This window comes from Flavimobilis rhizosphaerae, assembly GCF_014852685.1.
GTDB lineage: Bacteria > Actinomycetota > Actinomycetes > Actinomycetales > Cellulomonadaceae > Flavimobilis > Flavimobilis rhizosphaerae.
In genome coordinates this window covers 514,027-569,375 of sequence record NZ_JACZDF010000002.1, presented here as the reverse complement: position 1 = coordinate 569,375, position 55,349 = coordinate 514,027, and the positions used below count along the sequence as shown (strand labels likewise).

The 55,349-nt window shown below is 72.6% G+C and carries 56 protein-coding genes (2 of these 56 only partly in view); 18 read left to right on the top strand and 38 right to left on the bottom strand.

The window, feature by feature from the left end:
* Positions 1-1,220 carry the 5' portion of an NAD(P)H-quinone dehydrogenase gene (locus IGS67_RS05870; RefSeq protein WP_192278754.1) on the bottom strand. Its footprint begins 238 nt before the window's first position, so the window shows 1,220 of its 1,458 coding nt (coding positions 1-1,220); its start codon is at positions 1,218-1,220; its stop codon lies beyond the left edge, outside the window.
* Positions 1,221-1,301: 81 nt separating this feature from the next.
* Between IGS67_RS05870 and IGS67_RS05865 the strand changes: the two genes are divergently transcribed.
* Together IGS67_RS05865 and IGS67_RS05860 are read left to right on the top strand one after the other, a co-directional pair.
* Positions 1,302-2,129 (top strand): purine-nucleoside phosphorylase, encoded by an 828-nt coding sequence (locus IGS67_RS05865; RefSeq protein WP_192278753.1) that lies wholly within the window; start codon positions 1,302-1,304, stop codon positions 2,127-2,129.
* On the top strand, positions 2,129-3,883 hold the full coding sequence (locus tag IGS67_RS05860; RefSeq protein WP_192278752.1) for a phospho-sugar mutase: 1,755 nt from the start codon (positions 2,129-2,131) through the stop codon (positions 3,881-3,883). The genes IGS67_RS05865 and IGS67_RS05860 overlap by 1 nt, the downstream gene beginning before the upstream one ends.
* A 151-nt stretch (positions 3,884-4,034) precedes the next feature.
* On the opposite strand, the gene IGS67_RS05855 is transcribed toward IGS67_RS05860, so the two are convergent.
* Positions 4,035-4,823: a DUF4352 domain-containing protein gene (locus IGS67_RS05855; RefSeq protein WP_328741724.1), complete on the bottom strand. Its 789-nt coding sequence runs from the start codon at positions 4,821-4,823 to the stop codon at positions 4,035-4,037.
* 202 nt (positions 4,824-5,025) lie between these two features.
* Between IGS67_RS05855 and IGS67_RS05850 the strand changes: the two genes are divergently transcribed.
* Positions 5,026-6,366 (top strand): histidine kinase, encoded by a 1,341-nt coding sequence (locus IGS67_RS05850; RefSeq protein ID WP_192278750.1) that lies wholly within the window; start codon positions 5,026-5,028, stop codon positions 6,364-6,366.
* A gap of 79 nt (positions 6,367-6,445) precedes the next feature.
* Positions 6,446-7,102 carry a response regulator gene (locus tag IGS67_RS05845; RefSeq protein ID WP_192278749.1) on the top strand — a complete coding sequence of 219 codons (657 nt, stop codon included), beginning with the start codon at positions 6,446-6,448 and terminating at the stop codon, positions 7,100-7,102.
* 28 nt (positions 7,103-7,130) lie between these two features.
* Here IGS67_RS05845 and IGS67_RS05840 read toward each other — a convergent pair whose 3' ends face one another.
* From IGS67_RS05840 to IGS67_RS05770, 15 genes are all read right to left on the bottom strand, one after another.
* A complete protein-coding gene (locus IGS67_RS05840) occupies positions 7,131-7,916 on the bottom strand; it encodes a siderophore-interacting protein (RefSeq protein WP_328741720.1) in 786 nt (261 codons plus the stop codon).
* The gene (gene deoC, locus IGS67_RS05835) at positions 7,917-8,615 is read right to left on the bottom strand and encodes a deoxyribose-phosphate aldolase (RefSeq protein ID WP_192278748.1); all 699 of its coding nucleotides are present in this window, start codon (positions 8,613-8,615) and stop codon (positions 7,917-7,919) included. It lies immediately after the preceding gene.
* Positions 8,612-9,739: an adenosine deaminase gene (locus IGS67_RS05830; RefSeq protein ID WP_192278747.1), complete on the bottom strand. Its 1,128-nt coding sequence runs from the start codon at positions 9,737-9,739 to the stop codon at positions 8,612-8,614. The genes deoC and IGS67_RS05830 overlap by 4 nt, the downstream gene beginning before the upstream one ends.
* A 145-nt stretch (positions 9,740-9,884) precedes the next feature.
* Positions 9,885-10,124, bottom strand: coding sequence for a hypothetical protein (locus tag IGS67_RS05825; RefSeq protein WP_192278746.1), 240 nt, complete (start codon positions 10,122-10,124; stop codon positions 9,885-9,887).
* Between the two features lie 96 nt (positions 10,125-10,220).
* Positions 10,221-11,258 (bottom strand): serine/threonine-protein kinase, encoded by a 1,038-nt coding sequence (locus tag IGS67_RS05820; RefSeq protein ID WP_192278745.1) that lies wholly within the window; start codon positions 11,256-11,258, stop codon positions 10,221-10,223.
* A complete protein-coding gene (locus tag IGS67_RS05815) occupies positions 11,255-11,599 on the bottom strand; it encodes a hypothetical protein (protein ID WP_192278743.1) in 345 nt (114 codons plus the stop codon). The genes IGS67_RS05820 and IGS67_RS05815 overlap by 4 nt, the downstream gene beginning before the upstream one ends.
* On the bottom strand, positions 11,596-12,027 hold the full coding sequence (locus tag IGS67_RS05810) for a YidH family protein (protein WP_192278742.1): 432 nt from the start codon (positions 12,025-12,027) through the stop codon (positions 11,596-11,598). The genes IGS67_RS05815 and IGS67_RS05810 overlap by 4 nt, the downstream gene beginning before the upstream one ends.
* A 127-nt stretch (positions 12,028-12,154) precedes the next feature.
* Entirely contained in the window at positions 12,155-13,465 is a 1,311-nt protein-coding gene (locus tag IGS67_RS05805) for a thymidine phosphorylase (RefSeq protein WP_192278740.1), read from the bottom strand.
* A gap of 117 nt (positions 13,466-13,582) precedes the next feature.
* The gene (locus IGS67_RS05800; protein ID WP_192278738.1) at positions 13,583-14,047 is read right to left on the bottom strand and encodes a cytidine deaminase; all 465 of its coding nucleotides are present in this window, start codon (positions 14,045-14,047) and stop codon (positions 13,583-13,585) included.
* Positions 14,044-15,339 (bottom strand): ABC transporter permease, encoded by a 1,296-nt coding sequence (locus IGS67_RS05795; protein WP_192278736.1) that lies wholly within the window; start codon positions 15,337-15,339, stop codon positions 14,044-14,046. Before IGS67_RS05795 ends, IGS67_RS05800 begins: the two co-directional genes overlap by 4 nt.
* Positions 15,336-16,640, bottom strand: coding sequence for an ABC transporter permease (locus IGS67_RS05790; protein WP_192278734.1), 1,305 nt, complete (start codon positions 16,638-16,640; stop codon positions 15,336-15,338). The genes IGS67_RS05795 and IGS67_RS05790 overlap by 4 nt, the downstream gene beginning before the upstream one ends.
* Complete coding sequence (locus tag IGS67_RS05785) at positions 16,637-18,154, bottom strand: ABC transporter ATP-binding protein (RefSeq protein ID WP_192278732.1); 1,518 nt, start codon at positions 18,152-18,154, stop codon at positions 16,637-16,639. Before IGS67_RS05785 ends, IGS67_RS05790 begins: the two co-directional genes overlap by 4 nt.
* An 82-nt stretch (positions 18,155-18,236) precedes the next feature.
* Positions 18,237-19,343, bottom strand: a complete 1,107-nt coding sequence (locus IGS67_RS05780; protein WP_192278730.1) for a BMP family lipoprotein — start codon at positions 19,341-19,343, stop codon at positions 18,237-18,239.
* Positions 19,344-19,636: 293 nt separating this feature from the next.
* The gene (locus IGS67_RS05775) at positions 19,637-20,827 is read right to left on the bottom strand and encodes an amidohydrolase (RefSeq protein WP_192278728.1); all 1,191 of its coding nucleotides are present in this window, start codon (positions 20,825-20,827) and stop codon (positions 19,637-19,639) included.
* A gap of 108 nt (positions 20,828-20,935) precedes the next feature.
* Complete coding sequence (locus IGS67_RS05770) at positions 20,936-22,087, bottom strand: mannose-1-phosphate guanylyltransferase (RefSeq protein WP_192278726.1); 1,152 nt, start codon at positions 22,085-22,087, stop codon at positions 20,936-20,938.
* A 218-nt stretch (positions 22,088-22,305) separates the two neighbouring features.
* Between IGS67_RS05770 and sdhC the strand changes: the two genes are divergently transcribed.
* Genes sdhC through IGS67_RS05750 form a run of 4 tightly spaced genes read left to right on the top strand, consistent with a single transcriptional unit; the run spans position 22,306 to position 25,754 of the window.
* Positions 22,306-22,680, top strand: coding sequence for a succinate dehydrogenase, cytochrome b556 subunit (gene sdhC / locus IGS67_RS05765; protein ID WP_102509190.1), 375 nt, complete (start codon positions 22,306-22,308; stop codon positions 22,678-22,680).
* A 2-nt stretch (positions 22,681-22,682) separates the two neighbouring features.
* Entirely contained in the window at positions 22,683-23,135 is a 453-nt protein-coding gene (locus IGS67_RS05760) for a succinate dehydrogenase hydrophobic membrane anchor subunit (protein ID WP_192278724.1), read from the top strand.
* A gap of 52 nt (positions 23,136-23,187) precedes the next feature.
* Positions 23,188-24,987: a succinate dehydrogenase flavoprotein subunit gene (gene sdhA, locus IGS67_RS05755; protein WP_192278722.1), complete on the top strand. Its 1,800-nt coding sequence runs from the start codon at positions 23,188-23,190 to the stop codon at positions 24,985-24,987.
* Positions 24,987-25,754 (top strand): succinate dehydrogenase iron-sulfur subunit, encoded by a 768-nt coding sequence (locus IGS67_RS05750; RefSeq protein ID WP_192278720.1) that lies wholly within the window; start codon positions 24,987-24,989, stop codon positions 25,752-25,754. The genes sdhA and IGS67_RS05750 overlap by 1 nt, the downstream gene beginning before the upstream one ends.
* A 178-nt stretch (positions 25,755-25,932) precedes the next feature.
* Here IGS67_RS05750 and IGS67_RS05745 read toward each other — a convergent pair whose 3' ends face one another.
* From IGS67_RS05745 to sigE, 6 genes are all read right to left on the bottom strand, one after another.
* On the bottom strand, positions 25,933-26,469 hold the full coding sequence (locus IGS67_RS05745) for a 2'-5' RNA ligase family protein (protein ID WP_192278717.1): 537 nt from the start codon (positions 26,467-26,469) through the stop codon (positions 25,933-25,935).
* The gene (trpS, locus tag IGS67_RS05740; RefSeq protein ID WP_192278716.1) at positions 26,466-27,497 is read right to left on the bottom strand and encodes a tryptophan--tRNA ligase; all 1,032 of its coding nucleotides are present in this window, start codon (positions 27,495-27,497) and stop codon (positions 26,466-26,468) included. Before trpS ends, IGS67_RS05745 begins: the two co-directional genes overlap by 4 nt.
* A gap of 102 nt (positions 27,498-27,599) precedes the next feature.
* Entirely contained in the window at positions 27,600-27,998 is a 399-nt protein-coding gene (locus IGS67_RS05735) for a twin-arginine translocase TatA/TatE family subunit (protein ID WP_192278714.1), read from the bottom strand.
* Positions 27,998-29,080 carry a S1C family serine protease gene (locus IGS67_RS05730; RefSeq protein WP_328741692.1) on the bottom strand — a complete coding sequence of 361 codons (1,083 nt, stop codon included), beginning with the start codon at positions 29,078-29,080 and terminating at the stop codon, positions 27,998-28,000. Before IGS67_RS05730 ends, IGS67_RS05735 begins: the two co-directional genes overlap by 1 nt.
* A gap of 395 nt (positions 29,081-29,475) precedes the next feature.
* On the bottom strand, positions 29,476-30,375 hold the full coding sequence (locus IGS67_RS05725) for an anti-sigma factor family protein (RefSeq protein ID WP_192278712.1): 900 nt from the start codon (positions 30,373-30,375) through the stop codon (positions 29,476-29,478).
* Positions 30,372-30,926 carry an RNA polymerase sigma factor SigE gene (sigE, locus tag IGS67_RS05720; RefSeq protein ID WP_192278709.1) on the bottom strand — a complete coding sequence of 185 codons (555 nt, stop codon included), beginning with the start codon at positions 30,924-30,926 and terminating at the stop codon, positions 30,372-30,374. The genes IGS67_RS05725 and sigE overlap by 4 nt, the downstream gene beginning before the upstream one ends.
* Positions 30,927-31,114: 188 nt before the next feature.
* Here sigE and IGS67_RS05715 point away from each other — a divergent pair, with 188 nt between their 5' ends.
* The gene (locus IGS67_RS05715; RefSeq protein WP_192278909.1) at positions 31,115-31,747 is read left to right on the top strand and encodes an O-methyltransferase; all 633 of its coding nucleotides are present in this window, start codon (positions 31,115-31,117) and stop codon (positions 31,745-31,747) included.
* A gap of 85 nt (positions 31,748-31,832) precedes the next feature.
* Here the strand turns inward: IGS67_RS05715 and IGS67_RS05710 are convergent, their stop codons facing one another.
* From IGS67_RS05710 to dapE, 5 genes are all read right to left on the bottom strand, one after another.
* The gene (locus tag IGS67_RS05710) at positions 31,833-33,434 is read right to left on the bottom strand and encodes a leucyl aminopeptidase family protein (protein WP_192278707.1); all 1,602 of its coding nucleotides are present in this window, start codon (positions 33,432-33,434) and stop codon (positions 31,833-31,835) included.
* A 4-nt stretch (positions 33,435-33,438) separates the two neighbouring features.
* Positions 33,439-33,606 (bottom strand): DUF3117 domain-containing protein, encoded by a 168-nt coding sequence (locus IGS67_RS05705; protein ID WP_192278705.1) that lies wholly within the window; start codon positions 33,604-33,606, stop codon positions 33,439-33,441.
* Between the two features lie 185 nt (positions 33,607-33,791).
* A complete protein-coding gene (gene folP / locus IGS67_RS05700) occupies positions 33,792-34,772 on the bottom strand; it encodes a dihydropteroate synthase (RefSeq protein ID WP_192278703.1) in 981 nt (326 codons plus the stop codon).
* Complete coding sequence (locus IGS67_RS05695; RefSeq protein ID WP_192278701.1) at positions 34,769-35,608, bottom strand: LOG family protein; 840 nt, start codon at positions 35,606-35,608, stop codon at positions 34,769-34,771. The genes folP and IGS67_RS05695 overlap by 4 nt, the downstream gene beginning before the upstream one ends.
* Before the next feature lie 54 nt (positions 35,609-35,662).
* Positions 35,663-36,781, bottom strand: coding sequence for a succinyl-diaminopimelate desuccinylase (dapE, locus tag IGS67_RS05690; RefSeq protein WP_192278699.1), 1,119 nt, complete (start codon positions 36,779-36,781; stop codon positions 35,663-35,665).
* A gap of 125 nt (positions 36,782-36,906) precedes the next feature.
* Between dapE and dapD the strand changes: the two genes are divergently transcribed.
* Complete coding sequence (gene dapD, locus IGS67_RS05685; RefSeq protein ID WP_192278697.1) at positions 36,907-37,866, top strand: 2,3,4,5-tetrahydropyridine-2,6-dicarboxylate N-succinyltransferase; 960 nt, start codon at positions 36,907-36,909, stop codon at positions 37,864-37,866.
* A gap of 1 nt (position 37,867) precedes the next feature.
* Entirely contained in the window at positions 37,868-38,803 is a 936-nt protein-coding gene (locus IGS67_RS05680; protein WP_192278695.1) for a hypothetical protein, read from the top strand.
* A 36-nt stretch (positions 38,804-38,839) separates the two neighbouring features.
* On the opposite strand, the gene IGS67_RS05675 is transcribed toward IGS67_RS05680, so the two are convergent.
* Together IGS67_RS05675 and IGS67_RS05670 are read right to left on the bottom strand one after the other, a co-directional pair.
* Complete coding sequence (locus tag IGS67_RS05675; protein ID WP_192278693.1) at positions 38,840-39,112, bottom strand: anti-sigma factor; 273 nt, start codon at positions 39,110-39,112, stop codon at positions 38,840-38,842.
* Entirely contained in the window at positions 39,109-39,822 is a 714-nt protein-coding gene (locus IGS67_RS05670; protein WP_407925805.1) for a sigma-70 family RNA polymerase sigma factor, read from the bottom strand. Before IGS67_RS05670 ends, IGS67_RS05675 begins: the two co-directional genes overlap by 4 nt.
* A gap of 89 nt (positions 39,823-39,911) precedes the next feature.
* On the opposite strand from IGS67_RS05670, the gene IGS67_RS05665 reads away from it, so the two are divergent.
* The 4 genes from IGS67_RS05665 to hisN all read left to right on the top strand — a co-directional run bounded on the left by IGS67_RS05665 (position 39,912) and on the right by hisN (position 43,694).
* Positions 39,912-40,379 carry a DoxX family membrane protein gene (locus tag IGS67_RS05665; protein ID WP_192278688.1) on the top strand — a complete coding sequence of 156 codons (468 nt, stop codon included), beginning with the start codon at positions 39,912-39,914 and terminating at the stop codon, positions 40,377-40,379.
* A 59-nt stretch (positions 40,380-40,438) separates the two neighbouring features.
* Complete coding sequence (aroA, locus tag IGS67_RS05660) at positions 40,439-41,776, top strand: 3-phosphoshikimate 1-carboxyvinyltransferase (RefSeq protein WP_192278686.1); 1,338 nt, start codon at positions 40,439-40,441, stop codon at positions 41,774-41,776.
* A 5-nt stretch (positions 41,777-41,781) separates the two neighbouring features.
* Entirely contained in the window at positions 41,782-42,822 is a 1,041-nt protein-coding gene (rsgA, locus tag IGS67_RS05655) for a ribosome small subunit-dependent GTPase A (protein ID WP_192278683.1), read from the top strand.
* A gap of 77 nt (positions 42,823-42,899) precedes the next feature.
* A complete protein-coding gene (hisN, locus tag IGS67_RS05650; protein ID WP_192278681.1) occupies positions 42,900-43,694 on the top strand; it encodes a histidinol-phosphatase in 795 nt (264 codons plus the stop codon).
* 78 nt (positions 43,695-43,772) lie between these two features.
* On the opposite strand, the gene IGS67_RS05645 is transcribed toward hisN, so the two are convergent.
* The 3 genes from IGS67_RS05645 to IGS67_RS05635 are packed head-to-tail and all read right to left on the bottom strand — an operon-like array spanning position 43,773 to position 46,356.
* Positions 43,773-44,258, bottom strand: a complete 486-nt coding sequence (locus tag IGS67_RS05645; protein WP_192278679.1) for a DUF6912 family protein — start codon at positions 44,256-44,258, stop codon at positions 43,773-43,775.
* A gap of 8 nt (positions 44,259-44,266) precedes the next feature.
* Positions 44,267-45,607, bottom strand: coding sequence for an AAA family ATPase (locus IGS67_RS05640; protein ID WP_192278677.1), 1,341 nt, complete (start codon positions 45,605-45,607; stop codon positions 44,267-44,269).
* Complete coding sequence (locus IGS67_RS05635) at positions 45,604-46,356, bottom strand: SAF domain-containing protein (RefSeq protein WP_192278675.1); 753 nt, start codon at positions 46,354-46,356, stop codon at positions 45,604-45,606. Before IGS67_RS05635 ends, IGS67_RS05640 begins: the two co-directional genes overlap by 4 nt.
* Before the next feature lie 119 nt (positions 46,357-46,475).
* On the opposite strand from IGS67_RS05635, the gene IGS67_RS05630 reads away from it, so the two are divergent.
* The gene (locus IGS67_RS05630) at positions 46,476-46,676 is read left to right on the top strand and encodes a helix-turn-helix domain-containing protein (RefSeq protein ID WP_102509214.1); all 201 of its coding nucleotides are present in this window, start codon (positions 46,476-46,478) and stop codon (positions 46,674-46,676) included.
* Positions 46,677-46,751: 75 nt separating this feature from the next.
* On the opposite strand, the gene IGS67_RS05625 is transcribed toward IGS67_RS05630, so the two are convergent.
* Complete coding sequence (locus tag IGS67_RS05625; RefSeq protein WP_192278673.1) at positions 46,752-47,300, bottom strand: hypothetical protein; 549 nt, start codon at positions 47,298-47,300, stop codon at positions 46,752-46,754.
* A 94-nt stretch (positions 47,301-47,394) separates the two neighbouring features.
* On the opposite strand from IGS67_RS05625, the gene IGS67_RS05620 reads away from it, so the two are divergent.
* Positions 47,395-48,180 (top strand): LysM peptidoglycan-binding domain-containing protein, encoded by a 786-nt coding sequence (locus IGS67_RS05620; protein ID WP_192278671.1) that lies wholly within the window; start codon positions 47,395-47,397, stop codon positions 48,178-48,180.
* The gene (locus IGS67_RS05615) at positions 48,177-48,707 is read left to right on the top strand and encodes an Rv3235 family protein (RefSeq protein WP_192278669.1); all 531 of its coding nucleotides are present in this window, start codon (positions 48,177-48,179) and stop codon (positions 48,705-48,707) included. Before IGS67_RS05620 ends, IGS67_RS05615 begins: the two co-directional genes overlap by 4 nt.
* Positions 48,708-48,809: 102 nt before the next feature.
* On the opposite strand, the gene IGS67_RS05610 is transcribed toward IGS67_RS05615, so the two are convergent.
* The 4 genes from IGS67_RS05610 to IGS67_RS05595 form a co-directional block, all read right to left on the bottom strand.
* Positions 48,810-51,944, bottom strand: a complete 3,135-nt coding sequence (locus IGS67_RS05610; protein ID WP_328741668.1) for a glycosyl hydrolase 53 family protein — start codon at positions 51,942-51,944, stop codon at positions 48,810-48,812.
* A gap of 153 nt (positions 51,945-52,097) precedes the next feature.
* Entirely contained in the window at positions 52,098-52,976 is an 879-nt protein-coding gene (locus IGS67_RS05605) for a sugar ABC transporter permease (RefSeq protein WP_192278664.1), read from the bottom strand.
* Positions 52,976-54,607: an ABC transporter permease subunit gene (locus IGS67_RS05600; RefSeq protein ID WP_192278662.1), complete on the bottom strand. Its 1,632-nt coding sequence runs from the start codon at positions 54,605-54,607 to the stop codon at positions 52,976-52,978. The genes IGS67_RS05605 and IGS67_RS05600 overlap by 1 nt, the downstream gene beginning before the upstream one ends.
* Before the next feature lie 86 nt (positions 54,608-54,693).
* On the bottom strand, positions 54,694-55,349 hold the 3' portion of the coding sequence (locus tag IGS67_RS05595; protein ID WP_192278660.1) for a sugar ABC transporter substrate-binding protein. Its footprint extends 607 nt past the window's final position; 656 of the gene's 1,263 nt are visible here — the last part of the coding sequence; its start codon lies off the right edge, out of view — the gene reads right to left on this strand; the stop codon is at positions 54,694-54,696.

The following is a 55,349-nucleotide window of genomic DNA, read 5'->3' as shown; positions in this document are numbered from 1 at the left end:
GCGCGCGCGTTGCGCGCGAGCGGCAGCATCGTCACCGCGTACTTCGACCCGCGCTCCTGAAGCGCCGCCTCTGAGTAGCCGACGGTCGCGATCTCGGGCGTCGTGAAGATGTTCGCGGCGACCGTGCGCAGGCGGATCGGCACGACGGCGTCACCGAGCGCGTGGGACATCGCGATGCGCCCCTGCTGCGCGGCGACAGACGCGAGCGGCAGGACACCCGTGACATCACCGGCCGCGTAGACGCCGCGCACCGACGTGCGCGAGACGCGATCGACCTCGATGTGCCCCGAGACGGAGAGCTTGACGCCGATCTCCTCGAGGCCGAGGCCCGCGGTCGACGGGATCGAGCCCACGGCCATGAGCACGTGCGAACCCTCGACGACGCGCCCATCGGCGAGCGTCACCTCGACGTGCTCGTCGTCCCCCGACCCGACGACGCGCGCAGACTCGGCCCGCGAGCGCGACATCACGGTCATGCCGCGGTCGCGGAAGACCTCCTCGATGAGGTTCGCGGCGTCGGCGTCCTCGCCGGGCAGGACGCGGTCGCGCGAGGAGACGAGCGTCACGGGCACGCCGAGCGCGTTGTAGGCCCCCGCGAACTCGGCGCCGGTGACGCCCGAGCCGACGACGATGAGGTGCGTGGGCAGCTCGGTGAGCTCGTAGAGCTGCGTCCACGTGAAGATGCGCCGACCGTCGGGCTTCGCGTCGGGCAGCTCGCGCGGGGTCGCACCGACGGCGACGAGGACGACGTCCGCGTCGTACGGCGTGACGGTGCCGTCGTCGGACGTCACCTCGACCCGCGACGCCGACACGAACCGTCCCGTGCCGGTGACGAGCCTCACACCCTCACGCTCGAGGCGCGTGCGGATGTCGGTCGACTGTGCGAGCGCGAGCTCGCGCACACGCGCGTTGACGCGGCCGAGGTCGACGCGGGCGCGGAGGGTTCCGGGCTCGGCGTCCTCACCCTCGGGGGCGAGCGAGATGCCGAGCTCGGTCGCTCGCTGGGCGATCGTCATCCAGTCGGACGTCGCGATGAGCGTCTTCGACGGGACGACGTCGGTGAGGACGGCGGAGCCGCCGAGGCCGCGGCGTTCGACGAGCGTGACATCGGCGCCGAGGCGCCGCGCGACGAGAGCGGCCTCGTAGCCGCCGGGACCGCCGCCGACGATCGTCACGGTCGTGGCCTGGAGGTCCTGCTGATCGTTTGTCACGGCGACCATCGTGCCACCATGCGGACACGAGGACGAGCCCGTGCGAGAAGAGCAGGCCGGATGGTAGGGGTGACGGCTTAGCCTGGGGGCATGACGACTCTCTCGATCGACGACCCCACGACCGATCCTCTCGACGTCGCGGCGGCCGCCGCAGAAGTCATCGCCGAGCGCACGGGCGTGGCCCGCCACGACGTCGCGCTCGTCCTCGGCTCCGGGTGGGGCGGCGCGGCCGACCTCCTCGGCGAGACCGTCGCCGAGATCCCCTCGGCGGAGATCCCTGGCTTCACCGCCCCCGCGGTCGCGGGCCACGGCGCGTCGATCCGTTCGATCCGCGTCGAGGCGACGGGCAAGCACGCGCTCGTCCTCGGCTCGCGCACCCACTACTACGAGGGCAGGGGCGTGCGTCGCGTCGCGCACGGCATGCGCACGGCGGCCGCCGCGGGCTGCTCGACGGTCATCCTCACGAACGGCTGCGGCGGGCTCGACCTCGCATGGGGCCCGGGCACGCCGGTCCTCATCTCGGACCACATCAACCTCACGGGTGCCTCGCCCATCGAGGGCGCGAACTTCGTCGACCTCACGGACCTCTACTCCTCGCGCCTGCGTGACCTTGCGCGCGAGGTCGACAGCACTCTCGACGAGGGCGTCTACGTGCAGTTCCGCGGGCCGCACTACGAGACGCCGGCCGAGGTGAGGATGGCTGGCATCATGGGTGGCTCGCTCGTCGGTATGTCGACGACGCTCGAGGCGATCGCGGCCCGTCAGGCGGGCCTCGAAGTGCTCGGCATCTCGCTCGTCACGAACCTCGCGGCGGGCATCTCGCCGACGCCCCTCTCCCACGAGGAGGTCATCGAGGCAGGTCAGGCCGCGGGTCCGCGCATCTCGGCGCTCCTCGCGAACATCGTCGGGAGGATCTGATGGCTGTCTCCGCCGAGCTCCGTGCGCAGGTCGAGGCGTGGATCGACGACGACCCGGACGCGGCGACGCGCGGTGAGCTCGAGATGCTCCTCGAGCAGGCGTCGCAGGACGACGCCGAGGCCGCGGTCTTCGCGGCCGAGCTGGCCGACGCGTTCAGCGGGCTGCTGCAGTTCGGCACGGCCGGCCTGCGCGGGCGGATGGCGGGTGGCCCGGCGCGCATGAACCGTGCGGTCGTCATCCGGGCGGCGGCCGGCCTTGCGGCGTACCTGCTCGAGGCGCGGGCGGGCGCCCGACCGTCGGTCGTCATCGGCTACGACGCGCGCCACAACTCGAGGACGTTCGCGCTCGACACGGCGGCCGTCATGACGGCCGCGGGCGTCGACGCGAAGATCATGCCGCGCGCCCTGCCGACGCCGGTCCTCGCGTACGCGGTGCGGCACCTCGGCACGGACGCGGGTGTCATGGTGACGGCGAGCCACAACCCGCCGCAGGACAACGGCTACAAGGTGTACCTCGGCGGCGAGGTCGTCACGGACGCGGGCCAGGGCGCGCAGATCGTGCCGCCGTACGACGGGCTCATCGCGGCGAAGATCGCCGCGGTCGAGTCGGTCGCGTCGGTGCCGCGCGCGGACGACGGCTGGGAGACGCTCGGCGAGGAGATCCACCTCGCGTACCGTGAGTCCGTCGGGCGCCTCGCGTTCCCCGAGGACGCGACGTACCCGCGCGACCTGCGCGTCGTCTACACGCCGTTGCACGGCGTGGGCGCGGAGACGGCGCTCACGACGCTCGCGGGGGCCGGCTACGGCGACGTCTTCGGCGTCGAGCAGCAGCTCGAGCCGGACCCTGACTTCCCGACGGTCGCGTTCCCCAACCCGGAGGAGCCCGGCGCGATCGATCTCGCGATCGAGCTCGCCCGCAAGGTGGGTGCGGACCTCGTCGTCGCGAACGACCCGGACGCGGACCGTTGCGCGGCGGCGGTCCTCGACCCGCGCCGTGCGGACGAGGACTCCGACGGCTGGCGCATGCTCCACGGGGACGAGGTCGGTGCGTTGCTCGGCGCTGCCCTCGCGGAGAACGCGTCGCGGCTGCGCATCGTGCCGAGCGCACTGACGTTCGCGAACTCGATCGTCTCGTCGCGTCTGCTCGGTCGGATCGCGGCCAAGCACGGCTTCGCGTACGCGTCGACGCTCACGGGCTTCAAGTGGATCTCGCGTGCCGAGGGGCTTGTCTTCGGCTACGAGGAGGCGCTCGGTTACTGCGTCGACCCTGGCCAGGTCCGTGACAAGGACGGGATCTCGGCGGCGCTCGTGCTCGTGCAGCTGGCCGACCGGCTCAAGGCCGAGGGGCGTACGCTGCTCGACCTGCTCGACGATCTTGCGCGCGAGCACGGCCTGCACCTGTCGTCCCAGCTCTCGGGGCGCTTCAGCGACCTCTCGCTCATCCCGGTGACGATGGAGCGGCTGCGCTCGGCTCCTCCGGCGACGCTCGCGGGGTCGCCCGTCGTCAAGGTCGAAGATCTTTCCGAGGGTCTCGACGGGCTGCCGCCGACCGACGGTCTGCGCCTCCTCGCCGCGGACTCGACGCGCGTCGTCGTGCGTCCGTCGGGCACGGAGCCCAAGGTGAAGTGCTACCTCGAGGCGGTGTTCCCGGTCGAGTCCGACGCGTCGTACGAGGCGATCTCGCGGGCGCGGATCGAGGCGCACGCGCACCTCGAGATCGTCACGAGCGAGCTGCGGGAGCTGCTCGGCCTCTGACGCGCACGCGCGAGGCGCCCGTGACCGGCCGATCACGGGCGCTTTATCGTCGCGAGTCCATGGTGCGGTGCAGGGTGCGGCGGCCCCTGATCCGCCGCACCCTGCACCGCGAGGCACGGCCCGCGCCGTGCGGCGCGGGCCGTGCCTGCGCTCATCCGAGGTCGACGACGACGCCGCCCGAGAACGCCGAGTCGTGGAGCTCGATGCGCGTCGGGTCGACGTCCTTCGGCAGGTCGAAGACGAGCGTGCCCTTGACGGTGTTGCCGGGGTTGATCTCCTCGATGAACGACGACGAGTCCTCGAGGTAGATCGCCGCGGTCGTGTCGGCGGCGAACTTGCGGTCCTTGGCGTCGAAGACGGACTGGTTGTCACCGAAGAAGTACTGCGGCTCGTCGCCGATGTTCGTGACGTCGACGCGCACGAGGACGAAGCGTCCCTGCGCCTTCTCGGCGAAGCCCTTCGGCCCGATGGACGTTCCGCCGTCGGACACCTTGACGACGGTGAACTCGAACTTGCCGTCGCGGACCTTGTCGCCGATGCCGGGGCTCTTCGGCTCCGGGTCGGCGGGCTTCTCGCCCTTCGGCTTTTCGTCCTTCTTCTCGTCCGTCGGCTTCTCGTCCGTCGGCGTCTCGCTCTTCGCATCGTCCGCGGGGGTCGTCGCCGCCGACGTCGGGCCCGCGGCCGGGGCGTCGTCGCCTCCGCCTCCGAGCGCGTTGCCAACGACGATGAGCGCGACGACCACGCCGATGCCCGTGAGCACCTTGTGGCGCGCGAACCAGCTGCGACGGGGCTGGGCGGGCGGTGGGACCTGCTGCCCCTGTCCGTAGGGGCCGGGCTGGCCGTAGGGGCCGGGCTGGCCGTAGGCGCCGGGCTGGGCGCCGTGCGCGCCGGGCTGCTGCGGGCCGCCGACGTGCGGCGTGGCGTCGTGGTTCTCGTTCACAGGGATCAGCGTCCTTCGGGGTCCTGGGGTGTGCCGGGCCGTCAGACCCGGTGCTGCGTCCCACTCATGACACCGCGTCGGTGCAGGTGGGAGCATCGGCCGGGCGGGTACCACCGCGTGCCCGGCCGGGTGGTCCGGCCGGGCGTGGATCGTGCCCGGCAGGGTGGTCCGGGATGTCGGTGGCAGGACCTACGGTGGGCGCATGTCTTTGCCGAGCCCGCAGCACTGGCCCCCGCCTCGGCCCGAGACCCGGCGGGGCGAGCTTCCGCCGCCACCCGGCGCTGTCGTGCGATCGGCAGGCGGCCCGCGTCGCCGTGCGCCCGACGAGCTGCAGCGGGTGCGGACGGTCCTGCTGACGACGTTTGCGGCCGTGGTGTCGCTGTTCACCGTGGTGCTCTCGTGGGACACGGAGGGCAGCGAGGTGTTCCTTGCCCTGCTCGGGCTGTGCGCGGGGGGCGGCGTCGCCTTCCTCGTCACGCGGCGAGCGTCCTCCCCTGGGCTGCTCTCCCTCGCCTCCGTGGTGTTCTCCCTCATCCTGCGGGGCGACGTCGTGGGGTCGCTCGTCGGGACGACGGTCCTCGTTCGTCGCGGCCGGTGGCGTGACGCTGCGCTCGCGTCGCTCGGCACTGCGGCGGCCCTGTCGCTCTCGCTCGTGCGCGACTCCCGCCAGCCGCTCACAGAGCGCATCTGGGCGACGCAGCTCCCCGACGGCACCTTTGCGTTCCTCACGACGCCCGGCATCGTCGCCTTCGTCGCCGTCGTCGTCGCGCTTCCGCTCGTCGTCGGATACGTCCAGCGGCAGCAGCGCGCGGCGCGCGAGGCTACGCAGGTGACGCATGCGACCCGCGCGGAGGCGGACGGCCTGCGCGGTCGGCTCGGTCAGGTCGAGGAGCGCGAGCTGCTCGCCCGCGAGATCCACGACACCGTCGCGCACCGGCTCTCGCTGCTGTCGCTCCACGCGGCTGCGCTCGAGCGAGCGTCCGACGACCCTGATCTCGCTGAGCTCGCGGCGGCGGTCCGAGCGGACGCGCACGGCTCGCTCGACGAGATGCGGGACCTCATCACCCTCATGCGTACCCCGGGCGGGCTCGAGGCCGCGCAGGAGGCTCGACGTCCCGTGACGCCAGGCGCCCTCGGGCAGCTCGTCGAGGAGTCGCGCCACGCGTCGGGGGTGCCCGCGTCGTTCACGCTCATGCTCGACGACAGCGCCTCGATGCCCGCGCCGACGGCCCGCGCCGCCCACCGCGTGCTCCAGGAGGCGCTCACGAACGCGCGGAAGCACGGGCGCGCCGGTGCTGGTGAGGCGAGCGTCGTCGGTGGACCGCGGACGGGCGTACGCCTCACGGTGTCGAACCCTGTCGCGGCCGGCCCCGGCCCCGGCGCCGTGCCGGGCGCGGGGCGTGGGCTCGAGGGCGTGCGGGAGCGGGTGTCGTTGCTCGGCGGCACTGTGACGACGAGCGTCGCGAACGGCGTGCACACGCTCGAGGCGTGGCTCCCGTGGTCTCCACCCCCGAGCCCCACCCCCGCCTCCCCCACGGATTGACGCGCACCTCCCGTCGGACGGGGGTCACGCGTCAGTCGGTCCGCACCGGGATGTCGGTGGCCGTGGATAGCCTTGCTGCATGATCCGCGTCCTGCTCGTCGACGACGAACGCTTCTCGCGCACAGCACTCAAGCTGCTGCTTGGCCCGGAGGCCGACATCGAGGTCGTCGCCGAGGCGACCGACGGCGACGAGGTCCTCGAGGCCGTGCACGCGCACCGGCCGGACGTCGTCGTCATGGACCTCCGCATGGCGCGCGTCGACGGCATCACCGCGACGCGGCGCGTGCGCGCGCTCTCGTCGCCTCCGGCGGTCGTCGCGCTCACGAGCTTCGAGATCGACGACGACGCACTCGCGGTGCTCCACGCGGGCGCCGACTCCTTCGTCCTCAAGGACCGCGTCCCCGAGGACCTCGCGGCCGCGATCCGCGCCGCGCACACGGGCACGAGCGTCCTGTCTCCGGACATCGCCCGACGCCTCGTCGAGCGCATGCGCACCGACCAGGGCCCCGATCGGACGGCCGCGCAGCGTGCGCTCGCGGGACTCACCGAACGCCAGCTCGAGATCGCCGCCGCCGTCCATGCGGGCCGCACGAACCCGGAGATCGCCGAGGACACGTTCACGTCCCCGTCGACCGTGAAGTCGCATCTGTCGGACATCCTCACGCGGCTCGACCTCACGAGCAGGCGGGACCTCATCCTGCTCGTCGAGCGTGCGGGCGGCATCCCGACCGTCTGAACGCTCACCGTCCCGTGGCGCGGGGGGTTCAGCCCGTGAGCGCCGCCTCGTCGCGCGCGACCGCGTCCTTCCACTCGCCCTTCGAGGCCCGCCAGCCCTCGTCGTCGACTCCGAGACGCCAGTAGCCCGACGCCGAGAGGTCCTCGCGCGCGACCCCCCGGTCGGCGCGCACGTGACGACGCAGCTCGCGCACGACCCCGGCCTCGCCGTGGACGAACGCCTGCAGCCGACCTGCGGGTAGCTCCGCGTCGCGGACGGCGCGCACGAGCGCACCACCCCACGTCTCGCCGCGCTGCACCCACGTGACATGCACACCCGGCTGCACGGGAACCGGCTGGCGCTCGTCGGCCGAGGCGACCTCGACGAACACGTACGTCGGCAGGCTCGCCGGCACCGCCTCGAGCGTCCGCAGGATCGCAGGCAGCGCGGACTCGTCACCGACGAGCAGGAGCACGTCGCACGTCGGGTCAGGCACGAAGTCCCCACCCTGGCCGCGCAGCGTGACCTGCGCGCCGACCTCCACGGTCGCGGCCCACGGGCCGGCGACCCCGGTGTCACCGTGAACGACGAGGTCGATCGTCATCTCCCGGGCCGCCGCGTCCCAGGCCCGCACCGTGTACGACCGCATGACGGGTCCGTCCGGCCCGGGCAGGACGAGCTTGACGTACTCGTCCGTCCACGGCAGGTCCGCGATCTCGTCGAGGCCCCGGCCGCCGAGGACGACACGCACCATGTGCGGGGTGAGCCGCTCGACGCGCACGACCTCACCGGTGTGCTGGCCCGGGACCCGTGTCGGGGCGTCAGGACGTGGCACTCAGTAGCCCCCGCCGTCGCCCGCGACGTGGTCGGCCGCGGTCGCGCCCGCAGCGACACCGTCGAGAACGGCCGCGGTCCCCGAGAGCCCGAGGCGCGTCGCGCCTGCCTCGATCATCGCGAGGGCGGCAGCGCCGTCACGGATCGCGCCAGACGCCTTGACACCCAGGCGTCCGCCGACGGTCTCGGCCATGAGCCGCACCGCGTGGACGCTCGCTCCGCCGGTCGGGTGGAAGCCCGTCGACGTCTTGACGAAGTCGGCGCCCGCAGCCTCAGCGGCGCGGCACGTCCCGACGATCTGCTCGTCGTTCAGCGCCGCGGACTCGATGATGACCTTGAGGATCTTGTCGGCGGGCACGGACGCGCGCACGGCGGCGATGTCGGCCTGCACGGCGGCGAAGTCGCCCGTGCGGGCGGTGCCGACGTCGATGACCATGTCGATCTCGTCGGCGCCGTCCGCGATCGCGCGGGCGGCCTCGGCCGCCTTGATCTCGGACTTCACCTTGCCGGACGGGAATCCCACGACCGTCGCGACCTTGAGGCCCTTGGCGTCGATCGGCAGCATCGACGGCGAGACGCACACGGAGAAGACCCCGAGGCGGACCCCCTCGTCGACGAGCGCGGCCACGTCGGCCTGGGTGGACTCGGGCTTGAGCAGGGTGTGGTCGACGATCGCGGCGACCTCGGCAGCAGTAGTCACTTGGAACGCTCCTCCTTGACGACCGCGGTGCGCGGCAGGATCAGCTGGGACACGAGCTCCTGGCGCTCGTCGAACGGGATGAACGCGTTCCACGCAGCCGTGAGGGTCACTGCGAGCAGGTCGTCGAGCGTCCAGTCTGCCTCGGTGACGAGGCGGTGCATCTCCGTCGTCATCGACGTGCGCGACATGAGCCGGTTGTCGGTGTTCACCGTGACGGCGAACCCGAGGTTCTTGAGCAGGGTGATCTGGTGGTCCCGCACCGACGGCGCAGTACCAGTCTGGACGTTCGAGAGCGGGCACAGCTCGAGGGCGATGCGGCGGTCGCGGACCCACGTCGCGACGGGGCCGAGCTCGAGCTCGGAGAGGTCTGCCTTGCCGCGGCGACGCATGGCCTCCTCGACGCCCGTGATGTCCTCGACGAGGCGTGCGCCGTGGCCGATGCGTGCGGCGTAGCCGTCGGTGAGGGCGGACCGCACGGAGTCGACGCCGTCGGCCTCGCCCGCGTGGATCGTCGTCGGGAAGAGGCCGTCGTGGAGGAGGTCGAACGCGGCCGCGTGCTGCGAGGGCGGGAACCCGAGCTCGGCGCCGGCGATGTCGAAGCCGACGACCCGGTGCTGGCCACGGTTGGCGAGCGTGAGCTCGGCGATCTCGACCGAGCGGTCCGCGTGACGCATCGCCGTGACGAGCTGGCGGGCGACGATGCGGCCGCCGACGGACTCGACGGCGGCCTCGCCCGCGGCGAGGCCGCGACCGACGGCCTCGACGGCCTCCTGGAGCGTGAGCCCCGCGCGGAGGTGCTGCTCGGGAGCCCACCGCTGCTCGGTGTAGACGACGCCGTCGGCGGCGAGGTCGATGACGGCCTCGCGCGCGACGCGCTCGAGCGCGTCGGCGGTCTGGAGGACCGCGATCGTGTGGTCGAACGTCTCGAGGTAGCGGACGAGCGACCCGGAGTCCGCGGCGGCCTCGAACCAGTCGGCGAGAGCCTCGGGGGTGCTCGCGGGCATCGTGTAGCCGATGCCCTCGGCGAGCTCGAGAAGGGTCTGGGGCCGCAGGCCGCCGTCGAGGTGGTCGTGGAGGACGACCTTCGGCAGGACGCGGATCTGGTCGAGGGACGGCGCAGTCATGGTCCCAGGATAGGCGTCGCGGGACAGCGTCGGCCCCACGGCGCACCGGCGAGGTCGAGCATCACACCGACTGCGGACGGCATGGTGCGAACGCGCCGCTGCCGGCGGCCGCGGGGGCGGCGCGCCGACAGCGGCTTCGAAGGCGTCAGTCGCCCGGGACGTCTGCCGTCCCGTCAGGGCCGTCGTCGAGGACGACCTCGACGGCCTGGTCGGCGACGTCGCCCTCGGTCGCGCTGCCCTCGGTGTCAGGGCGGGCGATCGTCGGGCTGTACTCCTCGGGGTCAGCGGGCGGTGGGACCGGGTCCTGAAGAAGGTCGACGGGCTCGCCGGGCGACGGTGGCTCGAGGCCTGCGTCGTCCCAACCTGCGGTCGGATCGGTGCTCATGGGAGAACTCCTTCCTGCCGGGGACGGTTCTCCATTGTGCTCCGTGCGCGCCGCTCCCGCACCTCCCCAGCGCCCGAACCCGGAGCGTCGCTCCTGTCAGCGGGGCAGGAGGATCCAGTGCGGGCGGCTCCAGCGGCCCCACGCGTCGCGACGCTCGGGGACGGCCCACGTGCCGGTGTCGACGGTGAGCACCCGTCCGCACGAGGGCTCGTAGACGCGCCACGACGTCCCCTCGACGTCGACGAGCAGGACGACGTGCCGCGGCACGGCGGTCGACCAGCCCGTGCGGCTCGCTCCGCCCGTGAAGAGCGGAAGGGGCGTCCCGGCGCGCAGGCTCGCCTCGATGTGCGCGGCGAGAGCGTCGGTCCGGGGACGGTCGCCGACGTCGACGACGACGTGCCGGTAACGCACGTCGGCGCAGCGGGCCTCGCGCGCGAGGCCCCACGGCGGTGTCCCGAACCTGCGCGGCCACGGCAGCAAACCGAGCACGGCGCGGCGGGACGTCGCGCCGAGGAGGTGGCGCTGGAGCTCGTCGAACCCAGCCGCGGCGGCGGTGAGTGCAGGGGCGTGAGCCGGGCTGCGGACGCCTGCGGGCGCGGCGCCAGTCTCGAGCGCCGTGCCCGTCTCAAGCACCGTGCCCGCCCCGAGCACAGTGCCCGTCTCGAGCGCGAGGGCGACGACAGGGTCGCCTGCGGCGAGGAGCATCGCGCCGACGGCCGCGCCGCACGTCGTGCCGTCGACCTGGACGGCGGGCCGGCCGCGCCACGTCGGGGCGTCGGAGGCGAGCGGTGCCGCGACGCGGAGCCGGGCGTCAGGTCCGAGCGCCGCCCACGCGTCGCGCAGGAACGTGACCGTCGCAGGCGCGTGCCCTGCGCGCTGGGCGCGCGCGCACACGTCCTCGAGGAGCTCGTCGCACCCTGGACTGCGCGCGTCGCGCGCCTGGGCCGGCGGCGGATCACCGGCCCGCGCCGCGGCCAGCGCGCGCGGGTCGCACGTCGCCCGGGCACATCCGGCGTCGGACGGCTGTCCTGGCCGGGCCCAGATCCCGAGCGCTGCGAGCACGCGCACGAGCGTGAGCCCGCCGAGCGGGTCGCGCGCCTCCCCCGGCGGCCGTGGCCGGGGCGGCGGCGTCATGCGAGCGCCCCGACGACCGCGAGGGCGAGCCCGACGACGGCGAGCGCGCCGACGAGGAGCGCGGCTCGCACGAGCAGCGGCCAGCCCTCGCGGACGAGCGCGCCCGCGAGCCCGCCGCCAGCGAGCGTGCGTCCCCGGCCGGGTCGCAGGACACCCGGCCAGACGGCGCACACCGCGACGACGAGCGCCACGGTCGCGAGCCACCAGTGACCGGCGTGGAGAGCGGTCGTGCCGCCGACGATCGCGCCGAGCGTCACGCCGAGGACGGTGCGCTGCCAGGCGAGGCTCGACCGTTCTGCGGGCAGGCCCGCGTCGCGCGCGAACGGGACGTCGGCGTTCACACAGCGCGCCCGAGGGCGAAGGCCGCGAGCAGCAGGCCGAGGAGGACGACGCCTGCGACGAGCGTCGGGAGCGCTCCGGGAACGGGCAGCGGGTGCCCGAGGCGCAGGGCGCGCTCGTTGGCGCGCCAGCGGTAGAGCGCGTAGAACGCGACGATCCCGCCCGTGAGGCATGCGAGCGCCGCGACGACGTCGACGACGACGTGCGGGTCGGTGAGGTTCGCAAGGCTTGCGAGGCCGACGCCGCCCGCGACGAGGCCGAGCGCCGTGCGCAGCCACGCGAGCGCGGTGCGCTCGTTGGCGAGGGAGAAGCGCGCGTCGGGCTCGGTGCCGACGCCGTAGACGGACGCCGGTCGGCGGGCTGGCGCGTCCGCGGGACGAGCGTCGTCGGGACGAGCGTCGTCAGGCCGGGCATCGTCAGGCAGGTCCATGAGGCGATCCTCCCACCTCGCTGCCAGCACCCCACCCCCGTGCAGAAGAATCCGCGCAGATGGTCGCTGGGAGCAACCATCTGCGCGGATTCTTGGGCCGGGGATCCGCGGGCGGGACCGGGAGGGGCTAGAAGCCGCTCAGACGGTCGAGGACCAGGGGTGTCGGGGTGAAGCCCGCACCGGCCGTGACGTCGAACGCGCCGTCGAGCGCCTCGAGCGCGCGACCGAACTTCTCGGGCGTGTCCGTGTGGAGCGTGAGGAGCGGCTGCCCCTTGCGGACCGTGTCGCCGGGCTTCGCGTGCATGACGACGCCCGCACCTGCCTGCACCGGGTCCTCGCGGCGGGCGCGGCCCGCACCCAGACGCCACGCGGCGATACCGATGTCGTACGCGTCGAGACGCGTGAGGACGCCGTCCGCGGGAGCAACGACGTCCTGCGTCTCCGTGGCCCACGGCAACTCGGCGTGAGGGTCACCCTCCTGTGCCTCGATCATGCGGTTCCACACGTCCATCGCGCGGCCGTCGGCGAGCGCAGCACGCACCTCGTCCTCGCCCACGGGCTTGTGCGCGGCCGCGAGCATCTCGACGGCGAGCGCGACCGTGAGGTCGACGACGTCGCGGGGACCGCCACCAGCGAGGACCTCGACGGACTCGCGCACCTCGAGCGCGTTGCCCGCGGTGAGGCCGAGGGGCGTCGACATATCCGTGAGCAGTGCAACCGTGCGCACGCCCGCGTCGGTGCCGAGGTCGACCATGGTGCGCGCAAGCTCGCGCGCCCGGTCGAGGTCCTTCATGAAGGCGCCCGAGCCGACCTTGACGTCGAGGACGAGCGCGCCCGTGCCCTCGGCGATCTTCTTGCTCATGATCGAGCTCGCGATGAGCGGGATCGCCTCGACGGTGCCGGTGACGTCGCGCAGGGCGTAGAGCTTGCGGTCGGCCGGGGCGAGACCCGAGCCGGCCTGGCAGATGACGGCACCGAGGTGCTCGAGCTGCGCCATCATCTCGTCGTTGGTGAGCGCGGCGCGCCAGCCGGGGATCGACTCGAGCTTGTCGAGCGTGCCGCCCGTGTGGCCGAGGCCGCGGCCCGAGAGCTGCGGCACGGCGACGTCGAACACTGCGACGAGCGGCGCGAGGGGCAGCGTGATCTTGTCGCCGACGCCCCCGGTCGAGTGCTTGTCCGACGTCGGGCGCGAGAGGCCCGAGAAGTCCATGCGCTCGCCTGACGCGATCATCGCGGCGGTCCAGCGGGAGATCTCGGCGCGGGTCATGCCGTTGAGGAGGATCGCCATGTTAAGCGCGGCCATCTGCTCCTCGGCGACGACACCGCGCGTGTACGCGTCGATGACCCAGTCGATCTGGGCGTCGGTCAGCACCTTGCCGTCACGCTTGGCGACGATGACGTCGACGGCGTCGAACGCCTCGGTCCGGGACGTGGTCATGGGGGTCCTCCTACGGTCTGTCGTGGCGGTCCGGTCGGGTCCGCCGGGGGGTGCGCCGGTCGGGCGCGTGCGCGCCTGCGGCGCGGTCCTGCACGTGCGAGGTGCGGGGGCGCGACCTCAGGCGCGCGTGACGAAGTCGTCGGGCCCGAACGCGTCGGGCAGGACCTCGGTCATGGGGCGGATGCCCGAGACCGAGTCGACGAGGAGCTCGGGCCCGCCGTGCTCCCACAGGAGCTGGCGGCACCGGCCGCACGGCATGAGCTTGTTGCCGTGGCGGTCGACGCACGCGAACGCGACGAGGCGTCCGCCGCCGGTCGCGGCGAGCTGCGAGACGAGCCCGCACTCGGCGCACAGGCCGACGGGGTACGACGCGTTCTCGACGTTGCAGCCAACGACGACGCGGCCGTCGTCGACGAGCGCGGCGACGCCGACGGGGAACTTCGAGTAGGGGACGTACGCGCGGGTCATGACCTCGCGTGCGGCGGCGCGCAGCGCCTCCCAGTCGATCTCGGGTGCGGTCACGGGGTCCTCCAGCGTGACGGACGCCCCGCGGCCTGCGGGCCGCGGGGCGTCGACGGTCATTCCTTGACGTAGGCGGTGCCGGACGCCGCCGGGGCCCGCGACTTGCCGATGAGACCGGCGACCGCGAGGAGCGTGACGACGTACGGGAGCATGAGCATGAACTGGCTGGGGACGGGCGCCTGGACGATCGACATGGCGCTCGCCAGCGCGGTCGAGAAGCCGAAGAGCAGGCCGGCGAGCGTCGCCTTGATCGGGTCCCACTTGCCGAAGATCACGGCGGCGAGCGCGATGAAGCCGGCGCCCGCGGTCATGTTCTTCCCGAAGCCGGAGACCGACACGAGCGTGTAGTACGCGCCGCCCATGCCGACGATGGCGCCGGCGACGAGGAGCGCGCGGTAGCGCACGCTCTTCACCTTGATACCGACGGTGTCGGCGGCGAGGGGGTGCTCGCCGACGGCCCGCAGGCGCAGGCCCCAGCGGGTGCGGAACATCGCGAACCAGATCGCGGGGACCGTGAGGTACAGGAGGTAGACGATGACCGACTGGTGGAACAGCGCCGAGCCGATGATCGGGATCTCGCTGAGCACGGGGATCGAGACCTTGGGGAAGCGCTCGGTGCTGTTGTAGAGGTCCGCCTGCGGCACGAGCACCTGCGAGTAGATGAAGCTCGTGAGGCCGAGGACGAGGACGTTGAGCACGACACCGACGATGACCTGGTCGACGCGGTAGGTGATCGTGAAGACTCCGAGGACGAGGGCGACGAGCGCACCCGCGAACATGCCTGCGAGGAGTCCCGCCCACGGGCTCTGCGTCATCGTGCCGACGACGGCCGCGACGAACGCGGAGCCGAGGAGCTGCCCCTCGATCGCGATGTTGACGACGCCCGCGCGCTCGCCGATCGTGCCGCCGAGCGCACCGAAGATGATGGGGACGGCGAGGAGGATCGACGAGCCGATGAGGTTGGAGATCGGGACGTCGTTCGACGACCCGGCGCCGGCCCAGCCGAGGAATCCCGCGAGGAACACGACGGCGAAGACGATGCCGACGTACCAGGGCGTGCGTCGGCCCGAGCGCCACAGCACCCAGCTCACGGCCGCGAGCACGACGCAGATGACGACGGACGCCCACGCGAGCGGCATCGCGGGCACGGCGATGCTCGGGATCTGCAGGGCCTCGCTGCCGCCCGAGAGGCGGAAGCGTGCCTCGCCCTCGCGCGGGACGAGCCCGACGATCGCGAGGAGGACGACGGTCGCGGCCGTGAGGACGACCGCGAACTTCTTGCTGATGACCTCGACGTGGCGCAGCTGCCCGGAGACGGACTGCTCGTCAGGGACGGTCGTGGGGGCGCTCATGCCGCCACCTCCTTGCGAACGCGGCGCGCGGCCTTCGCCGTGCCGGGGGTCGGGAGCCGGAAGATGGCCCGGACGAGCGGCGGCGCGGCGATGAAGAGCACGATGAGGGACTGGATGACCGTGACGATCTCGATGGGGATCGTCTCGGCGGCCTGCATCGTGGCGCCGCCGGACTTGAAGGCGCCGAAGAGGATGCCGGCACCGAGCGTGCCGAGCGGGGTCGAGCGGCCGAGGAGCGCGACGGTGATGGCGTCGAAGCCCATGCCCGCGTCGACGTCGGTCGAGAAGCCGGTCGTCGAGGTTCCCAGGACCTGCGTCGCGCCGGCCACACCGAGCATCGCGCCCGAGACGAGCATCGAGTAGACGGTCGTGCGCTTGACGTCGATGCCTGCGACACGGGCCGCCTTGGGGTTCTCACCGACGGCGCGGAAGGAGAAGCCGAGGCTCGAGCGCTCGAGCAGCCACCACGTCACCGCGACGGCGACGAGCGCGAGGAGGAAGCCCGCGTGGAGCGGAAAGCCGGTGCCGAAGAGGTTCGGCAGGATCGCTGTCTCCTTCATCGGCGGCGTCTTCGGGTTCGCGGAGCCGGGGGCCTGCAGGAGGCCCGGCGTCGCGAGGAGGAAGAAGAGCAGGTAGTAGGCGGTGTGGTTAAGCATGATGGTCGTGATGACCTCGTGCGCGCCTGTGGCCGCCTTGAGGAGGCCGGCGATGCCGGCCCAGAGGGCACCTGCCGCGACGCCGATGACGATCGCGAGGACGAGGTGGAGGCCCGCAGGCAGGTCGAGCGCGAAGCCGACCCAGCCAGCACCGATCGCGGCGAGGATCATCTGCCCCTGGCCACCGATGTTGAAGAGGCCGGCGCGGAAGCCGATCGCGAGGCCGAGACCGGCGGCGATGAGCGGCGTCGCGTACGTGAGGGACGTCGCCAGCGGCCGGATGTTCTCGAGCAGCGTGTCACCGGCGGGGTTCCAGATCGCGCCGCGCAGGAGCGCGCCGTACGCGTCACGCACGGTCGTCCACACGGCGGAGAGCATGTCGCCGGGCTTGGAGAAGAAGTAGGTCGCGGTCTGACGGACCGTCTCGTCGGTGCCGGCGATCATCACGGCGCCCGCGAGGAGCGCGAGGATGACGGCGCCGACGGAGACGCCCCACGAACCGCCGACGATCTCGCGCCACGCGGTCGAGAAGCGGTTCTCGGGCTCACCCACGGGGGCGGTCGGGGCGGGCGCCGCGGAAGTGCCGGGCGTCGTGGCGAGACTGTGGTCGTCGCCGGCGGGCCGCGGGTTCTCGGTGGTGCTCATGCGGCTTCGTTCCCTTCTGCCGGGATGCCGGCCATCATGAGGCCGAGGACGTCACGCGGGGTGTCCGCGGGGACGATGCCGACGACGCGGCCGCGGTACATCACGAGGATGCGGTCCGCGAGCGCGACGGCCTCGTCGAGCTCGGTCGCGACGACGATGACGGGGATGCCCGCGTCACGGGTCTCGACGATGCGCTTGTGGATGAACTCGATCGATCCGACGTCGACGCCACGCGTCGGCTGGGAGGCGACGAGCAGGCGCAGGTCGCGGGAGAGCTCGCGGGCGAGGACGACCTTCTGCTGGTTGCCTCCCGAGAGGCGGCCGGCGTGCGTCGTGATGCCCTGCGTGCGGATGTCGAACTCGGCGACCTTCTCCTCGGCGAACCGGTCGCGCTCTGAGAGCTGGAGCGAGCCAGCCTTGACGAAGGGCGGGCCGTCGGTGCGGTCGAGGATGAGGTTCTCGGCGACGGTGAACGTGCCGACGAGGCCGTCGTGGCCGCGGTCCTCGGGGACGAAGCCGATGCCGGCGTCGAGGAACTGGCGGACGTTGCGGCCGACGAGGTTCGTCCCGTCGAGGCGGATCTCGCCGTCCGCGGGGGTGACGAGACCGAGGAGCGCGTCGGCGAGCTCGGTCTGCCCGTTGCCCTGGACGCCTGCGACGACGAGGATCTCTCCGCCGCGGACGGAGAAGGAGAGGTCGTCGACGAGGACGACGCCCTGGGGGTCGACGATCTCGAGGTTCTCGACCTCGAGGAGCGAGTCGGAGTATTGCGGGGCGTCCTTGTGGACGACGAGCTCGACGGCGCGCCCGACCATGAGGGAGGCGAGCTCGGCGTCGCTCGAGCCGGGCTCGGCCTCGCCGACGACGGCGCCGCGGCGCATGACCGTGATGCGGTCAGCGACCTCGCGGACCTCGCGCAGCTTATGGGTGATGAAGACGATCGCGGTGCCCTCGGCGCGGAGCTGGCGCATGATCGCCATGAGCTCGTCGGTCTCCTGCGGCGTGAGGACGGCGGTCGGCTCGTCGAAGACGAGGACCTTGGCGTCGCGCGAGAGCGCCTTGATGATCTCGACGCGCTGCTGGACGCCGACGGGCAGGTCCTCGACGATCGCGTCGGGGTCGACGTGGAAGCCGAAGCGGTCGGCGATCTCACGGACCTTGGCACGGGCGGCGTCGAGGTCGAGGCGTCCGCCGGTCTTCGTCTGCTCGTGGCCGAGCATGACGTTCTCGGCGACGGTGAAGACGGGGACGAGCATGAAGTGCTGGTGCACCATGCCGATGCCGGCGGCCATCGCGTCGCCCGGGCCGGAGAACGTGACCTTCTGGCCGTCGAGGAGGACGTCGCCCTCGTCGGCGGTGTAGAGCCCATAGAGGACATTCATGAGGGTGGACTTGCCGGCGCCGTTCTCCCCGAGGAGGCAGTGGATCTCCCCGGGCTCGACCGTGAGGTCGATGTGGTCGTTGGCGACGAGGGCGCCGAAGCGCTTGGTGATGCCGCGCAGCTCGAGCTTCATCGGTCGGTTCCTTCGCAGAGGGTGGAGCTGGGCACGCATGCTCCCCGGGGCGGCCTGGCCGCCCCGGGGAGCATGCATGGTGTTACTTCGCGAGGTAGGACGTGACCTTGACCTCGCCGCTGATGATCTGGTCCTTGAGAGCGTCGACCTCGGCGACGAGCGTCGCGTCGACCTTGCCCTCGAAGTTGTGCAGCGGCGCGAGGCCGACGCCACCGTTGGCGAGCGTGCCGATGTACGGGTCGAAGGAGAACTGACCCTTGCCGGCCGTCGTCACCGCGTCGTAGACCGACTGGTCCATCTTCTTCTCGATCGAGGTGAGGATGTACTTCTCCGTCTTGGGGTCGGTGACGAAGACGTCGGCGTCGACACCGATGAGCGCGATCTCGCGGCCGGAGTCGTCGATCGAGTCGAGCGCGGCCTGGTAGATCGGGCCACCGACGGGGAGGATGACGTCGACGCCCTGGTTGATGATCGAGTCAGCGGCCTCGCGTGCCTTCTGGTTGCTCTCGAAGCCACCGGTGAACGTGCCCTTGTCGCCGCCCTCGAAGCCGATGACCTGGACGTCGGCGGACTTCACCTTGTTGTAGTGCTCGACGCCCTGCTTGAAGCCGTCCATGAAGATCGTCACGGTCGGGAAGGGCATGCCGCCGTACGTGCCGACCTTGCCCGCCTTGGAGTAGCCCGCGGAGAGGTAACCCGCGAGGAACGCGGCCTGGGCCGTGTCGTAGATGAGCGGCTTGATGTTCTCCGCGTCGACCTTGCCGTCGCGGTCGTTGTCGGCGGCGTCGTCGACGAGGACGTACTGGATGTCGGGGTTGGCCTTCGCGGCCTCGACCGTCGCGGCGGAGAGCGCGAAGCCGACCGACGTGATGAGCGAGCAGTTCGCGGTGAGGAGCGACTCGAGGTTCGGCTTGAAGTCGGCGTCCGACTTCGACTGGACCTCGCCGGCCTTGACGCCGAACTCGGCGGCCGCCTTCTGGAGACCCTCGAAGGAGAGCTGGTTGAACGACTTGTCGTCGAAGCCGCCGGCGTCGGAGACGACGCAGGGCTTGAAGCCGTCGACGGGCTTGATCGTCTGGACGGGCGTCGTGGCGCTGGCCGTGCCGCCGTCGCCGGGGGCCTCGGCGCACGCGGCGAGCGCGAGCGCGGCCACGGCCGCGACGGCCGTGAGCTTGATGGTCTTGTTCACGCGGATCTCCTCAGCAGATCTCTCGGACGTCGCTCGACGGTGCAGGCGCGGCGTTGCCGACGGACATCGTCGGCCGTCGCGCCACTTCTCACCGGGGAGCGTGGTGAGACCGACTCTAACCACGACGGTGCGCAAGATGACCGACTCGCGGCTCCATGACATCTATCTGTTACGCAGTCGGTACGGACGGTCTCGAGGGCGGGACGGGGCGTCTCACGCTCCGGGAAACTCGACCGTCGCCGGCTCTGAGCGACCGTCAGCCGTGATCGACGTCACCCGCAAGAAGCCGCGCCTCACGTCGCGTCGAGCGCGACCGTCCCCAGAAGTCTGGCACCGAGCGCGATCGCTCGCTCGTCGGCGACGAAGTCCGCCTGGTGGAGGTCCCCGGGACGCGATCCCGGCGTGCGGGTGCCGAGCCGCGCGAGCGCGCCCGGCACCTTCGTGAGGTACCACGCGAAGTCCTCGCCGCCGAGCGACTGCTCCGTGAGGACGGCCGCGCGCTGCCCGCACGTCTCCCGGACGGCGCGGTCGAGCGCGCGTGTGCTCGCCTCGTCGTTGACGACGGGCGGCACGCCGCGCACGTGCGTGAGCTCGGCAGTCACCCCGAACGGTGCGACGACATGCTCGACCGCGTCGGCAAGCACGGGACCCGCCAGCTCGGCCGCCCGCGCGTCGAGGCTGCGCAGCGTGCCCTTGAGCAGCCCCCGCGTGGGGATCGCGTTGTGAGCCTCCCCCGCCCGGATCGTGCCCCACGTGAGATTGATGCCCGAGCGAGGGTCGAGCCTGCGCCCGAGGATGACGGGCAGCTGCGTCGCGAGCTGCGCAAGCGCGGCGACGACGTCGCCCGTGAGGTGCGGGCGCGACGTGTGGCCGCCCGCGCCCGCGACACGGATCGTCACGGAGTCGGACGCCGAGGTGATGGGGCCGATGCGCGTGCCCACGAGCCCGACGTCGAGCTTGGGCTCGCAGTGCACGGTGAAGATCCGCGCGAGCCGCTCCGTGACGCCCTGCTGGAGGAGATCGAGCGCTCCCCCGGGCTGCACCTCCTCGGCCGGCTGGAACACAAGCCGCACCGGGTGCGGGAGCGGCGCCTCGCGGTGGAGCCGTGCGAGCGCGATCCCCGCACCGAGGACGGCCGCCGTGTGGACGTCGTGCCCGCACGCGTGCGAGACACCCGGGACGGTCGACGCGAACGGCAGGCCCGTCGCCTCGGGCACGGGCAGCGCGTCGAGGTCGGCACGCAGTCCGACGCGCGGCCGTGTGTCACCCTCCCCCGTCGTGCCGACGTCGCACGTGAGGCCCGTCCCCGTGAGCATGCGCGGGACCAGACCCTCGGCGCGGAGCCGGTCGGCGACGAGCGTGGTCGTGCGCACCTCGGCGCGCGCGAGCTCTGGGTGGGCGTGGACGTCGCGCCGGAACGCGACGAGCTCGTCGGCGAGCTCGTCGACGAGCTCGCCGAGACGTCGGACCGATGCGGTGCTCATCCTCCGAGGCTATCGCCGCTGGCCGACGCGGGCTCGGAGCGTCCGCGCCACGCCGCCGACGCCGACCTCGTCAGAGCAGGCCGACCTCGTCAGAGCAGGCCGACCTCGTCAGAGCAGGTCGTCGCGACCGCGGTCGTGGACCGCGTCGACCGCGGCCTTGACCTGCTGCGCGCGGGCACGCGTCGTCACGAGCACGACGTCGTCCGTGTCGACGACGACGACGTCGTCGAGACCGAGGACGACGATCTGCCGGCCCGCAGCGGGGACGACGACCGACCCGGCGCTCTCGATCCGCAGGACCTGGTCGACGTCGCCGAGGACCTTCGAGCCGCTGCCGTCGACCGCGGGCAGGAGCGCCGCGAGCGAGTTGAAGTCGCCGACGTCGTCCCAGCCGAAGTCGCCCGGCACCATCGCGACGCCGCCCGCGGCGGCGACAGGCTCGGCGATCGCGTGGTCGATCGCGATCTTCTCGAGCGTCGGCCACACCCGGCCGAGCACCTCGGCACGCGCGGGCGTGTCCCAGGCACGGGCGACCTCGCGCAGGCCGTCGTGAAGCTCGGGGCGCTCGCGCGCGAGGTGGGCGAGGAGAACGTCCGAGCGGGTGAGGAACATCCCGGCGTTCCACCGATACTCGCCCGACGCGAGGTAGCCGCGGGCCGTCGCCGCGTCGGGCTTCTCGGTGAAGCCGCGGACGCGCCGGACGTTGGGCGCCCCGGCGAGGCCGAGCGGCTCTCCGCCGTGGACGTAGCCGAACGCGACGGACGGTCGCGTCGCGGCGATGCCGATCGTCGTGACGTAGCCCGCGCGTGCGGCTTCGATGCCCTCGCGGACGGCTGCGACGAACGTGGGAGTGCTCGTGATGACCTGGTCAGCGGCGAACGAGCCGAGGACCACGGGGCCGTGGCGCTCCTCGAGGACGGCGGCAGCGAGCCCGATGGCCGCCATCGAGTCGCGCGGACTCGGCTCCGCGAGCACGTCGTCGTCCCCTAGCGACGGGAGCTGGGCACGCACCGCGTCGACGTGACGCGCGCCGGTGACGATCGTCACGCCGGCATCGCCGAGCCCTGCGAGCCGGTCGACCGTCGCCTGGAGGAGGCTGCGTCCGGTCCCCGTGAGGTCGTGGAGGAACTTCGGCGCGCCGGCACGCGAGAGCGGCCACAGGCGGGTGCCCGCGCCCCCTGCGGGGATCACCGCGTGGAACGGCAGATCGGCGGCGTCGACGCCGGCAGGGAGGGCTGGAGTCGCGGGAAGGCTCGTCATGGCGACGATCCTAGGCTCTCGGGTCACGAAGACCGCTCCCGCACTGTGCGGTGCGTCACATTTCAGGGACCTGCGCGCACAGTTCCGTCACAGCCGGCGCACGAGTCTCGCCGGACGACACTAGAGTGACTCCATCGGGCAGGACTTCAGTCCTAGTCCCATGACAGGAACGACGACGCCGACGTCGCCGTCCGGAACTCGCCCCCGGGAGGCCCACCGTGCCCAAGGCACCAGGCACCTTGTACCGCGGCCGTGAAGGCATGTGGTCGTGGGTCGCGCACCGCGTGACCGGAGTGCTCATCTTCTTCTTCCTTCTTGTGCACGTGCTCGACACCGCGCTCGTCCGGGTCTCCCCCGAGGCGTACAACGCGGTCATCGGCACGTACAAGAACCCGATCATGGGTCTCGGGGAGGCAGGCCTCGTCGCCGCGATCGTGTTCCACGCGTTCAACGGCCTGCGGATCATCCTTGTCGACTACTGGAGCAAGGGCGCCAAGCACCACCGCACCCTGTTCTGGATCGCGATGGGCCTGTTCGTCGTGACCATGGCGGGCTTCCTGCCGCGTCACCTCATGCACGTCTTCGGAGGCTGACCATGAGCACCCCTGTCATCACCGCCCCGCGCTCCCCGTATGCGCGCCGCAAGACCACGCGCGGGAACTTCGAGCTCTACGGTTGGGTCTTCATGCGGATCTCGGGCGTCGTCCTCGTCGCCCTCATCTTCACGCACCTCTTCGTCAACCTCCTCGCCGGCGAGGGCATCAACGCGATCGACTTCGCGTTCGTCGCCGGCAAGTGGGCAAGCCTCCCCTGGCGGATCGTCGACCTCATCATGCTGTGGCTCGCGATGATGCACGGCACCAACGGCGTACGGACGATCATCAACGACTACGCCGAGAAGGACCGCACCCGCGGCATCCTCAAGGTCCTCCTCTACTCGGCATTCGTCATCGTCGTCGTCACCGGCACCCTCGTGATCTTCACGTTCGACCCGTGCCCCGCGGGCGCCGACCCCGCACTGCTCGCGGACTTCTGCAAGCAGCTCTGATCCCGGCCCACGGCCAGCCCCACCCGTCACGTCCCAGGAGGCATCAGAAGCGATGCAGACCCACCAGTACGACGTCGTCATCGTCGGCGCAGGCGGCGCCGGCATGCGCGCGGCCCTGGAGTCCTCGACCCGCGCCCGCACCGCCGTCATCTCCAAGCTCTACCCCACCCGCTCCCACACCGGCGCGGCGCAGGGTGGCATGTGCGCCGCCCTCGCGAACGTCGAGGAGGACAACTGGGAGTGGCACACGTTCGACACCGTCAAGGGCGGCGACTACCTCGTCGACCAGGACGCTGCCGAGGTCATGGCCAAGGAGGCCATCGACGCGGTGCTCGACCTCGAGCGCATGGGCCTGCCGTTCAACCGCACCCCCGAGGGCAAGATCGACCAGCGTCGCTTCGGCGGGCACACGCGCAACCACGGCGAGGCCGCCGTGCGCCGCTCGTGCTACGCGGCCGACCGCACGGGTCACATGATCCTGCAGACGCTCTACCAGAACTGCGTGAAGAACGACGTCGAGTTCTTCAACGAGTTCTACGTTCTCGACATCATCCTCGACAAGGACCTCGCCCACGAGGACGTCCCCGAGGGTGAGCCCGTCTCCGTCGCCGGCGTCGTCGCCTACGACCTCGCGACCGGCGAGATCCACGTCTTCCGCGCCAAGTCCGTCATCCTCGCGACGGGAGGCGCCGGCAAGATCTTCAAGACGACGTCGAACGCCCACACGCTCACGGGCGACGGCATGGCGCTCGCGCTGCGCCGTGGCTTGCCGCTCGAGGACATGGAGTTCTTCCAGTTCCACCCGACCGGCCTCGCGGGCCTCGGCATCCTCCTGTCGGAGGCGGCTCGCGGCGAGGGCGGCATCCTCCGCAACGGCGACGGCGAGCGCTTCATGGAGCGCTACGCCCCCACGATCAAGGACCTCGCGCCGCGTGACATCGTCGCGCGCTCCATGGCGAACGAGGTCCGCGAGGGCCGCGGCGCCGGGCCGAACAAGGACTACGTCCTGCTCGACCTCACGCACCTCGAGCCCGCGCACATCGACGCAAAGCTGCCGGACATCACCGAGTTCGCACGCACGTACCTCGGCATCGAGCCCTACACCGAGCCCGTGCCCGTCTACCCGACCGCGCACTACGCGATGGGCGGCGTCCCGACGAACATCACGACCGAGGTCCTGCGCAACAACACCGACGTCGTCCGCGGCCTCTACGCGGCCGGCGAGGTCGCGTGCGTGTCCGTCCACGGCTCCAACCGTCTCGGCACCAACTCGCTGCTCGACATCAACGTGTTCGGCAAGCGCGCCGGTGTCGCGGCCGCCGAGTACGCGGCGAGCGCCGCGTTCGTCGACATGCCCGACGACGCCGCCGCCGGAACGATCGCCGAGCTCGAGGCCATGCGTTCCCGCCCCGACGGCGAGCGCGTCGCCGACCTGCGCCGCGAGCTCCAGGAGTCGATGGACCGCGGTGCCCAGGTGTTCCGCACCGAGGCGTCGCTCACCGAGACCCTCGCGGTCGTCAAGGACCTCCAGAAGCGCTACGGGCGGGTGTCCGTCCAAGACAAGGGCCGTCTCTTCAACACGGACCTCCTCGAGGCCGTCGAGCTCGGTTTCCTCCTCGACCTCGCCGAGGTCGTCGTCGTCGGCGCGCTCGAACGCAAGGAGTCGCGCGGCGGCCACTTCCGCGAGGACTACCCCGACCGTGACGACGCGAACTTCATGGTCCACACCATGGCCTACCGCCGTGGTGACGCCGCGGCCGCCGACGCGGCCGGCATCCCCCCGCACGAGATCCGGCTCGAGCCTAAGCCGGTCGTCGTGACCCGCTACCAGCCGATGGAGCGTAAGTACTGATGACTGCCACGATCGAGCAGACCGGCCCCGCGACGTCGGTGGGTGAGGTCCCGACCTTCGAGGTGACGCTGCGCGTCCGCCGCTTCCTCCCCGAGGGTCCCCGCGGCGACGAGTCGTACTGGGACGACCATGTCCTCACGATGCACGGCACCGACCGCGTTCTCGACGCGCTCCACAAGATCAAGTGGGAGCAGGACGGCTCGCTGACGTTCCGCCGCTCGTGCGCCCACGGCATCTGTGGTTCTGACGCCATGCGCATCAACGGCCGCAACCGCCTCGCGTGCAAGACGCTCCTCAAGGACCTCGACATCCGCAAGCCGATCACGGTCGAGCCCATCAAGGGCCTGCCCGTCATCAAGGACCTCGTCGTCGACATGGAGCCGTTCTTCGCGTCCTACCGCGAGATCATGCCGTTCCTCGTGACGAGCGGGAACCAGCCGTCGGCCGAGCGCATCCAGTCGCCCGAGCAGCGGGCCGTCTACGACGACACGACGAAGTGCATCCTCTGCGCCGCGTGCACGTCGTCGTGCCCCGTGTTCTGGACCGACGGGCAGTACTTCGGCCCGGCCGCGATCGTCAACGCGCACCGCTTCATCTTCGACTCGCGCGACGAGGCCGCGACCCAGCGCCTCGAGATCCTCAACGACAAGGAGGGCGTGTGGCGCTGCCGCACGACCTTCAACTGCACCGAGGCGTGCCCGCGCGGCATCGAGATCACCAAGGCGATCGCCGAGGTCAAGCGCGCCATGATCACGCGCGCGTTCTGATCCACGCGGTTCCGCGCAACGGGCCCCGCTCACCCTGAGGGTGAGCGGGGCCCGTCGCGTCGTGGGTCCGTCCCGTCGTGGTCCGTCGTGTCGTGGTCCCCGTCCCGTCCCCCGCGACTCGTCGCGGTCCAGGACAGTTCGATGGTGCTGACGGCCTACGAGTCGATAGCTCGGTGAGTCAGCCCAGGGGGAATGCGCGGCGCGTGCGCCACACGCCGTCGTCGCCGTGCTCGTAGAGGTCGATCTCGGTGACCTCGAAGACAGCGTCGTAGTCGGCCATGCTCACGAACGCGGCGTCGAGCGCCTCGTCCGGCACCTCGTGCGCGACGGTGACGTGCGGGTGGTAGTGGAAGCGGAGCTCCTGCTCGAGCAGGCCGCTGCGGACACGACCCTCGAGCTGCTCGCACTCGGCGATGCCCTGGACCACCTGGACGAAGACGACGGGCGAGACGGGCCGGAAGGTCGCGGCGCCCCGCAGGTGGAGCGTGAACGGCCCCGCGTCCTGCGCGATACGTGCGAGGTGCTCCTCGACCGCGGGCAGGTCCTCGACGTCGACGACGGTCGGCCCGAGAAGCGTGACGTGCGGCGGGATGAGGTCCGCATAGGCGTCACCCGTCGCGCGCCGGGCATCGGCGAGCTGTGAGCCGAAGGGCTCGGGCACGGTGAGCGAGACACCGATCCGTGCCTGCCCCGCACCACGCTCGGGGATCCTCATCGCGCCGCCGATGCCGGACGGACAAGACCAAAGCGGTCGTAGACCCGCTCGAGCGTCGCGGACGCCACGTCACGGGCGCGCGCCGCCCCACGGGCGAGGATCGCGTCGAGCTCGGCCGGGTCGTCGAGGTAGCCCTGCGCCGTCGCCTGGAGCGGCGTGAGGAACTCGACGACGATCTCGGCGAGGTCGACCTTGAGGTGGCCGTACATCTTGCCCTCGTACTCGGCGACGATCTCGTCGATCGAGCGGCCCGTGAGCACCGAGTAGATGGTGAGGAGGTTGGAGATCCCCGGCTTGGTGGCGGGGTCGAAGCGGATCTCGCTGCCGTCGTCGGTGACGGCCGAGCGGATGTTCTTCCGCGCCTGTGCGACGTCGCCGAGCAGCTCGATCGAGCCCTTGCCAGACTCGGACTTGCTCATCTTCCGCAGCGGGTCCTGGAGATCCTGGATCTTCGCGCCGGCCTTGAGGATGTGTGCCTCCGGCACGACGACCGTGCCGTCGCCGAAGCGCGTGTTGAGCCGTACCGCGAGGTCGCGCGTGAGCTCGAGGTGCTGGCGCTGGTCCTCCCCGACGGGCACGAGCGCCGTGTCGTAGAGAAGGATGTCCGCGGCCATAAGGACGGGGTACGTGAAGAGCCCGACTGTCGTGCCGTCGTTGCCGTTCTTCGCAGACTTGTCCTTGAACTGGGTCATCCGGGCGGCCTCGCCGAAGCCCGTCTGGCACGAGAGGACCCACGCGAGCTCGGCGTGCTCGGGAACGTGCGACTGGACGAAGAGCGCGGCGCGCTCGGGGTCGACACCGCCCGCGAGGTACTGCGCGGCGGTCGCGCGCGTGCGGTGGCGCAGCGCTGCCGGGTCCGGGTTCACCGTGAGCGCGTGAAGGTCGACGACGCAGTAGAACGCGTCGTAGGACTCCTGGAGCGCGACCCATTGGGACAGCGCCCCGATGTAGTTCCCGAGGTGGAGCGAGTCCTGCGTCGGCTGCATCCCCGAGAGGATGCGCGGGGTCGTCGGCGTCGTTGCGGGCATCTGCCCATCATGACAGGTGAGAACGGTCTCCACGTAATCCGCGAGGCGGCTGTGGACCGCGCTCACCCGAGGGTCGGGCAAGATCGCCCGGGGCGATCGTCCTCAGGTCGCCTCGTCGTCGAAGGGCGCGGGCTCTCCCGCCGGAAGCGCCGGCTGCACGGGCACCGTGGCACGCCCGACGGACGCGCCTGCGGCGCTCACGGAAGCGCCGGCGGCGGCGTTCCGCGACGTGCCGGGCTCGTCGAGGAGCGCCTCGCGCACGATGCGCCGCGGGTCGTACTGCCGTGGGTCGAGGGCCTTCCAGTCGACGTCGCCGAGCTCCGCCTGGACCTCCTCGTCGACACGTTCGCGCACCTTCGTCACCTGGTCGCGAGCGGCGCGCACGAACTGCGCGAGCTGTCGCGCATACTCGGGCAGCCGGTCCGGACCGACGACGAGCGCGACGACAAGGAGGATGACGACGAGCTCGGCGCCGTTGACGTTGAAGAGGCCGCTGCCCATCAGTCCGCGGCCGCCTCGTCGAGCACGACCGAGACGTCACGGTCCGCGCCGTCCTCGCGGATCGTCAGCACGATCTCGTCGCCCGGCGCGAGCGCGCGGATCGCGACGAGCAGCTCGTCCTCCTGCGTCACGGGACGCCCGTCGATCGCGACGATGATGTCGCCGGGCTTGATACCTGCCTTGTCGGCGGGGCCGCCGGGCGACACCGGGTGCTCGCCCGCGGCGACGTCCTCGGACCGCACGACACGGACGCCCTCGCCCTCGTAACGGTTGTCGATGAGCGCACCGATGATCGGCCGCGTCGCGCGGCCCGTCTCGATGAGCTGCTGCGCGGTGCGCCGCACCTGGTTCGCGGGGATCGCGAAGCCGAGGCCGATCGATCCAGCGGCGGTCTGGCCGGAGCCGGGTGCCTGCGCGATCGCTGAGTTCACGCCGACGACCTCACCTGCGAGATTGACGAGCGGCCCCCCGGAGTTGCCCGGGTTGATCGCGGCGTCGGTCTGCAGCGCGTTGATCCACGACGTCGCGCCCTGGTCGCCGGCCGTGACGGGGCGGTTGAGGGCGCTGACGATGCCTGTCGTCACCGTGCCCTCGAGGCCGAGCGGTGCGCCGATCGCGATGACGGGATCACCGACGACGACGACCTCGGAGTCGCCGAGCGTGAGCGGCACGAGACCGGTGCGGTCGACCTTGACGACTGCGAGGTCGTAGCCCTCCGTGCGCCCGACGACGGTGCCCTCGGACTCCGTCCCGTCGGAGAAGGTCACGGTGATCGGAGAGGTGCCGGCGGCACCGGCGACGACGTGGTTGTTCGTGATGACGAAGCCGTCGACCGAGTACACGAAACCGGAGCCGGTCGCGACGCCCTGCTGGCCGCGGACCTCGAGCGAGACGACCGAGGGCAGGACGGCGGCCGCCACGCCCGCGACCGATCCCGGAGCGCGGTCGGTCGTCCCGCCTGACGGCGCCCCAGGCACTTCGACGACCTCCGCGCGGCCCGACCGGCCGTCCGCACGCGCGTCGAGGAGCACGTCCGTGCCGATCGCGCCGACGGCGCCTCCGAGCAGGCCGAGGACGAGCACGCCGACGATGGTGCCCGCGCCGAGCCCACGCCGCGGCGGCCGGGGACGGCCGCCGGGCACGATCCCGGGAGCGGGGCCCCAGCTGCCGGGGGTTCCGTAGGGCTGCGGGAGGCCTGTGTGGGCCCCCTGTCCCTGGTGCGAGCCGCCCGACGGTGCGCCGGAGGGCGACGCGGGAGCGCCGTACGGCGACGTAGGTGCGCCGTACGACCGGTCGGGAGACGCGAACGCTGCGGCAGGCGCTGCGGGGCGCTGACTGTACGGGACCGACGGCGACGAGGGTGCGGCTCCGGCAGCAGCGGGCGGCGCGTACGGTGACGCGGGCGGTGGCGGCACCGGCCCGGGAGACACCGGGGGCCGCCCCGCGGGCGTGTGTCCGGGCTGCGACATCGGTTCGGTCATCGGGAGAACTCCTGGGTGAGCACGGACCAGCCACGGGCGACACGCGCGACGAGAGGGCTGCGTTCGTCGTCCTCGAGGGACGCGAGCACGTCGAGCGCAGGGCCGTCGTCGTCCGGCGCATAGATCTCGACGACGACGTCACCGACCTGGGTCGCGACGTGCCACGGCTCCGACGTCAGCACGTAGACGGTGCGGCCCGCGACGCTCACGGCCGTGTACTGCGCGAGCTCCGCCGCGAGCGTCCCGCGGCGTTCGACGACGACGACCGGCCCGGCCGGCGTGTCGAGGTCGAGCTCGAGGACGTCTTGCTCGTGCCGGTGGCTCGCGAGGCTCACACCGTCGGGCAGCCGCGCCGGCACGACCCAGCCGCCCCGTGCGAGGTCGGCGAGAATCGTGGCCGAGCCTGTCGTCGCCGAGATGCCGACGACCCCGGGGACCGGAGCGAGACCGAGCGTGCCGAGCGCCGAGACACGCTCCGGGTCAGGGTTGACGAGCGGGGGCCTGCCGAGCTCGGAGAGCCCGACGACGCCGAGGCCGACGACGGCGACGGACGCCGCGGCCCACCGCCACGCCCGGCGGCGGTGGCGGAGGTCGCCCGTGAGCGCGGGGAACGCCCGCCCGTCGGTGTCGGGGCGCAGGTCGGGGTGGCACGCGCGGCGAGGCGCGGGCTGCGTCGGAGGCGCGGGGCTCGCGCCCGCGAGGATGCGTGCCGCGAGGTCCGGTCCCGGCGCAATGTCGCGGGCCGCAAGGAGCATCGAGCGCGCGCGACGCTCGTCGCTGAGCTCACGGGCGCAGTCCTCGCACACGACGAGGTGAGACTCGAGCCGCTCAGCCTTGGCAGGCGGCAGCTGCCCGTCGACGTAGGCGCTGATCCAAGCGCCGAAGTGGCTCGTCACGGGTGAGCCTCGTGCGACGCGGCCCCCGCGTGGGAGCGCCGGTGGGCGAGCTGGGTCCGCAGCTGTGCGCGTGCCCGGTGGATGCGGGAACGCACCGTGCCGAGCTTGATGCCGAGCGTCACCGCGATCTCCTCGTACGAGAGTCCCTCGATGTCGCACAGGACGACGGCCGCCCGGTACTCCGGCGCAAGAGTGTCGAGCGCCTGCTGGATGTCGAGGTCGAGGTTGCCGTGCTCGAAGCCACGCTCGGGCTCGATCTCGGAGGAACCCGGCACCCGCGACGCGTCGTCACCCATCGCGTCCATGCGGATCCGCTGACGGCGGCGGGCGCCGTCGAGGAAGAGGTTCGTCGTGATGCGGTGCAACCAGCCGTCGAAGTTGCCCGGCTCGTACCGGTCGAGCGACCGCAGCACGCGGACGAAGACGTCCTGCGTGAGGTCCTCCGCATCGTGACGGTTGCCCGTGAGCCGGTACGCGAGACGGAAGACGCGCGCTGAGTGGTCCTGGACGATCTGCTCCCAGGTCGGCACGGTGTTCTCGACGTCGCTCACCGAGCCAGTCTCTCAGGTCGAGTGCGACCGCGTGAACCCGTGCGCCACGGGCGAACACGCGTCGTCGTACGCCTGGCGCTCGCACCGCACAGCACATGCTCCCGTGCCGGGCACGAGCACGGCGGTAAGATCGGCCCGAGGGCCGGTCGCGCGTCGCGGCGGCCCCGATCGTCCACGAGGAGGACATCATCTCCAGCGACAAGACCCTGGCCTGGGACTACTGCGAGGACTACGTCGTCGAGGACGACGTCCTCCTGCGCGCGCGCGAGCGCGCAGCCCAGTACGGCTGCCACGCGATCGCGCCGGGGGCGGGCGCCGTCCTGCGGCTGCTCGCGGCGACGCTGCGCGCCCGCACGGCCGTCGAGGTCGGTACGGGGACGGGAGTCGCGTCGCTGTGGCTCCTGCGCGGCATGGACGCGGAGGGTGTCCTCACGACGATCGATCCCGAGGCGGAGAACCAGCGCGCCGCCAAGGCCGCGTTCGCCGAGGACGGTATCCGTCCCGAGCGTGCGCGCACGATCAACGGTCGCCCGCGCGACGTCCTGCCGCGGCTCGCCGACGCCGCGTACGACCTCGTCCTCGTCGGCTCCGATTCGCCCTCGGCCGCCGACCACGTCGAGCAGGCACTGCGGCTCCTGCGTCCTGGTGGCGTGCTCGTCGTCGACGAGGCGCTCTGGCGGGGGCGCGTCGCGGACCCGGCGCGGCGCGACGAGGCGACGACGATGGTCCGCGAGATCGGGCGCTCGCTCCGCGAGGACCCGCGCGTCCTGCCCGCGATGATTCCGTCGGGCGACGGTCTGCTCCTCGCGGTCCGCCGCTGACCCACCTCCCTGACGACGAACCCCGCCTGCACGGTGTGCAGGCGGGGTTCGTGCGTTCTGTCGGCCTCCGGTGGCCGTCGACGTGTCAGTCGCGTGCAGCCAGACCCTCGAGCGTGCTGAGGAGGAGCCGCGCGCCGAAACCCGTCGCACCCGCAGGGACCTCGTGCGACGCCTTGTCGGCGTGCGCGGGTCCCGCGATGTCGACGTGCGCCCACGGGACGTCACCGACGAAGCGCCGCAGGAAGAGCGCTGCAGTGATCGCGCCGCCGCCACGCTCGTCGGCCGGCACGTTGCGGAGCTCCGTGACGGTCGAGCCGAGGCGCTCGTCGTACTCGTCGACAAGCGGCAGACGCCACACGGCCTCCCCCGTCGTGCGTGCGGACTGCTCGATCATCGTGGCGAGCGCGTCGTCCGTCGCGAGCAGCGCCGCCGTGCGCGGGCCGAGCGCGACCGCGGCCGCACCCGTGAGCGTCGCGACGTCGATGAGGGCGTCGGGCGAGAAGGTCGAACGCGCCCACGCGATGCCGTCGGCGAGCACGAGCCGCCCCTCGGCGTCCGTGTTGCCGACCTCGACGCGTGTGCCGTCGACCATCGTGAGGACGTCGGCGCGACGGTAGGAGCTCGCCCCGAAGTGGTTCTCGGCGAGCGGCAGGACCGCGGTGACGTGGAGCGGCAGACGGGCCTCGGCGGCCGCGAGGACCGTCGCGAGGACGACGGCGGCGCCGCTCATGTCGTTCTTCATCGTCACCATCGAGGTGCGCGGCTTGATGTCGATGCCGCCCGTGTCGTAGGTGATGCCCTTGCCGACGAGCACGACGCGACGTGCGTCGGCGGGCGCGTCCTCGGGCGTGTACGTCACCGCGACGAGCGTGGGCTCCGACGCGGAGCCCTGGCCGACGGCGGTGAGACCGCCGAAGCCGCCCGCGGCGAGCGCGGGACCGTCGAGGCGCGTCACAGCGAGGCCTGCGGCGTGCGCGAGCCGCTCGGCGACGTCGGCGACCCATCCGGGGTTCTTGACGTTCGACGGGACAGTCGTGAGGTCGCGCACGAGCCATGCCGCGCGCGCCGCGCGCGCCGCCTCGTCGATCGCACGCTGCGCGTGGTCGCCGAGCAGCACGAGCTGCGCGGCCGGGTCCGTGCGCGGAGCGCCGGTCGCGGCCGTCGGTGCGCGGTACGCGCCGAGGAGGTACCCCTCGACGAGCGCACGCTGGTCCTCGAACGTGTCGGTTCCGCTCGCCGTCGTGAGCACGCGGCCCACGCCGCGGGTCTCGCGGGCGATCGCGGCACCGGCGCGGCGGAAGTCCTCGACGCGTGAGCGGCCGAGGCCGAGGAGGACGACGCGCTCGGGCAGGCCGGCCCACGGCAGCGCGTCGGCACTCCGGTGGGCCCGCGGCAGGTCGACGACGAGCGTCTCCCCTGCGGCACCGTCGAAGCTCGCGCGCTCCGCGAGCTCGGAGAAGTCGACGCCGTACCGGAGCGCGGCGTCGATCATCCCGTGACGCGGCTCGAGGCCGTCGCCCTCCTCGGGCCCGGGGGCCACGGGGAGGACGACGACCTCGACCTCGTCCTGCGTGAGGAACGTGCACTCGGCCAGCCGCCCGGCCGCGACGACGACCTCAGGAAGGTCACGGTCGACGCTCCACGGGTCGACGACGGGCGCGGCCGTGCGTGCAGGCGTGCGCGGCAAGGTGTCAGCCCACCACGCCGTCGAGCGCGGCGCCGAGCTCTGCAGCCTCGACAGCGTTGAGCTCGACGACGAGCCGGCCACCACCCTCGAGCGGGACGCGCATGACGATGCCGCGGCCCTCCTTCGTCACCTCGAGCGGCCCGTCGCCGGTCCTCGGCTTCATCGCTGCCATGAGTGGCTCTCCCTTGCGTCGGTTGCGGCCGCCGCTCGGACGCCCGTCGCCTCCCGCCCGTGCCTCAGCGCAGGTCGGAAGGCGTCCGTCGGGCGTCGCGGACGACGGATTCCGTCCCCATTCTAGGTCATGGAAGCGTCATGCCGCCCTCCCCTGGACGTCGCTGGTTGTGCTGAGAGCGATGCTCAGAGTCCTCGGACCGCTGCGCGCGGCGGGAGGTCACCCCGGATCGCGGCCACCATGTCGAGCGTCCGCCGCGTCGCGCGCACGTCGTGGGCCCGGAACACGCGGGCCCCGCCCCACGCTGCGAGGGCCGTCGCCGCAAGCGTCCCCTCGAGGCGTTCGTCGACCGGGAGATCGAGGGTCTCGCCGACGAAGTCCTTGCGGGAGAGCGCCATGAGCACCGGGTACCCGAGCGCGACGAGCGCCGGGGTGCGACGCACGAGGCGCAGCGAGTCGACCGTGCGCTTGCCGAAGTCGTGCGTCGGGTCGACGAGCACGCCGAGCGGGTCGACGCCGCACGCGACGGCGCGCGCCGCACCGGCCGCGAGCGTCGTCACGACGTCGTGGACGACAGCGTCGAGCGGATCCGTGCCTGCCGGTGCGTCGGCAGGCAGGTCGAAGCGGACGTCGCGCGGGTCCGTGCGGGGCGGCAGACCGCCCGTGTGCGAGACGACGACCGCGAGCCCACGGCGCCCCGCGACCTCGACGAGGTGCGGGTCGGCGCCCGCCCACGTGTCGTTGAGGAGGTCGGCGCCCGCGTCGGCGACGGCGTCGGCGACCTCCGCTCGCCAGGTGTCGACCGAGAGGACGATGGCGTCGCCGAGCTCGGCGCGCAGGCGCGCGACGAACGGCGCGACCCGGTCGATCTCCTCCGCGGGCGAGACGTCGGGGCCCACGCCGGCACGCACTCCCCCGACGTCGATGATCTCCGCTCCGTCGTGGATCGCACGCTCGACGGCCGCGAGCGCGACGTCGTCGTCCGCGTGCCGTGCGCCCGGGAAGAACGAGTCGGTCGTGCGGTTGACGATCGCCATAACCGCGCCGCCGTGCACGCCGACGTCACGTCCGCGCACCCGCAGAGGGGGCGACGCGGGCGGGAGCGCGTCGAGCGTCGGCGCGAGAGCGGCCCACGGCAGCGCGCCGCCCCGCGCCGACTCGCTCATGAGGCGTTGCGCTCGTCCGAGACGCGACCGGCGGCAGCGTCCTGCGCCGCCTCGAGCTCGGCGAGAGCCTCGACCTGCGCGGCACGCAGCTCGCGGTCCCGGCCGACGACGATCTCGACCGCCTCCTCGGCCGTGTCGACGACCTTCACGAGGTCGATGTCCGCCGCCGAGATCATGCCGCGCGCGAGCACGGGGCCGCGGAGCCACTCGAGCATGGGCGTCCAGTAGTCGGAGCCGACGAGGACGATCGAGAACTCGGTGACCTTGTGGGTCTGGACGAGCGTGAGAGCCTCGAAGAGCTCGTCGAACGTGCCGAAGCCGCCCGGAAGGACGACGAAGCCCGACGCATACTTGACGAACATCGTCTTGCGGGCGAAGAAGTAGCGGAAGTTCACGCCAAGGTCGACCCACTGGTTCATGCCCTGCTCGAACGGCAGCTCGATGCCGAGGCCGACCGAGACGCCGCCGGCCTCCGAGGCGCCCTTGTTCGCTGCCTCCATGATGCCGGGGCCGCCGCCCGTGATGACCGCGTAACCCTTCTCGACGAGCAGGCGCCCGACCTCGACCGCGAGCTCGTAGTCGGGCGTTCCAGGTTTCGTGCGCGCCGAACCGAAGACGCTCATCGCGGGGCCGAGCTCGGCGAGCGCGCCGAAGCCCTCGACGAACTCCGACTGGATGCGCATGACGCGCCACGGGTCGCCGTGGACCCAGTCGGCGTCCCCGTCCTTCGACAGGAGCCGCTGGTCGGTCGTCTGCTCGGGGATCTGGCCGCGTCGCAGCAGGACGGGGCCCTTGCGGTAGCCGGTTCCGGGCTGGGAGATGCCTTCGTCGCTCATGGCGTCCACCCTAGGGGCAGCCTCGGACATCCGGGGGGACGTCCCGTGACGGTGTCAGTGCGCGGTCAGCCACGCGAGCAGCGCGTCGTGCGTCGCCGTCACCTGCCCGACGGGGCAGCGTTCGTCGTCCTTGTGCGCGAGCAGCGGGTCTCCCGGGCCGAGGTTGACCGCGGGGATGCCGAGCGAGGAGAACCGTGCGACGTCCGTCCAGCCGAGCTTCGCGGTCGGCTGGCCGCCGGTCACGGCGAGCACCGACGCGACGAGGTCGGCGACGAGCGGGTCGTCGAGCCCGGGACGCGCGCCCTCGGCGCCGTCGGTGCGCGTCACCTCGAAGCCGTCGAACAGCTCGCGCACGTGAGCCTCGGCCTGCGCGAGGCTCTTGTCGGGCGCGAAGCGGTAGTTGACGGTGACGACGCACTCGTCGGGGACGACGTTGCCGGAGATCCCGCCCCGGATGCCGACCGCGTTGAGGCTCTCGCGGTAGGCGAGGCCGTCGACGTCGACGGTCCGCGGCGTGTACGCCGCGAGGCGCGCGAGCACCTCCGCAGCGTCGTGGATCGCGTTGTGCCCCGTCCAGGCGCGTGCCGAGTGCGCGGCGACGCCGCGCGTGCGCACCTCGACGCGCAGCGTGCCGTTGCAGCCGCCCTCGATGCCGCCCGACGTCGGCTCGCACAGCACTGCGACGTCACCCTCGAGCCACTCCGGGTGGTTCCGCACGAGCCGGCCGAGGCCGTTGAGGTTCGCGGCGACCTCCTCGTGGTCGTAGAACACCCACGTGAGGTCCGCAGCCGGCACGACGTCCGCGCCGAGACGGGCCGCGAGCGCGAGCTGCACGGCGACGCCCGCCTTCATGTCGACCGTGCCGCGTCCCCACAGCTCGGGTCCGGCGGGACCGTCGAGCACGCGCACGGGCAGGTTCGGCGGGTCCGTGAGCGGCACCGTGTCGAGGTGGCCCGCGACGACGACGCGGCGCGGCAGACCGAGGTGGGTCCGCGCGACGACCGCGTCGCCGTCCCGCAGGACCTCGAGGTGGCCGAAGCCCCGCAGCGCGGCCTCGACCGCGTCCGCGAGCCGCGTCTCGTCGCCCGACACCGAGGGGACGTCGCACAGCGCGGTGACGAGCGCGGCGAGGTCGCCGCGAAGATCGAGGACGGGGGCGGGCTGCGAGGTCATGCGGGAATGCTAGCCCCGCGGCCCCTCCCGCTGCCGAGACTCGCCCAGCGCTCGGGATCGGGCGTGCCGCGCAGGATGCGAGACGGCCGCGGCCGATGTCCGACCCTCCCCCTAGGGTGACACTCATGACCCAGACCTCCCGGAACGCCTGGGGTCTCGGACTCGCGACGATCGCAGCCGACGGCTCCGTCCTCGACACGTGGTACCCCGCGCCGCGTCTCAGCCTGGCGCCGGACGACCCGTGGACGGACCCGCTCGCGGAGGACCTGGGTGCGCTCGCGACCGACGACGACGCGCGACGTGTGCGCCGCGAGGTCGTCGTGCGCTCGATCGACCTCGATGCCCCGCCGACCGACGCGTCCGACGCCTACCTGCGCCTCCATGTCCTCTCGCACCGCCTCGCGGCGCCCGGGACGATCGACCTCACGGGGATCTTCGGCCTCCTGGCGAACGTCGTGTGGACCGACCGCGGCCCGTGCGCGGTCGACGGTTTCGAGGAGACCCGCCTGCGCCTCGCGGCATCCGGGCCCGTCTCCGTGCTCTCCGTCGACAAGTTCCCGCGCATGGTCGACTATGTGCTGCCGTCGGGCGTGCGCATCGCGGACGCCGATCGCGTGCGCCTTGGCGCGCACCTCGCCCCCGGCACGACCGTCATGCACGAGGGCTTCGTGAACTTCAATGCCGGCACCCTCGGCACCTCGATGGTCGAGGGCCGCATCTCGCAGGGCGTCACTGTGGGCGACGGCTCCGACGTCGGGGGCGGTGCCTCGATCATGGGGACGCTCTCGGGCGGCGGCACGACCGTCGTCTCGATCGGGCGACGCACCCTCCTCGGCGCGAACGCCGGCCTCGGCATCCCTCTCGGCGACGACTGCGTCGTCGAGGCTGGCCTCTACGTCACGGCCGGCACCAAGGTGACGATCGTCGGTCAGCAGGCTCCGGGCGGCGGCGAGCTCGTCGTCAAGGCACGCGACCTCGCGGGCCGCGACGGCCTGCTGTTCCGCCGCTCCTCGCTCACGGGTCGTGTCGAGGTCCTCGTCCGCGAGGGCGTCGGCGTCACCCTCAACGCGGCGCTGCACGCCTGACGTGACGACGCCCCGCACCTCGCGCACGTCGCACCCCCTCACGAGGGCGCGACGTGCGCGACGTGCCGTCGGCCGCACGATCCTCGGCGCGACCGCCGTCGTCGCCCTCGCCGTCGGCGGCATGTGGGCCGTGGAGAAGGTCCTCGACTCCCGTCGCGCCGAGCCCGAGCCGCGGCACACGTGCTGGGCGAACGCAGGCGGCGACGACTGGTACCTCTCCCCCGACCAGGCGCAGAACGCCGCGCTGTTCGCCGCCATGGCGACCGAGCGCGGGCTGCCCCCGCGCGCGGTCACCATCGCCATCGCGACCGCCCTGCAGGAGTCGTGGGCGACGAACATCGACTACGGTGACCGCGACTCCGTCGGGCTCTTCCAGCAGCGACCCTCGCAGGGCTGGGGCACGGTCGAGGAGATCATGGATCCCGTCTACTCGACGGGCAAGTTCTACGACGGGCTCGTCAAGGTCCGCGACTACGAGGAGCTCGAGGTGACGGTCGCGGCCCAGGCCGTCCAGCGCTCCGCGTTCCCCGACGCCTACGCGAAGCACGAGGGCAAGGCCCGCGCGTGGGCGTCCGCGCTCGCAGCGCAAGACGGCGCGACCCTCACATGCGAGCTGCGCGCTGCCCTCCCCGGGGGCGACCCGGCAGCGTTCGCACGGCGCGTCGACCGGGACTGGCCGTCGGCGTCCGTCACCGCAGACACGGCGACGGGCACCGTCCGTATGTCCCCCGGGAAGCTCGGCAGCGACAAGGGGCGCACGCTCACGCGGCTCGCCCACTGGGCGGTCGCCGTCGCCGAGGACGGCCAGGTCGCTTCGGTCGCCGTCGGCGACCGCGTCTGGGAACGTTCGACGGCCGCGTGGCGGACAGTCGTCCCGACGGAAGGCACCGCACCGACCTCGAAGGCTGACGCAGTCACCGTGACCCTCGTCCCCTGACGGAGCCTCGTACCCGCGACGAGCGACGCGCTCCGGTCAGAACTCCGTGCGCCACACGGCGATCTGCGTGCTGATGCGCACGCGGAGCGACTCCGGCGCGCGCTCGCAGCACGAGCGGCGCAGGACGACGCGCATGATCTCCTCGATCTCGAGGACACCGAGCTCAGGCGCGACCTCGGCGACGTTCGCCCGCAGGTCCGCCGCGTCCTCGACGGTCATGTCGGACCTCAGGTAGTCCTCGACGTGACTGATGACCTCGGCGCACTCCTCGCCGTCGAGCGGACGGCCGTCGGGAGCGATGCTGCTCATGACTCCTCCTGCGTCCCCGCGGGCAGGAGCCCGCGCTCGGCCGCATACCCCGCGAGGAGCGTGCGCAGCTGCGCGCGCCCCCGGTGCAGGCGCGACATGACGGTGCCGATGGGCGTGCCCATGATCTCGGCGATCTCCTTGTACGGGAAACCCTCGACGTCGGCGAGGTAGACGGCGATGCGCCGGTCCTCAGGCAATGCCGCGAGCGCGTCCTTGACGTCGGAGTCCGGCAGCGCGTCGAGCGCCTCGACCTCCGCCGAGCGCAGGCCGGTCGACGTGTGCGACGCGGCGCGGGCGATCTGCCAGTCCTCGATGTCCTCGGTCTGCGACTTCTTGGGCTCGCGCTGTTGCTTGCGGTACGTGTTGATGAACGTGTTCGTGAGGATGCGGTACAGCCACGCCTTGAGGTTCGTGTCGGGGCGGTACTGGTGGAACGCCGCGAACGCCTTCGCGAAGGCCTCCTGGACGAGGTCCTCGGCGTCCGTCGGGTTGCGCGTCATGCGCAGCGCGGCCGCGTAGAGGGCGTCGAGGTAGCCGAGCGCGTCGCGCTCGAAGCGCGCCCGCCGCTCGGCGTCGGTCTCGTCCGCGGGGGCTCGGCGGGTGTCGTCGGTCTCGTCCATCACGGGCAAGCCTAGCCGGGGCAGCGCGTGCGGCGCCGTCGGTCGGTCGCCGACGACCACGGTGGGACGAGGAGGGGCGGAGCAGCTCACATCCCGTCAACACGTCTCCCCTGCCAGGCATTCCCCGCGAGCGCTACCGTGGGATCTCGTCGTACGTGTCCCGGTCGAAGGAGCCCCCCATGCTCGTCCGTCGTCTCGCCCGCCCGATGCTCGCCTCGTGGTACGTCCATGACGGACTCGACGCTGTGCGGACGCCCGCGCCGCACGTCGCGGTGGCCCGTCCCGTCGCGGACCGCGTGACGTCGGCCCTCGGCCGCGCGCCGCTGCCCGACCGCACGCTCGTGTGGGCCGTGCGCGCGCACGGCGCCGCGACGATCCTCGCCGGCGCAGGGCTGGCGCTCGGCCGTGCGCCGCGCTCGAGCGCCGCGACCCTCGCGCTCCTCACGCTGCCGCTCGTCGTGGCGCAGCAGCCCTTCACGGCGCGACGCACGGTCGACCGCGAGCGTGTCGCGCCGTTCGTCCACGCGCTCGGCGGACTTGGCGCCGCGGTGCTCACCGCAGTCGACCTCGAGGGACGCCCCGGGGTCGCGTGGCGCGTCGACAAGGCGCGACGCGACCGTGCGGACCGTGCGACGCACGAGGAGTGAGACGTCTCGCGGCCCGGCCGCGCCCGGCCCGTCCGACGCCGCTCCGATAGCCTGACGGCATGACCACCTCGACGCCGAACACCCCTGTGCCCGACGCCGCCTCCGCCCCTGACCCGGCGTGGGCCGCGCCCACCGCCGCGAGCCCCCTCGACGCGGCCGTCGAGGTTCCGGGCTCGAAGTCGCTCACGAACCGCTACCTCGTGCTCGCCGCGCTCGCGAACGGCCCGAGCGAGCTCCGCGGCGCGCTCAGCAGCCGTGACACGCTGCTCATGGCGGAGGCCCTGCGGCAGCTGGGCGTAGGCGTCGAGGTCGACGGCACGACGTGGCGCGTCACCCCGGGCGAGCTGCGCGGCCCGGCGTCGATCGACTGCGGTCTCGCGGGGACGGTCATGCGGTTCCTGCCCGCGGTGGCCGCGCTCGCCGACGGTCCCGTGCGCTTCGACGGCGACGCGGGGGCGCGCGTGCGCCCCATGGGCCCGGTACTCGCGGGTCTGCGCAACCTCGGCGTCCCCGTGACGGCCGACGACGGCACGGAGCCGTCGACCCTCCCGTTCACGGTCGAGGGTCGCGGCGGCGTCGTCGGCGGGGCGGTCGACGTCGACGCGAGCGCGTCGAGCCAGTTCGTCTCCGGCCTCCTCCTCGCGGGCGCACGCTTCGACCGCGGGCTGCGCCTGCGTCACGTCGGGAGCGCGCTGCCGAGCCTCCCCCACATCGAGATGACCGTCGATGTCCTGCGCGGCGCAGGGGTCGAGGTCGACGACTCGACGCCGTCGACGTGGGTCGTCGCCCCGGGGCCGATCGTCGCGCGCGACGTGCGCGTCGAGCCCGACCTCTCGAACGCGAGCCCGTTCCTCGCGGCCGCGCTCGTCGCGGGTGGCACCGTCCGCGTCTCGGGCTGGCCGACGTCGACGACACAGCCGGGAGCGCTCGTCCCCGAGCTCTTCGAGCAGCTCGGCGCGCGGACGCGTCGCGTGGGCGACGTGCTCGAGGTCACCGGCACGGGCCGCATCCGCGGCCTCGACGTCGACCTCCACGCCGCGGGCGAGCTCACACCGACGATCGCGGCCCTCGCCGCGCTCGCCGAGACGCCCAGCCGCCTGCGCGGCATCGCGCACCTCCGCGGTCACGAGACCGACCGTCTCGCGGCGCTCGTCTGCGAGATCAACCGGCTCGGCGGCCGCGCGACCGAGACGGAGGACGGCCTGACGATCGAGCCTGCCACGCTCCACGGCGGCACCGTCGAGACGTACCACGACCACCGCATGGCGACATTCGGTGCGATCCTCGGCCTGCGCGTCCCCGGCGTGCGCGTCGAAGACGTCGCGACGACCGCGAAGACCCTCCCGGACTTCACGCGCATGTGGGGCTCGATGCTCGCAGCGACGGCACGGGGCTGACCCGCGTGAGCCCGCGGCAGCGTGACGAGTCGGACTTCCACGCGCGCCCTTCCCGCCGCGGCTCGCGCCCGCGCACCAAGCAGCGGCCCGAGCACGCGGACGCCGAGCGCGGGCTCGTCACGGGCGTCGATCGCGGGCGCTACACGCTCCTGCTCGACGAGGACGGTCCGGACGAGCGCATCGTCACCGCGATGAAGGCGCGCGAGCTCACCCGCTCGCGTGTCGTGTGCGGCGACGCGGTCGACGTCGTCGGCGACACGAGCGGAGACGACGGCTCGCTCGCACGCATCGTCCGCATCGCCGAGCGTGTCTCGGTGCTCCGGCGAACGGCCGACGACACCGACCCGTACGAGCGCATCGTCGTCGCGAACGCCGACCAGCTCGTCGTCGTCACCGCGCTCGCCGACCCCGAGCCCCGGCCGCGCATGATCGATCGATGCGTCGTCGCCGCGTACGACGCCGGCATGGACGTCCTCCTGTGCCTGACGAAGTCGGACCTCGCGTCTCCGGACGCGCTCCTGGCGCTCTACGAGCCCCTCGGTGTCCAGGTCGTCGTCACGCGGCGCGACGACGCGGGCGGAGTGCCCGCGGCGGACGCCGTCCGCGACCGCCTGCGCGGTCGCACGTCCGTGCTCGTCGGCCACTCGGGCGTCGGCAAGTCGACGCTCGTCAACGCGCTCGTCCCGGGAGCAGCGCGTGCGACCGGGCGCGTCAACGACGTCACGGGCCGAGGACGGCACACGTCGACGAGCGCCGTCGCGCTGCGGCTGCCCGACCGCGACGGCTGGGTCATCGACACCCCTGGCGTCCGGTCCTTCGGGCTCGCGCACGTCGAACCCGCGACGATCCTCGCCGCGTTCGACGACCTCGCCGAGGCCGCCGCAGAGTGCCCCCGCGGATGCACGCACCTCGAGGACGCTCCCGACTGCGAGCTCGACACCTGGGTCGCGGCCGTCACCGACGATGCGGCCGAGCACACGTGGCGCGCACGTCGGCTCGACTCCTTCCGGCGCGTCCTCGCTGCGCGCACGGGCGCCCCCGAGTAGCCCGTCACGCTGAGCACGGGTTTCCGCCCGGCGGGCCGCGACGACGCGCGCACGCGGCACCCGCTAGCGTGGGCGACATGACCCAGACGGCTACGTACGACGACGACCTCCGCCTCGCGCACGCGATCGCCGACCAGGTCGACTCCCTGACGATGTCGCGCTTCAAGGCGCTCGACCTTCGCGTCGAGACGAAGCCCGACCACTCCCCCGTCTCCGACGCGGACAAGGCCGCAGAGGACCTCGTCCGCAGCCTGCTCGCACGCTCGCGCGGCCGCGACGCGTTCCTCGGGGAGGAGACCGGGGCGAGCGGCCACAGCTCACGCCAGTGGGTCGTCGACCCGATCGACGGGACGAAGAACTTCGTTCGCGGCGTCCCCGTCTGGGCGACCCTCATCGCGCTGCTCGTCGACGGCGAGCCCGTCGTCGGCCTCGTGAGCTCGCCCGCGCTCCAGCGTCGCTGGTGGGCCGCCCGCGGCACGGGCGCCTGGACCGGCCGCTCGTTGTCCGCCGCGACGCGCCTCCACGTCTCCGGCGTGAGCAGCATCGAGGATGCGTCGTTCTCGTACTCGAGCCTCACGGGCTGGCAGGACATCGACCGGCTCACCGGCCTCCTCACGGTCTCCGACACCGTGTGGCGCACGCGCGCCTACGGCGACTTCTGGTCGTACATGCTCGTTGCCGAGGGAGCGGTCGACGCGGCCGCCGAGCCCGAGCTCGCGCTCCACGACATGGCGGCGCTCGTCCCCATCGTCACGGAGGCCGGCGGGCGTTTCACGTCTCTCGCGGGCGTCGACGGCCCGCACGGCGGCAACGCGATCGCGACGAACGGGCGCCTTCACGACGCGTTCCTCGAGCACCTCGGCACCGCCTGACGCGCACCCGAAGCGGGCCAGGGCGGCGGCCACCACCATCGTCGCCAGGGCGCCCGGATCCCTGCTGGGGCGGGGCGATCAGCGCGGGATGTCGGCGATCTCGATCGCGTCGTACCAGAGCAGGTCACGCTCGACGAGGCGCTCGACCGCGGCGTCGTCTCCCGCGAGCGTCGCCGCGACGTCCGCGGCAGCCTCGGGCTCGTCGACGTGCGCGCACACGAGCGTCGCCCCCTCGACCGGCGCGACGAGGTCGACCGCGCTCGGCGTGAGGATCGCCGCGTCCCCCGCGGCATCGACGACGACGTCGTCGGGCACTTCGAGCGTGAGGACGAGCCTCAACCGAGGCGCGGCGGGCGCGAGAGCGAGCGCCGTGAGCGAGTCATCCGCGGCCGCGAGGTGCGCCGAGTACTCGAGCCCTTCCTGGTCCTCGTCAGGCAGCGCGGCCGCGAGCGCGGCCGTCACCGTGTGAGCCCGGCCCGGGGCGAGATCGATCGTCGTGCGACCGCCCGCGGCCGACCGGGCACCGACGAGGAGCTCGAGCGTGGCGGGAAGGTAGATGCGCATGTCCCCAGTCAACCACCGCTGCGGCCGCTGAGGACGCTGCCGTGCCGCGCGAGCGCCTCACGTCGGCGGTCGAGGAGCTCGTCCGCGAGCGCGACGTAGGCGCGCCGCACGGGCGAGCCCGGCGCGTGCTCCGCGAGCGTCCCGCCCGCGAGGAGCGCGGCGTCGAGCGCGGTTCCGTCGTCGGGGACGACATGGTCGGGCCGGACGCCCGCGTACCGGGCCAGCGCGTCACCGAGCACGGCTGCGGGCCGACCTCCCGTGACCGAGGCCCGGGCCCTCGTGAGGACGAGCACCCGGTCGCGGGTGAGCGCCGGGACCTCGCCGAGGTCACCGAGCGCGTGGACGAGCCGCTGCACCGCGACGGGATCCGCGCCCCCGACGACGACGATCGTGTCGGCCGCCGCGAGCGCGGAGAGCGTGGCGGCGTTGCGCTGGGGGGCTCGTGTGTCGTAGCTGAGCGCCTCGTCGTGCTCGAGCGGCGCAGCGACGTCGACGACGACGATGTCAGCGAGCTCGCGCGCCGCGCGCCACACGACGTCGAGCGACGTGCCCGAGAGCTCTGGCCAGCGTGCGGCGCGCGCGATCCCCGTGAGGACGTGGAGCGCGCCGACGGGCGGGGCGAGCCCCGCGAGGGCCGCGGCGTCGAGCCGGCCTTGGCCCGCAGCACGGACCGCGAGCGCGAGGCCTGAGGACTCGTCGAGCAGCGCGAGGTGCTGCGCGACCGCGGGTGCGTGCGAGTCCGCGTCGACGAGGAGGACGCGCGGGGTCTCGTGGCCGATCTGCCGCGGCTGGTGGGCGGCGAGCTCCGCGGCGACGTTCACCGCGGTCGTCGTGCGTCCCGGGGAGCCCGCGGGTCCCCACACCACCACGACGTGCCCGGGGAGCCTGCGCGGGTCCGCGCCGAGCAGGTCGTCTCCGCACGGCGGGGCGGCCGTGGTGGCCGGCGCGGTCGAGGCCTCGCGGCGGGTGGCCGCGCCGAGCCGGTCGCCGAGCGTGTTGTCGAGCAGGGTGGTCGGCAGGACGAGGTCGGCGCCGAGCGCCCAGGCGCGGGCGGCCTCGGTGCTTCCGGCCTCGTCCGTCCCGTCGACGAGCACGACGACGACGGCGCCGCACGCGCGCGCCCGCGCGACCGTGTCGCGGTCGAGCTGGTCGCCCGGAGCGCGCTCGAGGCTCACGAGGACAACCTCGCCCGTGCCGGACTCGAGGAGTCCGAGCATCTCGACGAGGTGCGCGCACCGGCGCACGAGACGGACGGGCGCTCCCGTGCCGGCGAGCGCGGTCGCGACGACGTCCTCGTGGTCCGCGCCGACGGCGCACAGGACGTCGCGGTGGCGTGCGAGGCCGCTCACGGGTCCGCCCGGGTCGGCTCGGCCGCGGGCGTCGCGTCGGTGGCCGACGGGGCCGGGGCTGGTTCTGCGACCGTCCCCGCCGCCTCCTGCGTCGTCGAGCCGACTGCCACGGCGACGAGCGCGAGGTCGCCCTCGGCGGCGAGCGCGCCCAGCACCGTCGGCAGCTCGGCCTCGGCAACCCTCACCTCGACCGTCGTCCCGCCGGTGAGACCGCTGCCGAACGCCCCGGTCTCCGCCGTCACCGCCGTGACGTCGAGGCCGCGCGCGACCGCGCTCGGCGCGGCCGCGTCGCTGCCCGGCTCACGCGCCGGCAAGTACCAGAGGTCGACGAGCCCGCCGACGACGACGTCGCCCGGCAGCGGACCCGCGACGGGGATCGCGACCGTGCGGAGCCCCGCCGCGGGCGGGGTGACGAGGAGCGCCCCGGGAACGAGCTCGCCCGCCCGGACGGGCCGCGCGAGGATCGTCCCGGTGACCACCGAGCGGTCCCCGAGGTACTGCTCCCCGGTCGCGCCGAGCGCGACCTCGACCGGGCGCAGGTCGCCGTCGGCGAGGACGTGCCCGGCCGGAAGGTCGGTCACGGCGGCGAGCACGGGCACCGTCTGGCGTGCGGCGCGCACCGTCCACGAGCCGAGAGCGACCGAGAGCGCCACGAGGAGGACGCCGACGACGAGGCGCGGGTCCTTCCACCCGGGACGCTGCAGTCGGAGGGCCGGTGCGGGTGCACCGGCGACGGCTGGACGGTTCACGGAACTCCCTCGATCGCACGGACAACGCTGACATCCTGCCCGGATCACCGGGACGCGCAAGCTGAACGGTCGCCTGTGGACGACCGCGAGACCGGGGCGCGTCATGGTTGGATGTCCGCATGGCACCCCGGTTCATCACCCTCGCCGACGTCGCGACCGAGCTCGCGATCAGCGCCGACCAGGCGTACGCCCTCGTGCGGTCGGGCGAGCTCCCGGCGATCCAGATCGGCGGCCGCGGCCAGTGGCGCATCGAGGTGGCGGAGCTCGACAAGTTCGTCGCCCGCAAGTACCAGGAGACGAAGGCCCGCATCCAGGGCTGAGCGCCCCGCGCGGCCAGGCGCCGGGCCCGGGGCGTCGCGTCCGGCACCGCGCCCGGCGTCTCGACGCGTACCCGCTCAGCGCACCTGGTCCGCGACGAGCACCACGGCGCCGACAGGGACGACCGTCCTCAGCGCACCGTCCGGGCCGCCGCGCTCGCCCCACGCAGGGGCCGCGACGAGATCGAGGTGGTCGGCGCCGACCCGCTCGACGCGCCCCGCGAGGGACGTGTGGCGCGTGCGCACGTGGACGACCGTCCGGTCGCGCGCGAGCCCCCGCAGGACGTGCCCGAGCGAGAGGCGTGAGGCAACGCCGTCGACGGGTCCCGCCGATCCGGGGCCGAGGCCCCGGACGTGGTCGACGGCGTGGAGGGGGACGACGACCTGGTGCCCCGCGACGCTGAGGAGCACCCACTCGCGAGCGACGTCCTCGACGCGTCCTGTCACGGGGTCGCCCGCGCACACGTGGAGGGTGACCTCGTGCCCTGCGGCACTGCGCAGCCGGTCGACGAGGGTCGAGCCGCCGGCGAAGGCGCGCGTGAGCTCGGCGACGTCGGCGTCGCGGACGGCCCGGTCGTCGGCGTCGAGCTGGGCGGAGAGGTCGGCGATGAGGTGCGTCCAGCGCATGAGGCCACGCTAGCGAGGACCTCACGGATACGCGCGTCGTCCACATCGCGGCGTTCGGGTGGACAGGTCGACCAACCCGGTGTTCGATCAACGCATGCCGACGCCCACCAAACAGCATCAAACAGCATCGCTGCCCACCGAAATGCGCCGTGGCGGACGGTCGGCGCTCGCCGCCGTGCGGGCAATCGTCGTCGCGGCCGTCCTGCTCGCCGTCGCGGCCGGCCTTGCCCTCTCGGTCGTCCACGCGCTCCGGGCGGGCACTGACACGGACCCGAGCGCCGTCGTCCGCGCAGCCGTCGGTGCCCTCGGCGCGCTCGTCGCGGTCCGGTCGGCGTTCTGGTCGTTCGTCGCTGCGTTCGTGTGCCTCGCCGAGGGCCCGGGACGCACCGCACGCCTGGCCGAGCGCGCGCTGCGCTCCCGAGCTCCCTTCCTCGCCCGGAAGCTCCTCGTCGGGACCGTCGGGGCGACGCTCGTCCTCGCTCCGCTGCCGGCCTCCGCCGTTGTCACCGCCCCCGACGTCGCCGCACCAGCCCACGTCGCGGCGGACGCGCGGATCCTCCCCGGCCAGGTCCTCGCCTGGCCCGTCACGACCGAACCACCCGCGTCGCGCACGACGACGCGTGGCACCCCGGACGAGGCCGCCCGCACGGTCGTCGTCCGCCCCGGGGACACGCTCTGGGGACTCACCGCCGCGGCGCTGCCCGACGCCTCGCCCGCGGACCTCGTCGCCGCCTGGCCCGTCCTCCACCGGCTCAACCACGACGCCGTCGGCGACGACCCACGTCAGCTCCAGCCGGGCACCCGGCTGCACCTCCCGGCCGTCGACGACGACGCCCGTGCCTTCCTCACGACAGACCTCGACCGACCGGAGACACGATGACGACCATGCTCAGCCCCGCCCGCCACGCACGGCCGCACGTCGCGCACGTCGATCCCTCGCCCCGCGGACGTTCCACCGCGACCGCTCGGACGTCGACGCCGCACGCCGAGCCGTTGTCCGCGACGGCCACGCCACGGGAACGGACGCCGAGCGCTCTCCGCGAGGCCGTCCCCGCGCACGTCCCAGGGCGCGACGCAGGACGCCCGGGCGACCCGACCGCACTCGCGTGCGCGATCGCCCAGGCTGTCGTCGAGGCGTTGCGCGGGGTGCGGCCGCTCGCCCAGCTCACGCGTTGGCTCGCCCCCGAGATCTACGCCGTCGTCACCCGACGGTGCGAGGTCACGCTCGCCGCCGGCCCGTACCCCACGCGGCCCGCACGGGTCCGTCGGGCACGGCTGCACCGCGTCGACGACAGGACGGCCGAGGCGACCGTCGTCGTCGAGGACCTCGACCGCGTCCGGGCCGCAGCCCTGCGCCTCGAGCACGTCCGGGGCGCCTGGCGGGTCACGGCGCTCGTGCTGGGCTGAGGCACGCTCACCACGTCACCTGGCGCAGGAAGGCCCCGCCGCCGCGTGACCGGGCGGCGGGGCCGGGCGCGCGGATCGCACACCCCTGCACACGACCGCAGGTCAGCGCATACGCACGACCGTCGGCTTCTTCGACACCGACACCTTGACCTTGAGCGTGCGCTCAGCCACGCGCTTGCTGCCCGGAAGCCGGACGCTCAGCGTGTGCCTGCCCGCGGGCAGGCTCGTGAGCCGCACCCGGGCGACGCCCTTGACGACCTTCGCCCGCCCGATCGTGCGGCCCTTGACCGACACCGTCACGGACGCCTTCGACGGCAGGCCCGGGGCCGCGACACGGACGACGAGACGGTTCGACCGGACCGACGCCGACATCGACGGGCGTGCCTTCGTGACGACGAGCCGGACCTTGGCCGAACGTCCCGACACCGTCGTGCTCGACCCGCCGTACACCGCACGGAGCGTGTGCGTCCCGACCGCCAGGTTCTTCGGCAGCTTCACCGTCACCCGGCCGGTCCGGCCGCTGACGACGAGGCGTCCCGTCGCGATGCGGCGCGAGCCGTCGTAGAGGCGCACGATCCCCGACGGGGCCGCCGTCGCGCCGACGACGCGGATCTTCGCGTTCGTCGTCGAGCCGTAGCCGAGGCGCGTCCGTGAGAGCGAGAGCGACACCGAGACCTTCGACGGAGCCGTCGTCGGCGGAGCAGTCGTCGGCGGAGCAGTCGTCGGCGGAGCAGTCGTCGGCGGAGCAGTCGTCGGCGGAGCAGTCGTCGGCGGAGCAGTCGTCGGCGGAGCAGTCGTCGGCGGAGCAGTCGAAGGCTCCGACGTCTCCGTCGGTTCCGACGTCGGCTCAGCGCCGACGACGACCCGCACCGTCGTGCTCGGTGCGGTCGCCGAGTTCGTCGGCACGTCGGCGGTCGCCTGGACCACGAGGTCCTGCGCACCGGACGTGCGCGCGTCGAAGCCCGTCACCGTGAACTCGTCGGCCGCGAGCGGGCGCGTGCCACCCGCCGCAAGCGTGCCCGTCACCGTGACGGTCGTCGGGTCGAATGCCTCACCAAACGCATAGCTCGTTCGCGAGACCGTCGCCGAGATCCCGGTGACGTACCCGACGAGCCCGTCGAGCGCTTCGGTGAGCATCCCGACGACCGCGAGGACGTCAGCCTCCTCCGGGGCAGAGCCCGCAAGGACGACGTGAGCGATCTCGAGCGCCGCGCTCACCGGCGCGAACGACGTGCTCATCCAGTCACCAGCACGCAGCGCTGCGGCGCGTTCGACGAGTGCGGCGAGTGCAGAGGTGTCGACCCCCGTGGGCTCCGTCGCGGCGAACGACACCGCGTCGACCCACGCCCAGCCACCTGCCGTGAGGGTTCCGCGCAGGCCCACCGTCGCACGTCCTGAGTCCCCGACGACGACCTCGACCGAGGGCCGGTCGACGACCTGCCACCCGAGCAGGCTCGCGGCTGCCGTCGTCGTCACGCCCTCAGAGGTCGCAAAGACCTCCTGCGTGCCCTCGCTGTCGCCGCCGTGGATCGGCAGGGTGAACGTGTACCGGCCCGCGGGCAGGCCCGTGACGGTCTGCTCCACTCCGAAGGCTCCGCCTGACGCCGAGTAGAAGTTCAGCGCCCACGTGCCGTCGAGACCGTCGCCACCGCCCCACTTCACGGTGCCGCCCGTCGTCGTCCACGGGTCAATGACGCCGTCCTCGAAACCTGGGTTGCCGAGGTGCTCGGCCACCGCGGCCGCGACAGTGATCGTCGCCACGGCCTCGATCCCCGACGCCGTCGTCCCCGTGACTCGGAACGTGCCTGCGCCGCGGATCCACTCCTGGGCGCCGGACCACGTGACGTCGACGAGCTCGGTCGTCAGGTCCGCATACCGCAGCGTCACCTGCGACGGCAGCACGACGGGCTCGCCCACCGTGAGCGTCACCTCGACGGGATCGACCGACTGCGGCGTGTGCGACGCCAGCGCACCCGTCCGTGCGTACCGGAAGACATTGAGCGACTCGAGCGGCCTGCCGTCGTCGGCGAAGAGAGACTGGTTGTCCCACGCCGAGCCGCCGTACCACTTGCCCGCGTCGTTCGGGTCGTACTCCCCCGCGTGGCTCGCGGCCCAGCCGGAGCCGTCCCGCTCCCAGAGGACCTTGTTGGACTCGAGCGCAGAAGCCGGACCCACGGGGAGCCATGCGGGCTCCCAGTAGAAGACGCCGAGGCCCTTGCCGTCCGGGACGGCGCTCACGGCTGCCATGACGTCGCGGACCGCGGTCGCCTGCCCCTGCACCGAGATCGGGTACTGGGGGTATGACGACTTGATGACGTTCTCGTGCCCGTCGGCGTCGTCGAGGGTCCGTGCCCACGAGGTCTCGAGGACGGCGACCTCCTTGCCGTACGTCTCGGCGACCGTGGTGAGCGTCGACGTGAGGTTCTCGAGCGTCCCGTGCCAGAACGGGTAGTACGAGGCACCGAAGACGTCGTAGTCGACACCGTTGTCCGCGAGCTGCTTCGCGAAGCCCGGGAACGTCCCACGCTCAGGGTTGGTGAAGTGGACGGCGACCTTCGCGTCCGGGACGGCCTCGCGCACGCCACGTGCACCGGCGGAGAAGATCTTCGCCATGCTCGCCATGCCCGTGACACCGGCGACGCCGTTGTTCGTCTCGTTGCCCACCTGGACCATGTCGACGTCAGCGCCCGCCGCCTCGATCGCCTCGAGGGCGTCGCGCGTGAACTCGTACGTCGCCGTCTCCTTCTCGGCGAGCGACATGCCGGCCCACGCCTTGGGCGCCTTGTACTTGCCGGGGTCGGCCCAGAAGTCCGAGTAGTGGAAGTCGACGAGCAGGTCGAGGCCCGCCGCCGTCGCGCGGCGTCCGATCTCCGCCGCCGCGGCGACGTCGTTGTTGCCACCGCCGTAGCCGTGACCGTCCGCCGTCCACGGGTCGTTCCAGACCCGCACCCGGACCCACGTGACGCCTGCGTCGGCGAGCGTGCCGAAGAGGTCGGCGGGAAGCCCCGCGGCGTCGCGGAAGACGACGCCCGACGCTTCGAGGGCGAGGACGCTCGAGACGTCGACGCCGTTGATGAAGCTCTCGCTGAGACCGTCGACCTTCTCGACGGTGATGCCAGCGGGAACCGGGCCGTCGTCGGCCGGGGCCGCTACAGCGGTAACGTGGGTGACGAGCAGCGCTGCCACGGCCGTCGTGGCGACGGCCGCCCTTCGGGCAGCTGCTCCGAGAGGTAGCACCATCGCTTCCTTTCGTCGGGGTCCGCACAGACGGACCCTGCCGGCCGTGGGGGTTGCCGCCCCCACGGCCGGGCTTCGCGGATATGTGGTTGTGGTGGAACGGACGTGCACGGTCGGCGCGCGGGATCGCCGCGGCCGGTCGCCGGCGCCAGGTCAGCCCTTGACGGAACCCGCCGTGAGGCCGCTGACGATGTACTTCTGCAGCGCGAGGAACAGGACGAGGACGGGCAGTGCCGCGATGACGGCCCCGGCCGCGAACGTGCCCCAGTTCGCGTTGAGCTGGTCGGACACCCAGGTGAACATGCCGACCGCAAGCGTCCAGGACTTCTCGGACGTGAGGACGACGCGCGCGAGGATGAACTCGCCGAACGTCGCGATGAAGCTCAGGAGCGCGACGACCGCGAGGATCGGCGTCGTGAGCCGCAGGACGATGCCCCAGTAAATCTGCGCGTGCGTCGCACCGTCGATGCGGGCCGCCTCGTCGAGCTCCGTGGGGATCGTGTTGAAGAAGCCGTACATGAGGAACGTGTTCGTGCCGAGAGCGCCGCCCAGGTAGACGCAGATGAGCGCGAGCTTCGAGTTGAGACCGAGCGCTGGCACGATCTCGCCGAGCGTGAGGAGCAGGAGGAAGATCGCGACGAACGCGAGCATCTGCGGGAACATCTGGATGACGAGGAGCGTCGTGAGCCCCGTGCGCCGGCCCCGGAACCGGAACCGTGAGAACGCGTAGGCCGCCGCGGCGCCCATGAGCACCGAGCCGGCCGCCGTCGTGATCGCGACCTGGAGGCTGTTGCCTGCCCACTGCCAGTAGCGGGTGTCGGACAGCGCCGCGAAGTTCTTCGTCGAGAACGACGTGAACAGGCTCGTCGAGCCCGTGAGCGTCCCCGACTCGGCGAACGCGGCGGACAGGACGTAGAGCAGCGGGAACGTCGCGTACGCGACGATGCCCACCGCGAGCAGGTACTTCCACCCGGGCCAGCGCGTCGAGCGCTGGAGGGTCGTAGCGCTCTCGGGCGCTGCTGCCTGGGACATCAGAGCATCTCCTCGAGCTTGCGGGTCTGACGGAAGGCGACGACGGAGACGACGCCGACGATGACGAAGATGAGGAGCGACAGCGCGGACGCCAGACCGTAGTCGGCGCGTCCGCCTGCAACGCCCGAGATCTGGTACACCATCGAGATGAGGATGTCCGTGTGCCCGAGCGGCGCCGACGTGTCGGTGAAGCGTGGTCGCCCGTTCGTCAGCATGTAGATGAGCGTGAAGTTGTTGAAGTTGAACGCGAACGACGAGATGATGAGCGGCGCCGTCGAGACGAGCAGCAGCGGGAGCGTGATCGCGCGCCAGATGCGCACCGGTCCCGCGCCGTCGATCGTCGCGGCCTCGATGACGTCGCCCGGGAGCGACTGCAGCGCGCCGGTGCACACGAGGAACCAGTACGGGTAGCTGAGCCACAGGTTGACGCCGAGGATCGCGAGCTTCGCGAGCGTCGGGTCGTCAAGCCACTCGATGCGCTGACCGAAGAAGAACAGCTGGTTGATGATGCCGTAGTCCGGGTTCGAGTGGAGCATGCCCTTCCACAGGAGCGCCGAGAGGAACGCGGGGAACGCGTACGGCAGGATGAAGAGCGTCCGCCAGACCTTCTGGCCGCGGATGCGCGGGTCGTTGAAGACTCCCGCGATGAGGAGTCCCACGAGGAAGCTCGAGAGCACCGTGAGGATCGCGAACGCGAACGTCCACACGAGGATCTTCGCGAACGGTCCGGCGTACGCGGAGTCGGTGAACGCCTTCGTGAAGTTCTCGAGCCCGACGACGACGCGCCAGCCGACGCCGAGGGCCGTGCCGTCCTCCGCGACGAACGAGCCACGGTCGTTCGGACGGTAGACGACGCCCGACTCGACGTCCGTCATCGTGTCGGCCGCCGCGTCGTAGACGAGCGCAGAGCGGTAGATCGCGCCGCGCGAGCCGTCCTGCGTGCGGATCGATCCTGCGGAGTCGTCCTCGGAGACGGGGACGCGCAGCGCCGCGACCTGCTCGAGCAGCGCGGGGTCGCCGACGAGGTCGGTGAGCGCGAGGACGTCCCAGCCCGGGACGGCCGTGACGCGCGTCCCGGCGACGGTCGCGTCGGGCGCGGCCGCGAGCGGGGTCTCGGCGTTGCCGACGCGGACCGTGCCGTCCTCGACGATCGCGAAGCCGAGCTGGCCGTCCGCGTCGCGGAGGATCGCCAGCGGGTAGGACGGCGCCTCAGGGTCGCGCCGCTCGTTCTGGATGAGGAGCGCGTCGATCGCGCGCTCCTTCGTGAGTGTGTGCCCCGAGCCGTAGTTCGTGAACGCCACGTATCCCGTGTAGGCCATCGTGAAGACCTGGAAGACGAGGAGGAACAGCAGCCCTGGGAGGATGTACTTGAGCGGCACGGTGCGTCGCGAGAAGTACACCCAGTCAGCGGCGGCCAGGAGCACGAGGCTCGCACCGAGCAGCAGCCACGAACCCGCCGTCCACGCGGACCACGCGATGAAGAGCCCGAGCGCGTTGACGAGCGCCATGAGCACGAGCTTGACGACGTAGCCGGACATCGAGGTGAACGTCCGCGCGGGTGACTCGCGGCGCGGCCGGGGTGCCCGGCCGTCCGTGCGCGTCTCGTCGGCCGTCAGCGGTGACGACGACATGGGGTCCTCCTGAGGTGAGGTCGAGATGAGGGGAGCAGGCGCCCGCTCCCGAACGGGAGCACGAGGGCGGGCGCCTGCTCGTCGGATCAGCCGAGCTTGGCCTCGAGGTCGGTGACCATCGTGGCCCAGCGTGCGGCCGGGTCCTTCGCCTTCCCGGCGATGATGTCGGACGACGCAGCGTTCCAGAGGTCCCAGACGTCGCCCATCTCAGCGATCGCCGGCATCGGCACGCCGACCTCGGCCTGCGCGAGGAAGCCCGCGATGTTCGCGTCGGACGCGTAGCGGTCGGCGACGACACGGAGGGCGGGAAGACGCGGGTCGGCCTCCTGGAGCGCGGTGACGCCCTCGTCGGTCGCGACGTAGTTGACGAGGAAGTCGTTCGCGAGGATCGCGTTCTTCGACGCGGAGGAGACGTAGAACGTCTGGACGCCGACGAACGGGGCAGCGGTCTCGCCACCGGCCGACGGGATCGGGTCGACGGCGACCTTGACGCCGTTGCCCGTGAGCGTCGCGATGGCCCACGGGCCCGCGATCGTGTACGCGGCCTTGCCGTCCGCGAACTCCTGGTTGGCGACGTCGTACGTGAAGTCGGTCGAGAAGATCTTGTCGCCGGCCATGCCGTTCGCGCCGAGCCACTCGGCGAACTTCGCGCCGTTCTCGCCGCCCATGCCGACCTTGGTCGAGTACGAGCCGTCGTCGTTCTGGACGAAGACGGGCGCACCGAACGACGTCTGGAGGGCGT

Coding starts and splice junctions, on each gene's coding strand:
- aroA (WP_192278686.1), top strand. CDS start 40,439: ATGACCACCTCGACGCCGAACACCCCTGTGCCCGACGCCGCCTCCGCC.
- IGS67_RS05675 (WP_192278693.1), bottom strand. CDS start 39,112: ATGAGCAGCATCGCTCCCGACGGCCGTCCGCTCGACGGCGAGGAGTGC.
- IGS67_RS05860 (WP_192278752.1), top strand. CDS start 2,129: ATGGCTGTCTCCGCCGAGCTCCGTGCGCAGGTCGAGGCGTGGATCGAC.
- IGS67_RS05820 (WP_192278745.1), bottom strand. CDS start 11,258: ATGACGCCGCCGCCCCGGCCACGGCCGCCGGGGGAGGCGCGCGACCCG.
- IGS67_RS05770 (WP_192278726.1), bottom strand. CDS start 22,087: ATGACGAGCCTTCCCGCGACTCCAGCCCTCCCTGCCGGCGTCGACGCC.
- IGS67_RS05615 (WP_192278669.1), top strand. CDS start 48,177: ATGACGACCATGCTCAGCCCCGCCCGCCACGCACGGCCGCACGTCGCG.
- IGS67_RS05605 (WP_192278664.1), bottom strand. CDS start 52,976: ATGTCCCAGGCAGCAGCGCCCGAGAGCGCTACGACCCTCCAGCGCTCG.
- IGS67_RS05810 (WP_192278742.1), bottom strand. CDS start 12,027: ATGGACCTGCCTGACGATGCCCGGCCTGACGACGCTCGTCCCGACGAC.
- IGS67_RS05865 (WP_192278753.1), top strand. CDS start 1,302: ATGACGACTCTCTCGATCGACGACCCCACGACCGATCCTCTCGACGTC.
- dapE (WP_192278699.1), bottom strand. CDS start 36,781: ATGACCTCGCAGCCCGCCCCCGTCCTCGATCTTCGCGGCGACCTCGCC.
- IGS67_RS05845 (WP_192278749.1), top strand. CDS start 6,446: ATGATCCGCGTCCTGCTCGTCGACGACGAACGCTTCTCGCGCACAGCA.
- folP (WP_192278703.1), bottom strand. CDS start 34,772: ATGAGCGAGTCGGCGCGGGGCGGCGCGCTGCCGTGGGCCGCTCTCGCG.
- IGS67_RS05830 (WP_192278747.1), bottom strand. CDS start 9,739: ATGACTGCGCCGTCCCTCGACCAGATCCGCGTCCTGCCGAAGGTCGTC.
- IGS67_RS05645 (WP_192278679.1), bottom strand. CDS start 44,258: ATGCGCATCTACCTTCCCGCCACGCTCGAGCTCCTCGTCGGTGCCCGG.
- IGS67_RS05800 (WP_192278738.1), bottom strand. CDS start 14,047: ATGACCGTCGACGCCCCGCGGCCCGCAGGCCGCGGGGCGTCCGTCACG.
- dapD (WP_192278697.1), top strand. CDS start 36,907: ATGACCCAGACCTCCCGGAACGCCTGGGGTCTCGGACTCGCGACGATC.
- IGS67_RS05790 (WP_192278734.1), bottom strand. CDS start 16,640: ATGAGCACCACCGAGAACCCGCGGCCCGCCGGCGACGACCACAGTCTC.
- IGS67_RS05625 (WP_192278673.1), bottom strand. CDS start 47,300: ATGCGCTGGACGCACCTCATCGCCGACCTCTCCGCCCAGCTCGACGCC.
- IGS67_RS05805 (WP_192278740.1), bottom strand. CDS start 13,465: ATGACCACGTCCCGGACCGAGGCGTTCGACGCCGTCGACGTCATCGTC.
- IGS67_RS05630 (WP_102509214.1), top strand. CDS start 46,476: ATGGCACCCCGGTTCATCACCCTCGCCGACGTCGCGACCGAGCTCGCG.
- IGS67_RS05850 (WP_192278750.1), top strand. CDS start 5,026: ATGTCTTTGCCGAGCCCGCAGCACTGGCCCCCGCCTCGGCCCGAGACC.
- IGS67_RS05785 (WP_192278732.1), bottom strand. CDS start 18,154: ATGAAGCTCGAGCTGCGCGGCATCACCAAGCGCTTCGGCGCCCTCGTC.
- IGS67_RS05735 (WP_192278714.1), bottom strand. CDS start 27,998: ATGGGCAGCGGCCTCTTCAACGTCAACGGCGCCGAGCTCGTCGTCATC.
- IGS67_RS05665 (WP_192278688.1), top strand. CDS start 39,912: ATGCTCGTCCGTCGTCTCGCCCGCCCGATGCTCGCCTCGTGGTACGTC.
- IGS67_RS05795 (WP_192278736.1), bottom strand. CDS start 15,339: ATGAGCGCCCCCACGACCGTCCCTGACGAGCAGTCCGTCTCCGGGCAG.
- IGS67_RS05745 (WP_192278717.1), bottom strand. CDS start 26,469: ATGAGGATCCCCGAGCGTGGTGCGGGGCAGGCACGGATCGGTGTCTCG.
- IGS67_RS05775 (WP_192278728.1), bottom strand. CDS start 20,827: ATGAGCACCGCATCGGTCCGACGTCTCGGCGAGCTCGTCGACGAGCTC.
- IGS67_RS05825 (WP_192278746.1), bottom strand. CDS start 10,124: ATGAGCACCGATCCGACCGCAGGTTGGGACGACGCAGGCCTCGAGCCA.
- IGS67_RS05600 (WP_192278662.1), bottom strand. CDS start 54,607: ATGTCGTCGTCACCGCTGACGGCCGACGAGACGCGCACGGACGGCCGG.
- trpS (WP_192278716.1), bottom strand. CDS start 27,497: ATGCCCGCAACGACGCCGACGACCCCGCGCATCCTCTCGGGGATGCAG.
- IGS67_RS05705 (WP_192278705.1), bottom strand. CDS start 33,606: ATGGCAGCGATGAAGCCGAGGACCGGCGACGGGCCGCTCGAGGTGACG.
- hisN (WP_192278681.1), top strand. CDS start 42,900: ATGACCCAGACGGCTACGTACGACGACGACCTCCGCCTCGCGCACGCG.
- IGS67_RS05620 (WP_192278671.1), top strand. CDS start 47,395: ATGCCGACGCCCACCAAACAGCATCAAACAGCATCGCTGCCCACCGAA.
- sdhA (WP_192278722.1), top strand. CDS start 23,188: ATGCAGACCCACCAGTACGACGTCGTCATCGTCGGCGCAGGCGGCGCC.
- IGS67_RS05750 (WP_192278720.1), top strand. CDS start 24,987: ATGACTGCCACGATCGAGCAGACCGGCCCCGCGACGTCGGTGGGTGAG.
- IGS67_RS05695 (WP_192278701.1), bottom strand. CDS start 35,608: ATGAGCGACGAAGGCATCTCCCAGCCCGGAACCGGCTACCGCAAGGGC.
- IGS67_RS05760 (WP_192278724.1), top strand. CDS start 22,683: ATGAGCACCCCTGTCATCACCGCCCCGCGCTCCCCGTATGCGCGCCGC.